Below are 57,671 nucleotides of genomic sequence, written 5' to 3'. Positions count from 1 at the left end.
CGACCGTGAACGGACGGCCGTCCTTGACGTGCGGGTCGTTCGGAGTCAGTGGGGGCCAGGCAGGAGCGGCGTTTGCGGCGCCGAGGAAGTCCTGGGCAGCCCCGCCCTGCCAACGCAGCCGGACGACATACGTGCCCGTCGGCACATATGCCGGCACATCTCGATCCTTGGTGCCCTGCTTGCTGGTGGCGGCGGCAACCAGCTCGGTCTTCGCCGCCTGCAACTCGGCATCCTGACGCTGCAGGAGGAAGGAGCGCAGCTGGTAGGTGGCGACCAGGCCGGTGATCAGCATCGCGGCCGTCATCAGCGCGACCAGAAGCGCCGTCAGCCTCAGTCGCAGCGGCATCGCATGCAGCTCGCGATTGACGGTGCGCAGGCCGCCCCCGGCAGGGTGTCTCACTCGCGCGGCGCGCGAAGCACGTACCCCACGCCACGCTTGGTGTGGATGAGCGGAGGAAGGTCGCCGACATCGATCTTGCGCCGGAGATAGGAGATGTAGCTCTCGACGATGCCGGGCTCACCGCGGAAGTCGTAGTCCCACACGTGGTCGAGGATCTGAGACTTCGACAGGACGCGGCCCTGGTTGAGCATGAGATAGCGCAGCAGTTTGAACTCGGTGGGGGAGACCTCGATGACCCGGCCCTGGCGCCGGACCTCATGGGAGTCCTCGTCCAGCACCAGGTCGGCGACGGAGACGGAGGACTGCGGCTCGTTGTCGAGCTGGGTGCGTCGCAGCACAGCGCGGATGCGAGCCACCACCTCCTCGAGGCTGAAGGGTTTGGTGACGTAGTCGTCGCCGCCGACGGTCAGCCCGGTGACCTTGTCGTCCGTGGCGTCGCGAGCGGTCAGGAAGAGGATCGGCAGGTCGATGCCCGTGCTCCGCAGCTTGCGGGTGACCGTGAAGCCGTCCATGTCCGGCAGCATGACGTCGAGGACCGCGAGGTCGATCGGGTGGTCGCGGGCCATTTGCAGGGCCTCGTTGCCGGTTGCGGCCGAGTGCACCTCGAAGCCCGCAAACTTCAGGCTCGTGGCCAGCAGGTCGCGGATGTTCGTCTCGTCCTCGACGACGAGCAGTCGTGCTTCGGGGGTGTTCATGCGGAATGCACTTCTGGCGTGGTCATAGCATCCACAATCCTAGCCCTGCCTGAGACCTTCCTGAGAGATTTGTGGATCGGAACTGGATGTGAGCAGAACGACATTTAGTTAGTTGAAGTAATGAGATATGCTAACCATGTGAATTCGAACGAGCGACGAAGGTTGGCAGCCGACCTCCGCTCGGTGTGTATGCGGATCAGTCGCCGGGCGCGGTTCGACAACGCCGAGACGGTGGCCCCTCATCAGTTCTCGGTCCTGGCGAAGCTGGAGAACACGGTGCGGACACCGCGGCAGCTGGCTGATATCGAATGCGTCAGCGCACCGTCCATGACGCGCACCGTGGCCGGACTGGTCGAGAAGGGCCTGGTATGTCGCACCGACGACCCGGACGACCGGCGTCAGGTGCAGCTGAGTCTGACCAAGGAGGGACTGCACGTGCTGAAGGAGGGTCGGCGCACCCGGGATGAGTGGATGCTGTCGCGCATCGAAGGGCTCTCCGAGCAGGAGTGCGAGGTGCTTGACCAGGCCCGCGAGATCCTGGGCCGAGTGGTCGCCAGGTGAACCGGACCTTCGCATCGCTCTCGGTCTACAACTATCGCGTCTACTTCATGGGCGCGATGACCTCCAACATCGGCACCTGGATCGGGCGGATCGCCCAGGACTGGCTGGTCCTCACCGTCCTGACCAACCACAACGCGACCGCGCTCGGATTCGTCACTGCGCTGCAGTTCGCGCCGGCGGTGCTCCTCGCGCCGGTCGCGGGTGCGCTGACCGACCGCTACTCCAAGCGGAAGGTGCAGTTCCTTGCGCAGGGCGCACTCGCTCTGACCTCCGCCCTCCTTGCGACGCTGGTGCTGACCGGGGCCGTCCAGTTGTGGCACGTCTTCCTCACCGCCACCCTGCAGGGCTTCGCGACGGCGCTGAACAATCCCAGTCGCCAGGCGATGGTCTCCGAGATGGTGCCGTCGGAGCTGGTGTCCAATGCCGTCAGTCTGAACTCCACCTCGTTCAACGCCGCCCGGATCGTCGGGCCCGGCATAGCGGGTCTGCTGGTCGGGATCATCGGGATCGGGCACACCATCCTCTTCGACACGTTCTCGTTCGTCGCAGTGATGGTCTCGCTCTACGTCATGCGCCCGGACGAGCTGATGCCCGCCCCGCGCAGCCGCGGGAAGGGCAAGGTTCGCGAGGGCCTGGCATACGTCCGGCACCGTCCGGACATCATGTTGATCCTCGTGATGATCTTCATGCTCGGCACCTTCGGGATGAATTTCCAGCTCACGACGGCCCTGATGGCCACCGCCACGTTCCACCAGAACGCGACGGGGTTTGGGCTGCTGGGGTCCGTGATGGCGATCGGGTCGCTCGGCGGCGCACTCATGTCGGCGCGGCGCTCGCGACCACGGTTGCGGGTGCTGATGATCTCCCTTGCCGCGTTCACGGTGGCGTCCGCGGCCGCAGCCTTTGCCCCGTCGTACCTGCTGTTCGCGGTCCTGCTGGTCCCCACCGGATTTGCCGCGATCACCTTCCTCAACACCGCCAACTCCGCGGTGCAGCTGAGTGTCTCGCCGGTGATGCGCGGCCGGGTCATGGCGCTCTACATGGCGGTATTCCTCGGCGGGACGCCCATCGGGGCACCGCTCATCGGCTGGATCGGTGACGCATTCGGAGCGCGCTGGACGATCCTCATCGGAAGTGTCGCGTCGCTGGTCACGGTGGTGGGCGCGATGCTGTATGTCATGCGCAGCGAGGACCTCTACCTGCGGATCGAGCGCACGCCGGTGCCGCACCTCGAGGTGCGCCCGCGCGACATGGCGGACAGCACCGCGACCGAGCGGGTCGCGTGATTGAGCCAAAGTGCACACCTGGGAGGCGTGGATTTCGGATGCGGTGCCTGGCACCACCGAGTGATCTCGCCTCGTCTCGTCCGTCCGCCGGGTGGTCAGAGCCAGTGGCGGCGCGGCATACGGCGTAGTCCCTTGTCGCTCAGGATCCGCAGCAACCCTGCGCGCGAGAGCGCGTCATCCCAGCCCCATCGCGCGACGTCCCAGTCGGACCTACGCACGCGGTCTTCGCGAAGCTTTTCCCGATGCACCACCTCACCGGGCGCCTCGCCCGGACGCAGATAGCGGGCGTACTTCGCAGCGCCGTCGCACTCGCCGACAAGTCCGGGCCAGCCGAAGTCACCGCGGTCGAACTGCCCATCGCGGTCCACCAACGGCACCTGGAGCTCGGGTCGTGGCAGACGCAGCTCATACATGGCCACGCGGCTCAACGACTCCAGCGCGGACTCGGCCCGCGGATCGGCCAGCGCGATGGTGGTGCGGACCTCGGTGATCCCGGCCGTTCCCTTGTCGAGGGCGTGGAGCTCGGACTCCAGATCCGCCCGATCGCACAGACGGTGGTGCAGTGCGTAGTCGGCTGCTGCGACGGCCGACTGCAGCGAACCGTCCCGTGCCAGGTCGACGACGGTCCGCGCCGCAGCCGTGATACGCACGTCGTTCACCCTTGTGCTTGGCGGGGACTGTGTCATGTGGTGTCGTTTCACCAGACCGGATGACGCCGCCGGTCTTGGTGGTGTGCACCTCGCGCGGCCAGGGGCTCGACGACCGGCATGCCCCACAGCACTGCGGCGGACCAGTGCGAGTAGACGTTGTCCGCAGACCTCGAGTAGAGCACCGTCGCGTGCACCCGAGCGGCATACCGGGTGTCGGCATTGAAGGTGGCCGAGTCCGCGGCGTCGTAGTAGGCACCGCGGCGGATCTGCGCAAGGACGGGGGTACCGTCGGGTCGGAGTTCGGTGCGGGGGTCGAGACGTTGGTCGCCCAGTTCGCTCGCCAGGATGATGCGACTCGCGTCGAAGAGAAGAGCAGATGTGCCCGGTGTGCCGTCTGAGGCGCGGCCGACCAGGTGCGGGACATGCCGGCGATCGGCGCCCGCATACGTCGGGCGCCACGTATGCGGGTCACTGTCCAGGAGGGGGTCCGTCGGTCCAGGTTGTCCGGTGCAGTGCTCATGTCACCAACTTCGCAGGCTCGCACAGGGTGGTCCTGGGTTACCCACAGGGCGCGGCCTTCCGCCCTTGCCGGCGGCGGCCGTGGAGGGGTTGGAGGACCCGCAATACCCGCCCCCAACTCGACGGGGGGCGTGCGGGCAGGAGACATGCGAGGAGAGGGTGAGGAGAAGGGGTGACCTGATCAGACCTGGGACTGCGCGTAGGCCTGGGCCAGCAGGTAGTGCTCCGTGTCGGCGGCCTGCTCGATCACGTTGCGACGCAGCGCAGCCTCGGCACTCTGGTGCTCGTCCAGCCACTGTTTGGCCCGCTGGATCACGGGATGCTGCTGCGGGTCCTGGCCCTCACTCAGGTCGGCGGGCGGGAAGAGACCGACCACCAGCCGGGTCGCCATGGTCTGCGGCATCGATCGCCACCAGTCGATCAAGGACGCGAAGTATCGGTCGGCAAGGTGCGCACGGTCCGCGGAGCTGGCCGGCGCGTCGAACCCGGCGAGCAGCGCACGCTGCGTGTCGTTGGTGATCGTCGCGTCGGCGACCAGTGACTGCCAGACGGCATCCTTGGTCGCGGTGCCGGGCAGGCTTGCCAGGGCCTTGTCGTGAGCGAGACGACCGCTCATCGTGCTGTCTCGATTCAGCTCGGCGGCAAGCGCATCCGCACCGAAACGACCTTGCGCGGCAAGGGCTGTGGCCAGCTCCCACCGCAGATCCGGGTCCATCGGCAGACCCTCGATGACGTCGCGGCCGTCCAACAGCGCTTCGATGTTGCCGGCCGTACCGCCGTGCAGGGCTCCGAATCGCGCGACGGATCGCGCCCAGACCTGTTGCGCGTCGGTGCCGGGGGCGGCTGACCTCAGGTGCTCCAGAGCAGATGCCGCCAGGCGCTGTCGGAGCTCTGGCCGTTGGGTCGGTGTGGCGTAGTGGCAGACGGCCGTGTGTGCAAGTGTCAAAATCTGTTGCAGCAGAGTCGCATTCCGCTCGGTTGGAGCCTGGGCGAGGGCCGACTCGATGAAGGTTCGTGCCGGCAGCGCGCGGTCGCGCACCATGTTCCACAGGCTCGACCAGACAAGCGCACGGGAGAGCGGCTCGTCGATCGTGGACAGGTGACGGCCGGCCGCCTGGACGGACGGCCCGTCCAGGCGGACCACGGCATACGTCAGGTCGTCGTCGTTGACGATCACCAGGTCGGCGGAGACTCCGGTCGCCTCGGGCACGGGGGTATGCGTGCCTGCGACCTCGACATCGATCACCGTGACGCGCGTGAGGCGATCCCCCTCGAGGGCATAGAGGCCGACCCGTAGTCGGTGCGGACGCGAGATCGCCTCTCCTGTCATGGAGTCCATCGCATCCTGCTGAATCACCAGGTCGGTGATGGCGCCGTGCTCATCTCGTGTGGTCGCGAAGGACAGCAGCGACGGGCCGGCAGTCTGCAGCCACAGGTTCGACCAGGTGCGCAGGTCTCGCCCCGAGCTGGACTCGAGGGCGCTCAGGAGGTCATCCAGTGTGGTCGAGCCGAATGCGTGGTCGGCGAAGTACTGCTGCGCACCGGCGAAGAATGCGTCGCGGCCGACGTAGGCCTGCAGCTGCTTCAGCACGGCTGCACCCTTGGCGTAGGTGATGCCGTCGAAGTTCTGCCGCGCTGCCTCCAGATCGTCGATCGTGGCGACGATCGGATGAGTGCTCGGCCGCTGGTCCTGCGTGTAGGCCCACTGCTTGCGCCCGAGCGCGAAGAGAATCCACGCACCGGGGAACCCCACTGCCTCCGCGGCGGTTTGGTAACCCATGAGGTCCGCGAACGACTCCTTGAGCCACAGGTCGTCCCACCACGCGGGGGTCGCCAGATCACCGAACCACATGTGTGCCATCTCATGCATGATCACCTCGGCTCGCTGCTCGCGCTGCAGATCGGTGGCCCGGCCGCGATAGAGAAAGCTGTCGGTGAAGGTGACGAGACCAGGGTTCTCCATGGCGCCGAGGTTGTACTCGGGCACGAAGATCTGGTCGTACTTCCCCCACGGGTAGGGGTAGGCGAAGGCCTCGTCGAAGAAGTCCAGGCCGTGCTTCGTGATCGCGAATACCTCTTCAGCACTTGCGAACTGCGCCATCGACTGCCGGCAGAGCAGGCCGAGTCGGACCTTTTGCGTGGTGCCGTCGGGGCGCGAGATCGACCAGACGTCGGACTCGCGGCGATACGGCCCGGCCGCCACGGCCGTGATGTATGACGACTGGCGCGGGGTGGGCTCGAACGTCACCGTGGCGGTCAGCTCATCCTCGGTTCGGGATGCCGCGGCCTGGCCCGAAGCGATCTCCCACTCCTTCGGCGCCGTCACGACGAAGGTGAACTGCGCCTTCAGGTCGGGCTGCTCGAAGCAGGCGAACATCCGGCGCGAGTCGGTCGGCTCGAGATGCGTGTAGAGGTAGGTGCGGTCGTCCTGCGGATCGGTGAAGCGGTGCATGCCCTCGCCGGTGCGGCTGTATCGGCAGTGCGCCTCGACGTGCAGCTCGTTCTCGGCTCGCAGCCCGGTCAGCGGCAGCCGAGCTCCGTCATACGTCGAGGTGTCGACCGGCTGCCCGTTCAGGGTGGCTCGGGCGACCCGATCGGCGACCAGATCGACCCAGGTGGCGTCGGCGGTGGAGGAGAACCGGAGGGTCGTGGCGGACCGGTAGGTGTCGGCGCCCGGGTCGACCGCGTTGCTCAGGTCGAGTTCGACCCGGTAGTCCTGCACGGTCAGGGCGGCGCCGCGCTGTCGGCACTCGATGTGGGTCAGGTTCAAGTCTCCGGTCACGGTTGCTCACTCAATCATGTGCAGACCAGCGCAGGTGAGGAGGGGCACCGGGCGTAAGGCGCATCACCGGGGCGGAAGTCACCACTCGGTGGTAGGCAACTCGCGTCTCGGGGGGAGGTGGCCGACGACGTGGTCGATGCACTGGGTGAGCGCGGTGATGTCGTCGGGCTCGATGGAGGGGAACATCCCGATCCGCAGCTGGTTGCGGCCCAGCTTGCGGTAGGACTCCGTGTCGACGATGCCGTTCGCTCGCAGCGCGCCCGCCACGGCATCCGCATCCACGGCAGCGTCCAGGTCGATGGTGCCCACGACCAGCGACCGCTGCTCCACCACGCTCACGAACGGACTGGCGTATGCCGTGTCCTGAGCCCATGCGTAGAGCCGGCTGCTGCTGTCGGTGGTCCGCGAGACGGCCCACGGCAGCCCGCCGTTCTCGTTCAGCCACTGGATCTGGTGGGCGAGCATCACGAGGGTCGCGATGGCCGGGGTGTTGTAGGTCTGCTGCTTGCGAGAGTTGCTGACGCAGGTCGCCAGGTCGAGTGTGTCCGGGATCCACCGGCGCCCGGCCTTGATCTCCTCGACCCGTGCCAGGGCGGCCGGGGACAGGATCGCCAGCCAGAGCCCGCCGTCGGAGCCGAAGCACTTCTGCGGGGAGAAGTAGTAGGCATCGGCCTGTGCAACATCGACCGGCAGGCCGCCCGCTCCGGACGTTGCATCAACCAGCATCAGGGCGTCGTCATCCGCACCCGCGACGCGCCGCACCGCAGCCATCGCACCGGTGGACGTCTCGTTGTGTGCCCACGCATACGCATCGACACCGGCCTCCGCGTGCGCGGTGGCGACCTGGCCCGGTTCTGCGGTGACGACCGTGGGGTCGCCGAGGAACGGCGCGCGCTGCACGGCGGCCGCGAACTTGCCGGTGAACTCGCCATACACCAGGTGCTGCGCGCGGTCGCGGATCAGGCTGAAGGCGGCAAGATCCCAGAACTGCGTCGCCCCGCCGTTGCCGACCACGACCTCGTAGCCGGGTGGAAGTGCGAAGAGCGTGCGCAGACCCTCTTGGATCTGCCCCACGAGCGATTTGACCGGAGCCTGCCGGTGCGAGGTGCCCAGCAACGAGGTGCCGACCGTGGCGAGATGCTCGATCTGCGCCGCGCGCACCTTGCTGGGACCGCAGCCGAATCGGCCGTCGGTGGGCTTGATCGAGTCGGGAATGGGGAGAGTCACAGGCGTCAGTCTGCCAGCGCATACCCTCGGGCGTATGCAGGAGATCAAGCGCTGGGACTACAACGGTGAAGGCATCGACGAGCAGGCGATGCCGGCCGCACCCTGGGATGCGGTGACCCATTGGGTCGATGCCGCACGCACGCACGCGCAGGGCGACGCGGACCGGCCCGATCCGGACGCGATCGAGGTCGCGACGGTGGATCCCACCGGCCACCCGCAGGTCCGCACCGTCCTGATGCGCTACCTGACGCCCGAGGGGCCGGGTTTCTACACCAATCTGTCGTCGCACAAGGGTCGAGACCTGCGGCACGACCCGCGGGTTGCCGCCACGCTGACCTGGCCGACGCTGTTCCGAGCAGTGCGCTTTGTCGGGACCGCGCACGAGCTGTCGCGGGAGACCGTCGCGGACTACTTCCAGGCGCGGCCGTGGGGGTCCCGGATCAGTGCGTGGGCCTCGCACCAGTCGCAGCCGGTGGCCGGACGCGCCCAGCTCGAGGCGGCGGTCGCGGCCTACGAGCGGCGCTGGCCGGACACCGGGGCGCCGGATGACGTGCCGGTGCCGGACTTTTGGGGTGGGTACCTCATCCGGTGCGACGAGGTGGAGCTGTGGGCCGGACGCCGGAGCCGACTGCACGACCGGCTCGTCTACGTGCGCACCGGCAACGGTGACTTGAGCGACGCTGCCGACTGGCGGATCGAGCGCCGCCAGCCCTGACGGGAGCGAGCGGGAGTGGCGGGGAGCAGTAGGCATGGGACAGCCCGTGGGCTCCGTGCCGGGTGGCACGGGTGCGTGATGGACGAATCACGCTCCCACGGGCTGCGGCAGCTGCGTTGGAATCGCTACCGCATCGTCCGATGTCGGTCCACCGAGAAGGTGGTCACCGGGCTGCGGTGCGCTAGCGCGCAACCACCTCACGCGTCCTAGAAGAATTCATTTCTTGGACCACCTCCTCTCTCGTGTACCTCCACGCTAGGCCGCTGATCGTGGATAGCGCAACGGATTAAGCCGGGAGAGGAAAGGGCTGTTCCGCTGGGGAGTATGCGAAGCGGCCGGCGCACAGGGGGGAGGCGCCGGCCGCCGAGCTGGACCCGAAGGCCCGCTCCAACCCCCACCAAGGTGGAGGCCCGCCCAGCACCGCGGTCAGGGGGGGAGGAGTCCGCGGTACTAACTGAAGAACGTACTGCCTCCGCCCAAGATTCCCAGCAGCGACCCGACGTGAGCGCGGTTACGAAATAATCTGGACAGCAATGGGTGACACGTGTTGATCGCTTGACCACCACGACAGCCGGCAGCCGCGGATTGGATTGCGGTCGGAAGGGACATTGTCGGGCGAAGATGGCACTCTTACTCTGTGACCGACCTGATCGACACTACTGAGATGTACCTGCGGACGATCTTCGACCTCGAAGAGGAGGGGATCCCCCCGCTGCGTGCGCGTATCGCCGAGCGCTTGGGGCACTCGGGCCCGACCGTCTCCCAGACCGTCGCCCGGATGGAGCGCGACGGCCTGGTCACCCTCGCGGGCGACCGTCACCTGGAGCTGACCGACCATGGTCGGCTGCTTGCGACCCGAGTGATGCGCAAGCACCGGCTCGCCGAGCGGTTGCTGGTCGACGTCATCGGACTTGAGCTGCAGTTCGTCCACGACGAGGCCTGCCGCTGGGAGCACGTCATGAGCGACCGCGTCGAGCGCAAGATCCTCGGCCTGCTCGACGAGCACCACCTGTCGCCCTACGGCAACCCGATCCCCGGCCTCGAGGAGCTCGGGGAGGAGAGCACCGTGCTGCAGTTCCGCGACGGGGTGCAGCCGCTGACCGATGCGGTCAAGACCGCGGACGCGGTCTCGGTCGTGGTACGCCGCATCGGGGAGCCTGCCCAGGCCGATGCCGATGCGATCGGCGTGCTCACCTCGGCCGGCATCAAACCGGGTGCCCGGGTCGATGCGCACATCGAGTCCGGCCGCGTGGTCGCGGTCGTCGACGGGAGTCACGAGGGCGTATCGCTGCCCCTGGACGTGGCATCGCACGTATTCGTCGAAAAGGCGAGCTCCGCGAGCTGACGCGCACGGACGGTCGGTCCATGGCCGGCGGCGCGAGTCGCGTGACCCATTTGTGACCTAACCGGGGACGCCGTGTAGCGTAGCCGTCGGCCTCACCACCCCGGTGCGGCTATCGAGCGCCACCGCCGAGTCCTGCCACGGCGCTCGAGATGACTGCACACCGCACGGCAGGAGCGGGGGAACCACTCTGGGCGTCCTAGGGCGTCCTTGGGGCTAGGTCACCGGCCAAACTCGGGGTTTGGTCACGACAGGGTATTTCTCCACCCGAGCCCGACAGCTCACCTCGTAGGCGCAGGAGAGGCATTTCTGTGTCAATAAACGGATCCCGCGGTCGACACCGCGCCCCGAGCAAGATCTCGACCCATTTCAGCTCCGCAGCCCGGGTGACCGCCACCGTGGCCGTCAGCGGTGGCCTGGTGGCCGCCATTGCCGCACCGCAGGCAGCGCACGCCGAAGGCGTGGCCTCGATGAGCTCCTCGGCTCAGCAGGCCGCGGCAACCACGCTGACCTACACGAACGCCAAGACCTTGTCGGCTCGGTATGAGAGCGGGGCCCAGACCGTCGATCTGACGGTGCGCAGCGTCGCTCACAAGGCAGTCAAGAAGGCCGTCAGCACACCCGTGCGGACCCGCCAGACGGTGCGGGCCGACCGGCAGCAGCGCAGCGAGCAGCAGACCTCACGCTCTGCCACCCGTCCGAGCCCGGCGCCGGCCAGGCAGCCGAAGGCGGTCGATCCGGCCCCCGCACCGAAGCCCAAGGCACCGCCGGTCTCCGCGCCGTCGCGTTCGGGTGCCGTGGGCATCGCGATGCGCTACATCGGCGTGCCCTACGTCTATGGCGGAACATCGCCGGCCGGCTTCGACTGCTCCGGACTGACCCAGTACGTCTACGCGCAGCTGGGCATCTCGATACCTCGGACCGCGTCCGCGCAGCAGGCCTCGATGCAATCGGTGAGCAACCCGCAGCCGGGTGACCTGGTGTTCTTCGGCTACCCGGCCTACCACGTGGGCATCTACGCCGGAAACGGCGAGATGATCGCCGCGCCGAAGCCCGGTGGATCAGTGCAGCTGCAGAAGATCTGGGACACCCCGTCCGGCTACGGCCGCCCCTGATCTGACCCGCCTACGACCAAGCCCCCGCCAGGTGAACCTGGCGGGGGCTTGGTCGTAGGCGGTGGGCGTCGTTGGTTGCAAACGTCTCAGGCGAGGTCGCGGGCGAGGGCGGCGGCAGCGTCGGTGAGCAGCGGCACCACCCGTTCGACGACCTCCTCGGTCATTCGCGAAGCAGGCCCGGAGACCGACAGGGCCAGGCGGGTGGGCACGTCGGGCACGACGACCGCGACGCAGCGCACCCCGGTCTCCTGCTCGCCCTCGTCCATGGCGTAGCCGTGTTCGCCGGCCCAGATGAGTGCCTTGCGGAACTCGTCGATGTCGGTGATCGTGCTCGGAGTGTGCTTCGGCATGCCGGTGCGGCGCAGGATCTCGCGCACCTGGTGCTCGGGCATCTGCGCCATGATCGCCTTGCCGACCGCGGTGCAGTGGGGGAGCACCCGCCGGCCCACCTCGGTGAACATGCGCATCGAGCGGCGGGACTGGGCCTGCGCGACGTAGACGATCTGATCGCCGTCGAGCATGGCCAGGTTGGCCGACTCACCCAGTTCGTCGACGAGCGACTCGAGGTGCGGGCGCGCCCATACGCCAAGGGTGCTGGACGCGCATTCGCCGAGGCGGATCAGCCGCGGGCCGAGGATGTACTGCCGATTGGTGTCCTGGCGCAGGTAGCCGAGGTCGACCAGGGTGCGCAGCAGGCGGTGGATCGTGGGCAGGGGCAGACCGGACTCCGCGGAGAGCTGCGAGAGCCCCATCGTCCCGCCGTGGTCGGTCATGGTCTCCAGCAGGCCGAAGGCGCGCTCGATCGACTGGACCCCGCCCGACCGCGGAGCCTTGGTTCCCGGTTCCGTTGTGCCTGTGGTCATCGTCGCGCTCCTCATCAAACTTCCGGATAACGGAAGTCTACTGTCATCAACAGGAAATCAGTGAACACTCCCGTTTTGGACGCCCACTTGTCCCTTGATCTTCCGTAGTGTAGATAATAGTATCCACTATACGAAAATCCTAGGAGGTTCACTCATGGCATCACCCAGCCCCGGATACGGAATCACCGTCCGCGTCGATGCGCCGGCGACCTCCGGCGCCACCAGCGGTCTGGTCGCGGCGGTGGGCGGGGCCGGGGGCGCGCTGACGGCGCTGGACATCGTGGAGTCGCACCCGGACCAGATCGTGGTCGACGTGACCTTCGATGCCACCGACGCCGATCACGGCACCACGGTGAAGGACGCACTGGCCAAGGTTCCGGGGGTGACGGTCCGCAAGGTCAGCGACCGCACGTTCCTGATGCACCTGGGCGGCAAGATCGAGGTCACCTCCAAGGTGCCGATCAAGCACCGCGACGACCTCTCCCGTGCCTACACTCCCGGCGTGGCCCGGGTGTGTCAGGCCATCGCCGAGAACCCCGAGGATGCGCGCCGGCTCACCATCAAGCGCAACACGGTTGCGGTGGTGACCGATGGTTCGGCCGTGCTCGGCCTGGGCAACATCGGACCCGCCGCGGCGCTACCGGTCATGGAGGGCAAGGCGATGCTCTTCAAGCAGTTCGCCGGTGTCGATGCCTGGCCGGTCTGCCTGGACACCCAGGACACCGAGGAGATCATCAGCATCGTGAAGGCGATTGCACCGGTCTACGGCGGCATCAACCTGGAGGACATCGCGGCGCCACGGTGCTTCGAGATCGAGCGACGCCTGCGGGAGGACCTGGACATCCCGGTCTTCCATGACGACCAGCACGGCACCGCGATCGTGGTGCTGGCCGCGCTGACCAACGCGCTGCGCGTGGTCGACAAGACCATGGAGGAGATCAGTGTCGTGGTCAGCGGGGTCGGCGCCGCCGGTCACGCCATCATCCAGCTGCTTCAGGCGGAGGGTGTGTCGACGATCATCGCCTGTGACCGCAAGGGTGCCGTGCACACGGGCCGCGACGGCATGGACAAGGACCGCCAATGGGTTGCGGACCACACCAACCCGGGCGGCAAGACCGGTTCGTTGTGCGAGGTGCTCGAGGGGGCCGACGTCTTCGTCGGTGTCTCCGGGCCGAACCTGCTCGACGGCGACGACATCGCCACCATGGCCGATGACGCGATCGTCTTCGCGCTCGCCAACCCGGACCCGGAGGTCGACCCGGTCGAGGCCGGCAAGCACGCCGCGGTCGTCGCCACCGGACGCAGCGACTTCCCCAACCAGATCAACAATGTGCTGGCCTTCCCCGGGTTCTTCCGCGGGATGCTCGACGCCGGCGCCCGTGACATCACCCAGAAGACGATGCTTGCCGCCGCCGAGGCAATCGCCGACTCCGTGTCGGACGACCAGCGCAACTCCAGCTTCATCGTGCCGTCCGTATTCGACCCGGACGTGGCGACCTCGGTTGCCACCGCCGTGAGGGAGGCTGCGCAGTGACCGACCTCTACCAGCTCGCGAGCCGACTCGACGAGCAGCTCGCCGACGCCGACCGGGCTCTCGAGACGCAGTATCCCGGTGACCGCGGAACGCGTCAGCCGGTGCACACCGTCTACATCCCCGGCGATCGGTATGCCGCGTCGACCGTGCCGGACTGGGGCCGGCAGGCGCTCGCCGCCCTGGCGGAGCACGGCGGCGGCGCGGCATCCGTGGCGGAGGAGCTCGGGTTGGACCCGCAGACGACCGCGGACGTGTATGACCGGGTGGTTGCCAAGCTGGCCGACGAGCCGATCGAGGATCTGCGGATCGACTTCGAGGACGGCTTCGGCGACCGCGGTGAGGCTCAGGAGGATGCGGCGGTCATCGCCGCCGCCCAGGCGCTCGTGCGCAGCATTGCCGATCGGACCGCAGCGCCGTTCCACGGCATCCGGTTCAAGTCCTTCGAGGCGCCGACGCGGCACCGGGGTCTGCGGACGCTGGATCTGTTCGTCGGCGAGCTCGCCCGAGCCGGTGCCATGACGCCACGATTCGTGGTGACCCTGCCCAAGGTGACCTCGGTGGACCAGGTGAGTGCCATGGCCGTCGCGTGTGACGCACTCGAGGAGATGCACCGGATCGCTCCCGGCGCACTGAAGTTCGAGATCCAGGTGGAGACGCCGCAGGCGATCCTCGGACCGGACGGCACGGCTCTGATCGCGCGGATGATCCACGCGGCGCGGGGCCGCTGCACCGGGCTGCACTACGGCACCTACGACTACTCGGCCTCCTGTGGCATCTCCGCGGAGTTCCAGAGCATGGAGCACCCGGCCGCCGACCACGCCAAGGCCGTCATGCAGGTCGCGGCCGCGGGCACCGGAGTATTCCTGTCCGACGGCTCGACGAACGTCATGCCGATCGGGACTCACGACAATGTGATTCGCGCGTGGAAGCTGCATCACCGGCTGGTTCGCCGCTCGCTGGAGCGCGGCTACTACCAGGGCTGGGACCTGCATCCGGCGCAGCTGCCCAGCAGGTTCCTCGCCACCTATGCGTTCTACCGCGAAGGCCTGCCGACGGCCGCGAGGCGACTGCACGCCTACATCCACGGTGGCGACTCCGGCTATCTGGACGAGCCGGCGACCGCCACGGCGCTCGCGAGCTTCGTTCTGCGCGGTGTCGAGTGCGGCGCCGTGCAGGTGTCCGAGGTGAATCAGCTCATCGAGGTCGACCAGCGGCGGCTGGCGGGGCTTGCGCGTCGCAAGATCGGCTGATCGCTCCGAACCGACCGTGCCAGAGGATCGTCGACCGGTGCCGGAGCGAGTAGCGTCATGGACATGCAGCTGGAAGCCGAGTTCACAACGGAACCCTTCGAGGGCGAAGGGGATCCGCCCGCGCACGCGGTCGCGGCGCTGGAGGTGGCACAGGCTGCGGGGGTCGAGTGTGACTTCGGACCACTGGGCACCCGAATGACCGGCGACGCTCCGGCGGTGCTCCGGGCGCTGCAGGACGTGATGTCCACGGCGCTCGCCCGCGGCGCCACCCGTGTGACGGTGCAGGTGGAGACCCGCGATGACGTGGCGAAGGCCGGCGGTGGGCATGACCACTGACAGCGACAGCACCCTTGGTTCCGGGCCGGGTCCCGCAGTCGACGGTGTTGCCCCGACCCATCCCCTGATCGTCGCGGTGCGACACCTGGTGCAGCAGGTAGGCGCAGAGTTCGTCGCGACCGAGGAGATGACCGCCAAGGATGTGCCGCTGGAGTGGGACGGGCAGATCATTGCCGCAGTGCGGCTGCCTACCGAGAGTGCGCCTCCCGAGGCCGTGGGTGATCTGGGGCTGCTCCTGCAGGACGTTGCTGCCGAGCTCGGCGGCAACCTGGAGGCCCTGCCTCGTGCACAGAAGCAGCGCGCGGTGCGGCTGCTTGAGGAGCGCGGCGCCTTCACCTATCGCAAGTCCGCCGAAGAGGTGGCCAGTGCGCTCGGGGTCTCCCGCTTCACCGTCTACAACTATCTGAATCGCAGCCGCGGAGCCTGACGGCGGCCCCGACGCAACAGTGGCTCCGCCGGCAACAGCCGACGGAACCACTGCAGCGCGAGCGGGTCAGCCGGCCGGTGAGGCCACAGTGGCCCGCTCCGCTGTCGCGTCGGTGTCGTTCTGCGACGTCGTGACCAGCGAGACCACGATCATCACGACGATGTTGATCACCAGGGCGACCACACCGACGTTGATGTGCTGAAGCGCCGGGGGCAGCACCCCGAGCACGTCCGATGCGGAAGACGTGCTGATCGTTAGCCACGCGACGACGGCGGCGCCCACCACCATCCCGGCGGTTGCCCCCGCCGCGGTGATCGGGTTGTTGCGGCGCAGGGTCATCAGCATGGACGGCAGCAGCTGGGTCACGAACGCGTACCCGAGCAGCAGCAGGTTCACAATGGCGCTGCCGCCCTGAAAGAGCAGGAACAGGGCAACCAGCGCGACGACCGGGACGCAGATCTTTGCCGCGATGGCGATGCGCGCCGGTGGCGCTCCGGGCGACACCTCCTGCACCACGTTCTTGGCGATGACCGTGCCACAGGTGGTCAGCAGCATCGCTCCCGGCACGAGGGCGCAGAACATCCCGGCGGCCCCGACGACGCCGACGATCCACGAGGGCAGCTCGGCGCGGGCGACGGCGAGCAGTGACATGTCGCCGTCGGCCAGCCCGGGCACCACCAGGAGTGCGGTGAAACCGATGAAGAACACGAAGAGCAGCACCAGCTGGTAGAGCGGCAGGAGCATGGCGTTGCGCCGGAACGTCCTCGGGTTCTTGGACGAGTAGACGGCACCGAAGTAGTGCGGCCACATGAAGAACCCGAGCGATGACAAGACGATGCTGCTGATGAACCAGCCCGTGTTGTAGGAGCCGGGGCTCAGTGCGAGCATGCCCGGATGTCCGTTCTGCACCGAGTGGAACATCGCGTCTATGCTGCCGGAGTGGTGCAGCGGCAGGTAGAGGCCGATACCAACGACCACGATCAGCACGAGGACGTCCTTGACGATCGCGTTGGTCGCCGCCGCGTGAATGCCCGAGATGACGACGTAGGCGGTCAGCGCCAGGGCCCCGACCCAGATGGCGAGCGTGCTGGGGATCTTGCCGTAGGACGTCTCCTCGACGATGATGCCGAGACCCTTCAACTGCAGCTCGAGGTAGGGGACCATGGCCACGATGCCGATGACCGCGACGACGGCACCGATGAGGCGGTTGTTGTACTTGCTGATGAACCAGTCCGGTTGGGTCAGCAGCTTCTTCGACGTGCCATATCGCCAGATCGCGGGCGCCAGCCAATAGGAGATGACGTAGGCCAGCGCGCCGTAGCACAGGATGTAGTAGGCCGCGCCGCCATGGGCGTAGGCCCACCCGGAGGCGCCGAGGAAGGTGAAGGTCGTATAGATCTCACCGGCGAGCAGCAGGAAGACGATCAGCGAACCGAAGCCGCGGCTGCCGACGCTCCAGCCCTCCAGGTCCATCTGCTTGCCTCGTCTGGCGAAGACGCCAAGGGCGAGGGTCGCGACGAACGCGAGGATGAGGACGATCATCGCCCCATTCATGACTGCACCTGGGTGGTCGCATCGGCGTCGTCGCGGTTGGCGGGGTCGGTCTGGTACACCACGAACATGCACACCGACGTCATGACCACGGACAGGACGATCCAAAAGAGCAGGAACGGCAGCCCGAGGACGTAGGGGGTCGTGCGGTTCATGAACGGGGTGAGGACGAGCATCATGACGAAGGGGACGCACGCAAGGCTCACGTGCAGATAGCGGCGGCTGGTCTGGCTCACGAGGATTCTCCTGGCTTGGATGAGGCGGTTGGGTCGGTGGCGGTGAGGGATGGCGGCCACCGAGCGATATCCATATGTCGGAAAAGTAATTCCATGAAGCAAAATATATGCCGCAGGTCACATGCGTCAAGATCTACGCGCAAGTAGTCCGTGGTGAGCTCTGGCGGTTCCGGGTGCCCGCTGGGACGCTGGGGAAGTAGTGGTCGGGTACCTCGCCGAGATATTTTCAACAAACTGTTGACGCGGCGTTGTGGTCCGTGTCACTCTTTCGCACATCGGAAAGTTTCTTCCGATTAGTGAGAGGAGCAACGGCGTGCACCTGGATCAGTTCAACGCCGAGCCGCGGGAGTCACTGCGGCCCACCCTGCTGGCGTGCGCTGATGTGCCGGCCTGGGCGCAGGCGGTCGAGGATGGTCGACCGTATGCCGAGATGGCGGCTCTGGAGCAGACGGCGGACACGGCGGCCCGCCAGTTTTCTCCGGCAGATGTGGATCGCGCTCTGGCTGCGCATCCCCGCATCGGCGACCAGGCGCAGGGTCAGTCCACGCATGCCGCGTGGTCGCGTGGTGAGCAGTCCGGTGTCTCGCAGGACGAGGCGACCCAGGTGGCCCTGCGTGAGGGCAACCAGGCCTACGAACGGCGGTTCGGCCGGGTCTTCCTCATCTGCGCCGGCGGTCTGACCGCGGAGCAGATCCTCGGGTCGCTGCAGACGCGGCTGACCAACGACGACGACGCCGAGGCGGCCGTCGTTGCCGAGGAGCTGCGCAAGATCGCCCTACTGCGCCTACGAAAGGTCATCGACACATGAACACCCCACAAAGTCGCTCGCTTCGCTCCCTACTTTGCGGGGACCCCGAATGAGTGCCATCACGACGCACATCCTCGACACGGCCCTCGGCCGGCCGGCACACGACGTGCCCGTCCGTCTGGAGTCCGTCTCGCCCACCGAGATCCTGGCCACCGCGTCGACCAACGCGGACGGTCGCGTCCCGCAACTCGGACCCGACCGGGTCGAGGCCGGGACCTATCGCCTGGTGTTCGACGTTGCCGCCTACTTCGCGGCCACCGGTCAGCAGGCGTTCTTCCCCGAGGTCAGCATCACCTTCGCGCTGACCGACCCGGACCAGCACTACCACGTCCCACTTCTGCTTAGCCCGTTCGCATATTCCACCTACCGAGGGAGCTGAATCCTCATGGCTATCAAGCTTGGACCCAACGAGTACGGCAAGGCCCAGGTCCACCTGGTCCGCGTATACCGCGACACCGACCGTCACGAGATCCGGGACTTCACCGTCTCGACCTCGCTGCGCGGCGACTTCTCCGATGCCCACATCGACGGCGACCAGGCCGCGGTCCTGCCGACCGACACCCAGAAGAACACGGTGTTCGCGTTCGCCAAGGAGAAGGGCATCGAGTCGCCCGAGCAGTTCGCGCTCGAGCTCGCGGACCACTTCCTCGAGGCGGCACCCGTCGCCGACGGGGCGCGCATCGAGATCGAGGAGACCAACTGGAATCGGATCACCGTCGACGGCAAGGGCCACGACCACTCCTTCGTGCAGAGCGGCGGCGGCAATCGCACCACCGTCGTCAACGTCGATGGACGCGGCGCCGACCGCAAGGCGCACGTCGTGTCCGGCCTGAACGACCTGGTCGTCCTCAAGTCGACCGGCTCGGAGTTCCACGGGTTCCTCAAGGACAAGTACACGACGCTGGCCGAGGCCGACGACCGCATCCTCGCCACCTCCCTGATCGTCCGGTGGCGCTACGAGGGCACCGACGTCGACTGGAACAAGACGTTCGACGCGGCCAAGGCAACCCTGCTCCAGCGGTTCGCGGAGATTCACTCCAAGGCGCTTCAGCAGTCGCTCTACGGCATGGGGGAGACCCTTCTCGAGCAGCACCCGGAGATCGCCGAGTTCAAGTTCTCCGCGCCCAACAAGCACCACTTCCTGGTGGACCTGTCACCGTTCGGGGTCGAGAACCCCAACGAGGTCTTCTATGCCGCTGATCGGCCCTTCGGCCTCATCGAGGGCACCGTGATCCGCGACGACTCCTCCGACCCCGGCAACGCCTGGCACTCAGTGCCTGGTTTCTGCTGAGTGTGGCGCCGTGAAACTCCTACGACGCGGGGGTAACCCGAAGTACAGTGGCCGGCCCGAGGACAAGATGTACGGTCCGGGTGAGCTGCTGACCTACGGCACCCAGCACATTCTCACCATGTATGGCGGAGTGATCGCCCCACCTCTGATCGTCGGTGGCGCCGCCCACCTGAAACCGAGCGACATCGCGCTGCTCGTCACGGCCGGGCTGTTCATCAGCGGGCTGGCCACGCTGCTGCAGACGCTCGGTATCGGCCCGGTCGGCAGCCGGCTGCCACTCGTGCAGGGCGTCTCGTTCGCGAGCGTCTCGACCATGGTGGCCATTGCCAGCAAGGACGGGCTGCGGCCGGTATTCGGTGCAGTCATCGTGGCCGGAATCTTCGGCGTGATCGCGTCGACCTTCTTCGCGAAGATCGTGCGCTTCTTCCCGGCAGTGGTGACCGGGTCGATCATCACGGTGATCGGCGCATCCTTGATGCCGACGGCGTTCACCTGGTGCATGGGCGGAAACTCGACGGCCAAGGACTTCGGTTCGCCGACCAACATCGGGTTCGCCGGGCTCACCCTGCTGATCATCGTGGTGATCAGTCGGATGTTCCAGGGCGCGATCTCGAGGCTGTCGATCCTGATCGGCATGATCGTCGGGACCGCGATCGCCGCAATCACCGGGCACACCGACTTCTCCGGGGTGTCCAGTGCCAAGATCATCGCGCCTCCGCAGATCCTGCACTTCGGCTCGCCCACCTTTCAGGTCGGCGCCATCGTCTCCATGGTCATCGTGGTCCTCGTGATCATGACCGAGACCACGGCCGACATCCTGGCGGTCGGCGAGATCGTCGAGACCAAGGTCGATGACAAGCGCGTGGCGGCCGGTCTGCGGGCGGACATGGCGGCAACCACCGTGGCGCCGCTGTTCGGCAGCTTCCCGGCCAGTGCCTTCGCCCAGAACGTCGGTCTGGTCGCCCTCACCGGGATCAAGAGCCGGTTCGCGGTCGCGGCCGGTGGTGGTGTGCTGGTCGTGCTCGGCCTGCTGCCGGTGGTCGGAGCGGTCGTCGCGGGTATTCCGTTGCCCGTCCTGGGTGGTGCCGGGATCATCCTGTTCGGTTCCGTCACGGCCAGCGGCATTCGCACCCTGGCGCGCGTGGACTACAAGGACAGCCTCAACATGGTGATCATCGCGGTGGCGTTCGGCCTGGGGGTCATCCCGATCGCGATGCCGACCTTCTGGGACAAGTTCCCGGACTGGTTCGGCGTGATCATGGGCTCGGGGATCAGCGCGGCAGCGGTGAGCGCCGTGGTGCTGAACCTGTTCTTCAACGAGTTCAAGTTCGGCAACAAGCCGGGTGCCTCGGTCTTCTCGGAGCGTGAGGATCGGGTCGCCAAGTTCGGGGAATCCCTCGAGGACGACATCCCGGTGTCGGAGCGCGTTGCCCGTCGCCGGCCCCGGCATGCCGGCGAAGGGGCGTCCGAGAGCGTCGACGATGGGCGCGCGCAGTCACTGCGGTCGTTGGACACGTAGCTCGCGCGATGTCTGCACAGGCGCACACCGACCGACACCCGGCGGTGTGCGCCTGTGCCGTTCGCGGCAGGTGGCGAGCCGCTCGCCGACCTGCCGAAATCTTCCTCTACTGGACAGTAACCCACTTGATCCGTAAATCCGTTGAAGCGCAACGGGTTACGTAAGGTGCGGGGTTGACGTCGCACGGCTCTGCATCTACGCTATTTCCATAGTCCAAAAAGAATTTTCCGCAATACGAAAGAGGCCAGGATGAGCCACTCCCTCCGATACGAGGTCAACGCCTCGATTCTTTTCACCGAGCTGCCGTTGCTGGAGCGCCCGGCGGCTGTGAAGGCAGCCGGGTTCGACGCGGTGGAGTACTGGTGGCCGTTCGCCGAGGCCGTGCCCAGCGACAAGGAGGCGACGGCATTCGTCAGCGCCATCCGTGACGCCGGAGTGGACCTCGTCGGGCTGAACTTCTTCGCCGGCAACATGGCCGCCGGCGACCGCGGTCTGGTGTCCTGGACCGGGCGCGAAGCCGAGTTCCGCGACAACATCGACGCCACCGTCGGCATCGGCGACCAGTTGGGCTGCAAGGCGTTCAACGCGCTCTACGGCAACCGACTCGACGGCGGCGACCCCGCGGCGCAGGACGAGCTCGGGACCGAGAACCTGGTGCGCGCAGCGCAGGGAGCAGCCCGCATCGGCGGCATCGTGCTCATCGAGCCGGTCAGCGGCTCGCCCGCCTACCCGCTGCTCACCGCGGCCGACGCGCTCGGCGTGATCGACCGGGTGCAGCAGGCGTCCGGCGCCGACAACCTGGGGCTGCTCGCCGACCTCTACCACCTCGCGGTCAACGGGGACGACGTCGACAAGGTCATCGCGGACCAGGTGGACCGCACCGCACACGTGCAGATCGCCGACGACCCGGGCCGCCACGAGCCGGGCACCGGGTCCCTGCCGATCGACCAGCAGCTGACCGCTCTCGAGCAGGGCGGGTATGCCGGCTGGGTCGGCCTGGAGTACAAGCCCAGCGGCGCCTCCGCCGACAGCTTCGACTGGGTGGCCCGCGACCGTCGCGGCAGCCGCGCCTGACCCGAATACGACCAAGGAGAACCAGTTATGAGCAAGATCGCCTTCATCGGACTCGGGATCATGGGCAGCCCGATGTCCGTCAACCTGGTCAAGGCCGGCCACGACGTGGTCGGCTACAACCCCAACCCGGACCGGGTCAAGCCGCTCATCGACGCCGGTGGCACCTCGGCCGGCTCGAGCGCGGAGGCAGTCAAGGACGCCGACATCATCGCGGTGATGGTGCCGGACTCACCCGACGTGCAGGATGTGCTCGCCGGTGAGGGCGGTGTCTTCGACAGCGCCAAGCAGGGCGCACTGATCATCGACTTCTCCAGCATCCGCCCCGATGTGACGGTCGAGCTGGCAAAGCAGGCGCAGGAGAAGGGCTTCCGGCTGCTGGACGCACCGGTCTCCGGCGGCCAGGCGGGCGCGGTGAACGCGGCTCTGTCGATCATGGTCGGCGGGGACGCGAAGGACTTCGCGGAGGCCAAGGACGTCTTCGACGCGGTCGGCAAGACCGTCGTGCACGTCGGACCCAGCGGATCCGGGCAGACGGTGAAGGCCGCCAACCAGCTCATCGTCGCCGCCAACATCCAGGCGCTCTCGGAGGCCGTGATCTTCCTCGAGGCGTATGGCGTGGACACCAAGGCCGCGCTCGAGGTCCTCGGCGGCGGCCTCGCCGGATCCAAGGTGCTGGACCAGAAGAAGGAGAACATGCTCTCCCGGTCGTTCGAGCCCGGATTCCGGATCGAGCTGCACCACAAGGACATGGGCATTGTCACCGCCGCGGCCCGCGAGGCCGGTGTCGTGGTGCCTCTCGGCTCACTGGTCGCCCAGCTCATGGCATCCGCGAAGGCCGTCGGCGACGGCGGGCTGGATCACTCCGGTCTGCTGCGCGGCGTCGAGCGCCTGTCCGGTCGCAAGAGCGACTGACCCACCCATCTTTTTTAAAACAGCTCAGACAAGGACAAAGTCATGACCCGTATGCGCTCAGTCGATGCCGCGGTTCTCATCATGGAGAAGGAAGGCGCGACGCAGACGTTCGGCCTGCCGGGTGCGGCGATCAATCCGCTCTACAGCGCCATGAGGAAGCACGGTGGGATCAAGCACGTGCTCGCCCGCCACGTCGAGGCCGCCTCGCACATGGCCGAGGGCTACACCCGCGCCCGGGCGGGCAACATCGGGGTGTGTCTCGGCACCTCCGGGCCGGCGGGCACCGACATGCTGACGGGCCTGTACTCCGCGATCGGGGACTCGATCCCGATCCTGGCCATCACCGGCCAGGCGCCGGTGAGCAAGCTGCACAAGGAGGACTTCCAGGCCGTCGACATCGAGTCCATCGCTCGCCCGGTCACCAAGTGGTCGGTCACCGTGATGGAGCCCGCTCAGGTGCCCGGCACCTTCCAGAAGGCGTTCCACCTGATGCGGTCGGGCCGTCCCGGACCGGTGCTGATCGATCTGCCGATCGATGTGCAGCTGGCCGAGATCGAGTTCGACATCGACACCTACGAGCCGCTTCCGGTGAGCAAGCCGACCGCCACGCGCGCCCAGGTCGAGAAGGCCCTCACGATCCTGAACGACTCCGAGCGGCCGCTGATCGTGTCGGGTGGCGGGGTCATCACCGCCGACGCGTCCGATCTGCTGATCGAGTTCGCCGAGACCCTCGGGGTGCCGGTGGTGCCGACCCTGATGGGCTGGGGCACCATCCCGGACGACCACCCGCTGACCGCCGGCATGGTCGGCCTGCAGACCTCGCACCGTTACGGCAATGCGACGCTGCTCGCCTCGGACTTCGTGATCGGCATCGGCAACCGGTGGGCCAACCGGCACACCGGCGGCGTCGACACCTACACCAAGGACCGCAAGTTCGTGCACGTCGACATCGAGCCGACCCAGATCGGTCACGTCTTCGCGCCGGACTACGGCATCGTCTCCGACGCGAAGGAGGCCCTGAAGGTCTTCGTCGAGGTCGCCAAGGAGTGGAAGGCTGCCGGTAGGCTCGCCGACCGGAGCGCGTGGGTCACCTCGTGCCAGGAGCGCAAGGCGACCTTGCAGCGCAAGACGTCCTACGACCAGGTCCCGGTCAAGCCGCAGCGCGTCTACCAGGAGATGAACAAGGCCTTCGGCCCCGACACCCGTTACGTGTCGACCATCGGCCTGTCCCAGATCCAGGCCGCCCAGCTGCTGCACGTCTACAAGCCACGGCACTGGATCAACGCCGGGCAGGCCGGTCCGCTGGGCTGGACGGTGCCCGCCACTCTCGGTGTGGCAACGGCGGATCCGGAGTCGACGGTGGTCGCGCTGTCGGGTGACTATGACTTCCAGTTCCTGATCGAGGAGCTCGCCGTCGGTGCGCAGTTCAACATCCCGTACATCCACGTGCTGGTCAACAACGCCTACCTCGGCCTGATCCGCCAGTCACAGCGCGGGTTCGACATGGACTACTGCGTGCAGCTGTCCTTCGACAACATCAACTCACCCGAGATGAACGGCTACGGCGTGGACCACGTCAAGGTCGCGGAAGGGCTGGGCTGCAAGGCCATCCGGGTCTCCGAGCCGGACGAGATCCTCCCCGCGCTGGAGCAGGCGAAGAAGATGATCGTCGAGTTCCGGGTCCCCGTCGTGGTCGAGGTCATCCTGGAGCGCGTGACCAACGTGTCGATGGGGACCGAGATCGACAACGTGGTCGAGTTCGAGGACCTCGCCGCTCGCGGCGAGGACGCCCCGACCGCGATCGCCCTGTTGGACTGACACCGCTGCAATGACGTCGGTCCTCATCGCCTCGGATAAGTTCAAGGGCACCCTCACCGCGGCGCAGGTCTGCGCTGCGGTGAGGGTGGGGCTGCTGCGGCGGCTGCCCGACGCCGTGGTGGTGTCGGTCCCCGTCGCCGACGGTGGAGACGGCACGATCGCCGCCGCGGTTGCCGCCGGTTACACCGAGGTCCCGGTCGTCGCGGCCGGCCCGACCGGCGAACCGGTCCACACGGCATACGCTCGCAATGGCGACACCGCCGTCGTCGAGCTGGCCGATGTGTCCGGTCTCGTGCGGCTGCCGGGTGGCGTGCTGCACCCGGGCACCGCCACCAGCCGGGGCACCGGCGAAGTCATCGCAGCCGCGGTGGACGCCGGCTGCACCCAGATCGTCCTCGGCATCGGGGGCAGCGCCAGCACTGACGGTGGAGCCGGCATGATCCAGGCGCTCGGCGCCCGACTGCTCGATGCCGACGGAGCGGACCTCGGTGCCGGAGGTGCGCACCTGGCCTCCCTCGTCACCGTCGAACTCGGCGGGCTGCGTGAACGTATGCGCGGAGTGAGCCTCACCGTGGCGTGTGACGTGGACAACCCGCTCACCGGACCACGCGGTGCCGCAGCGGTCTACGGCCCGCAGAAGGGGGCGACCGATCGGGACGTAGCCGTGCTCGACGTAGCTCTCGCGCACCTGGCCGACCGCGTGGCCGAGGCCACCGGGGAGGACAAGCGCGACAGCCCCGGCGCCGGAGCCGCCGGGGGTGTCGGCTTTGCGGCCGTGGCGCTCCTTGACGCGCACCTGCGGCCGGGTATCGACCTGGTCCTCGAGCTGGTGGGATTCCACCAGCATCTCGGCGGCGCCGACTTGGTGATCACCGGTGAGGGTTCCCTCGACGAGCAGACCTTGCACGGCAAGGCGCCAGCCGGTGTTGCCGATGCCGCGCGCGCCGCCGGGGTGCCGGTCGTGGCCGTCTGCGGCCGAATCACCCTGCCGTCGGCGCAAACTCGCTCCGCAGGGATAGAGGCGGTTTACGCCTTGACCGACATCGAGCCCGACGTCGAGAAGTGCATGACCCAGGGCGAAGACCTCCTCGCACGACTCGGTGAGACCATCGCCGCCGGCCACTTAGAGTAAGAAGGAATGCACATGAGCCTGACCGCTCACGACCGTCCCGTCATCTCCGACGGACTGCCCAGCCAGCTGCCCGACGTCGACCCTGCCGAGACCCGAGAGTGGGTGGACTCGCTGCGCGGCGTCGTCGCGGCACAGGGTCCATACCGGGCCAGGTTCCTGATGCTCAAGATGCTCCAGGAGGCTCGCGCGCTGCGCGTCGGTGTGCCGGCACTGCGCAGCACCGACTACGTGAACTCCATCTCGACGGAGGGGGAGCCGTGGTTCCCCGGGGACGAGGACATCGAGCGCAAGATTCGGCGCATCGTCCGCTGGAACGCCGCCGTCATGGTCACCCGCGCGAACCGCCCGGACGTGGGCGTCGGCGGCCACATCGCGACCTATCAGTCCGCGGCGTCGCTCTACGAGGTCGGCTTCAACCACTTCTTCCGCGGCAAGGACCACCCGGGCGGCGGCGACCAGGTCTTCATCCAGGGGCACGCGTCACCCGGGATCTACGCGCGGGCCTACCTCGAAGGTCGCCTCAGCACCGACCAACTGGACGGGTTCCGCCAGGAGCTGTCGCACGCTGCACAGGGTGCGCTGCCGTCCTACCCGCATCCGCGGCTGATGCCCGACTTCTGGGAGTTCCCCACGGTTTCCATGGGGCTCGGCCCGTTGAACGCCATCTACCAGGCTCGGTTCAACCGCTATCTGCACGCGCGCGGTGTCAAGGACACCAGCAACCAGCAGGTGTGGGCCTTCCTCGGTGACGGCGAGATGGACGAGCCCGAGTCGCTCGGTGTGATCGGCCTGGCCGCGCGCGAGGAGCTGGACAACCTCACCTTCGTCATCAACTGCAACCTGCAGCGGCTGGACGGCCCGGTCCGCGGCAACGGCAAGATCATGCAGGAGCTCGAGTCGGTCTTCCGTGGGGCGGGCTGGCATGTCATCAAGGTGGTCTGGGGCCGGGAGTGGGACAAGCTGCTCGCGGCGGATCGCGACGGCGTGCTGGTCGAGGCGATGAACAACACCCCCGACGGCCAGTTCCAGACCTACGCGACGGAGCCGGGATCGTATATCCGCGAGCACTTCTTCGGGCAGGACCCGCGCCTGCTCGAGCTCGTCAAGGACATGTCGGATGCTGAGCTGGAGCGACTCCCGCGCGGCGGGCACGACTACCGCAAGATCTTTGCGGCCTATCAGGCGGCGGTCGAGCACGCCGGTCAGCCCACCGTCGTCCTCGCGCACACGGTGAAGGGCTGGACGCTGCCGCACTCCATGGCGTCGCGCATGGCCAATCACCAGATGAAGAAGATGAGCACCGATGACCTGAAGCTCTTCCGGACCCGGCTGCAGCTGCCGATCAGCGACCTGGAGATCGAGTCGGGTATGGCGGACGGCCTGCCGCCGTACTACCACCCAGGCGCCGGTTCACCCGAGCTGTCCTACCTGCTCGAACGACGCAGGGAGCTGGGTGGGTTCGTGCCCGAGCGGCGCGTCGAGACGACGCCGCTCACCCTGCCCGGTGAGCAGGCCTACGCCGGGCTGCGAAGGGGATCGGGCAAGCAGTCGGTCGCCACGACGATGGCCTTCGTCCGCCAGCTCAAGGACCTGATCCGCGACAAGGAGATCGGAGCGCGGTTCGTGCCGATCGTGCCGGATGAGGGTCGCACCTTTGGGCTCGACCCACTCTTCTCGTCCGCGAAGATCTACTCGCCGCACGGGCAGTCCTACGAGTCCGTGGACCGGGCGCTGCTGCTCTCGTGGAAGGAGTCCACGTCGGGCCAGATCCTCCACGAGGGGATCAACGAGGCCGGATCCGTGGCATCGTTCACCGCCGCCGGCACGTCCTACGCCACTCACGGCGAGATCACCATCCCGGTCTACATCTTCTACTCGATGTTCGGACTGCAGCGCACCGGTGACGCCTTCTGGGCGATGTCGGACCAGATGGCCAGGGGCTTCGTGGTGGGCGCCACGGCCGGCCGCACCACCCTGAACGGTGAGGGCCTGCAGCACGAGGACGGCCACTCGCTGCTGCTCGCCGCGACGAACCCGGCCTGTGTGGCCTACGACCCGGCGTATGCATTCGAGATTGCGCACATCACCCGTGATGCCCTGCGTCGAATGTATGGCGATGCGCCCGAGAACATCTGGTACTACCTGACGGTCTACAACGAGCCCTACCAGCAGCCGCCTGAGCCCGAGAACCTTGATGTGGCAGGGCTGCTCAAGGGTCTCTACCGGTATGCCGAGGCGCCGAAGCTCGATGACAGCGCCCCGCGGGCGCAGGTGCTGGCCTCCGGTGTTGCCGTGCCGTGGGCGCTGCGTGCTCAGCAGCTGCTGGCCGACGACTGGGGCATTTCGGTCGACGTGTGGTCCGCGCCCGCATGGACCGAGCTGCGCCGCGAGGCCCTGGAGTGCGACAGCTGGAACCTCGTGCACCCGAGCGACACGCCGCGGGTGCCCTACGTGACGAGTGCGCTGACCGGTGCCGAGGGCCCCTTCGTGGCCGTCAGTGACTGGATGCGGGCCGTGCCCGACCAGATCCAGCCGTGGGTGCCGGGGGACTGGACCTCGCTCGGCACGGACGGGTTCGGCTGCTCCGACACCCGGTTCGCCCTCCGGCGGCACTTCGGGGTCGACGCCGAGTCCATCACGGTCGCCGTGCTGCAGCAGCTCGCGACGCGCGGTGAGATCGACCCGGTCCGCGTGGCCGACGCCGTTCACACCTACCGGCTCGACGAGCCCGACTTCTACCCCACCGGCATCAGCGCCGGCGGCGAGTCATGAGGCTCGTGCGCGTCGGCGCCCCGGGCTCTGAGCGGCCCGGTGTGATCGATGGGGCCGGTGTGCTGCGCGACCTGAGCCCGCTGACGGCAGACATCGACGCTGCATTCCTCGCCGGCGACTGGGCAGCCGACGTGAGATCGGCACTTGAGGCGGACACGCTGCCTACTCTCGAGCCGGGGCGGCTCGGTGCGCCGATTGCCCGACCGGGCAACGTCGTCGGAATCGGGCTCAACTATGCGGACCATGCGGCCAGGGCCGGTGTGGCCGTGCCGAGCGAGCCGATCGTCTTCCTGAAGGCGAGCAGCAGTGTCGTCGGTCCCACCGACGTGATCCGGATCCCGTCCGGCAGCACGCAGACCGACTGGGAGGCCGAGCTCGGAGTCGTCATCGGGGCGCCGCTGCGCCTGTGCGACGATCCGGATCAGGCGCTGAGGTCGATCGCCGGCCTGGTGGCTGCCGACGACGTGACGGAGCGTGAGCACGCCGCCTCCGGGCCGACCTGGGCCAAGGGCAAGTGTCATGACACGTTCTGCCCGATCGGGCCGTGGCTGGTCAGTCCGGACGAGGTCGGTGACCTGCAGGACCTGCGCATCGAGCTCTGGGTCAACGGTGAGCGTCGACAGGCCGGTAGCACCGCGCAGATGACGTTCGGGGTGGGTGAGCTGCTGGCCTACGTCAGCCGGCACATGACTCTGCACCCGGGAGATCTGGTGCTCACCGGCACGCCCGGCGGGGTTGCCGGACACCATGCATCGCCTGCGCCCTACTTGCGCGCCGGCGATGTGGTCGAGCTCGAAGTGACCGGACTGGGACGCCAGCGGACGCACGTGGTCGCCCACGACGACGTGAGTGCAAGACTGACCGATGACACGGCGCGCAGCCGGCCGGAGCAGGTGCCGGCAGGACAGGAGACACGACCATGACTGATCTCGACCTGGTGATCCGGGCGGCGCGGGGAGTGCTGCCCGGCGGGGAGCGCGGCGCCACGATCGGCGTGAAGGGCGGCGTCATCACCGTGGTCGAGCCGCAGGGGGCGGATCTGACCGCGCCTCAGGTGATCGACCTTGCCGACGACGAGGTGCTGCTGCCGGGCGTCGTCGATTCCCACGTGCACGTCAATGACCCGGGTCGCACCGACTGGGAGGGCTTCACCAGTGCCACTCGGGCGGCCGCGGCCGGTGGGGTGACGACCCTGATCGACATGCCGCTCAACAGCATTCCCCCCACGGTGACCGTCGACGCACTGGAGATCAAGCGCAAGGTGGCGGTCGACCAGGCCTTCATCGACGTGGGGTTCTGGGGCGGCGCTGTGCCGGGCAACGTGCCCGACCTGCGTCCACTGCACGAGCAGGGTGTCTTCGGGTTCAAGTGCTTCCTGCTGCACTCGGGTGTCGACGAGTTCCCGCCGCTGACGCCCGACGAGGTCGAGGCCGCGATGCGCGAGATCCAGTCGTTCGACGGGCTGCTGATCGTGCACGCCGAGGACAGCCACTCGATCGACGGGGCTCCGCAGCACGGCGGAACGCACTACCGCGACTTCCTGACCTCGCGTCCTCGTGAGGCCGAGAACCTCGCCATCAAGCACGTGATCGAAGGCGCTCGACGCACGGGGTGCCGGGTGCACATCCTGCACGTCTCGAGCTCGGACGCGCTGCCGATGATCGCGGCCGCCCGCAAGGAGGGCGTGCAGATCTCCACCGAGACGTGCCCGCACTACCTGTCCTTCACGGCGGAGGACATCCCGGACGGCGCCACCCAGTTCAAGTGCTGCCCACCGATCCGTGAGTCCGACAACCGTGACGCCCTCTGGGAAGGCCTGAGAGATGGCACGATCGACCAGATCGTTTCGGACCACTCGCCGTCCACGATCGACCTGAAGAATCTGGAGACCGGTGACTTCGGCACCGCGTGGGGTGGCATCTCGTCATTGCAGCTCGGTCTGGCCGCGATCTGGACACAGGCACGTGAGCGCGGGTTCGACCTGACCGACGTTTCCCGGTGGATGTCGCAGGCACCGGCCCGGCAGACCCGCCTACAGCGCAAGGGCCGCATCGAGGTCGGCCAGGACGCCGACTTCGCGGTCTTCGCGCCCGACGAGACCTTCGTGGTCGACGTCAAGGCGCTGCATCACAAGAACGCGATCACCCCGTATGCCGGCCGCACCCTGTCCGGCGTCGTGCGCAAGACGATCCTGCGGGGCCGGACGATCGACATCGACGCGGACCCGCAGGGCAAGCTGATCGTGCGCGGGGAAGCATGACCTTTCCTCACCAAGTTCTCCGCACGGGGGCTCCCTTCGATGCGTTGCGGAGGCCCCGGACATGAACCCTGGAAGCGTGACCTCTAGCGGGCGCGTAGCCGTTGTCACCGGCGCAGGCCGGGGACTGGGCCGTGCGTTCGCCCACGCCCTGCTGCGGGACGGTTTTCGCGTCGCCCTCCTGGGCCGGACGATGGCCACGCTCCAGGAGGCGGCCGGCGAGGAAGAGCGCGCTCGACCGGTGCGGTGCGATGTCACCGAGGAGGCGTCGGTCGCCGAGGCGTTTCGCGCCGTCCTGGAGACCTGGGGTCGGGTGGACGTGCTCGTCAACAATGCGGGGGAGTTCGGGCCTACCGGCGACCCGGACGAGATCACCGCCGATGCGTGGCGGCACACCGTGGCCGTGAATCTCACCGGATCGTTCCTGTGCGCACGAGAAGCGTTCCGGATCATGAAGGCTCAGGACCCGAGGGGTGGGCGGATCATCAACAACGGCTCCGTGTCGGCGCACTCCCCGCGACCCGGCAGCGCGGCATACACCGCGAGCAAACACGCCGTCACCGGTCTCACGAAGTCGCTTTCGCTGGACGGACGCCCCTACGACATCACCTGCGGGCAGCTCGACATCGGCAATGCCGCGACCGAGATGACGGCGCAGTTCGGCAAGGGCGTGCGCCAGGCCGATGGCAGCATCCACCCCGAGCCGACGTTCGACGCGGCGTATGCCGCCGACGCCGTTGTGCAGATGGCGCGCCTGCCGTTGGGGGTGAGCGTGCCGTCGATGACGATCCTGGCCGCCGGAATGCCGTTCGAGGGCCGCGGCTGAACTCGCCCGCCGCACGCGGCGTTGCAGTGGATGCGTCGGCTACAGCGGGCGCATCCACTGCAAGTCGGCGGGACTCAGGTGCCTCAGATGCCGAAGTCGTGCAGGAGGCCGGTGTAGGTCTTCGGCGGGGGAGGGGCGAGCTCGTCGTGATCGCTCGGGCGTATGCCGAGTCGCACCAATCCTTCCGCGAGCACCGTCGCAGCGGCAACTCCGTCGATGACCGGCACACCGAGCTTGGTCGCGAGTCGACTGGGCAGGTCTGCCATCCCGGCGCAACCGAGCACGATCACGTCGCTGCCGTCGGACTCCAGCGCCTGGGCAGCGGAGGCAAGGATCGTCCGATAGCTGTGCTCGGGATCCTGCTCGAGTGCGAGCACCGGGATCTCACACGCGTGGATGCCGGCACACTGCCGTTCCAGGCCGTAGATCCGAGTGAGATCCCAGGCCCGCCCGACGGTGCGACCGACCGTGGTCACCACGCTGAACGACCGACCGAGCAGGGTCGCGGCCTTCATCGCGGCCTCCGCGATGCCGAGCACCGGCACGGTCGCCAGCTCGCGGGCGGCGTCGAGGCCGGGATCACCGAAGCACGCCAGCACGAACGCGTCCGCTGCCGGATCCTGCGCAATCACCTGCAGCACACCCGGCACTGACAGCGCCTCGTCGTAGTGGCTTTCGATGGACGCCGGCCCCATCGAGGGCGTGCGACCGTTGATGACCGTCCCCGGCGCCGCTGCAGCCTGGGCGGACTCGGCGATCAGCTCGGTCATCGACTCCGTGGTGTTCGGGTTGATGACGGTGATCCGGATCTCACTCATACGCGGACCTCCTTGCCGGTCAGCTGCCGCTCCTCGGAGACGCCCATGCGTGGTGCGAGCACGGCATACGCCAGGAGGCCGATGCCGCAGCCGACGAACCAGCTGTAGTCGTCCGCGGCCTTGATCACCGGGAGAAAGACACACGCCAGTGAGCAGGCGGCCGCGATGGCCGTGGCGATGATGGCGGACGGGTTGTAGCCCTTGTGGTAGTGGTAGGCGCCGGACGGCTCAAGGGTGAACAGGTCGTCCACACAGACCTTCTGGCGGTGCACGATGTAGAAGTGCGCGAGCAGCACACCGAACAGCGGGCCGATGAACGCACCGAGGGTGTCCAGCGTGTAGTGGATCATCTCCGGGTTCTTGTAGAGGTTCCACGGGGTCAGCAGCACCGAGCAGACCGCGGCGATCATGCCGCCGGTGCGCCAGCTGATCTTCTGCGGGTTCACATTGGAGAAGTCGAACGCCGGCGAGACGAAGTTCGCAACAATGTTGATGCCGATGGTCGCCGTCGTGAAGGTCAGCGCCGCCAGGACGATGGCGAACGTGTTGTCGATGTGGCCGACGGTCGCGACCGGGTCGGTGATCAGCTTGCCGTAGACCGGGATCGTGGCGGAGGCGGTGAGCACCGTCAGGATCGAGAAGAAGAGGAAGTTTACCGGCAGGCCCCAGAAGTTGCCCTTCTTCACATCCTTGAATGACCTTGCGTAGCGGGAGAAGTCACCGAAGTTCAGCATCGGGCCGGAGAAGTAGGAGACGACCAGCGCGGTCGCCGCGCACATGGTGCCGATCACCGAGGCGTCGCCGAGGCCGCCGCTGGACAGGTTCAGGCTGATGTTGCCGTGCGCCTTGACCATGAGGTAGACGCACAAGGCGATCATCACGACATACACGGCGGGGCCGGCAAAGTCGATGAACTTGCGGATCGTCTTCATGCCTGTCCAGAACACGGCCGCCTGGGCGACCCACAGCAGCGCGAACGTGCCATAGCCCAGATAGGACAGTCCGAACAGTCCGTGGTTGCTGGTCACGCCGTAGGGCGCGAGTGAGGGCCAGAGCCGCACGACCAGGATGTCGAGCGCGGCGGAGGCGAGATACGTCTGTATGCCGTACCAGGCCACCGCGATGAGGCCTCGGATGATCGCGGGAATGTTGGCGCCCATGACGCCGAACACGCTGCGGCAGATCACCGGATACGGCACACCGGCGCGCTGGCTCGGCTTGGCGATCAGGTTGGCGAAGAACAGCACGATGGTGATGCCGATGATCAGGCAGACGAAGACCTGCCAGCTGGTCAGCCCGAGGGCGAAGAGGCTGCCGGCGGTGACGTATCCGCCGACGCTGTGCACGTCGGACATCCAGAACGCGAAGATGTTGTACCAGGACCAGTTCTGGTCGATCAGCGGCGCCAGGTCCTCGTTGGTCAGGCGCGGGTCGTAGCCCGGCTTGATGAGCGCGGTCTTGCTCAGGTGGTCGGGGATCTCCTGCGGGCGATCCGGGCCGGGTAGGCCAGGATGGCCGGGCGTCGTCAGGTCGACACCGGCGCTCGGTATGGCGGCGGGTTCGCTCGGTGGAGGTCCGGTGAAGTTGTTGTGCGGGATGGACGGTGTGCTGGTCATGGCGTCCTCGACGTTGGCGGCGGGGCAGTGCAGGCCGTGGATGGGTTGGCGGCGGTCCGCGCTGCGGGTGAGAGGTAGGTCACACGCTAGGACCGCGGTTTGGACGACGGAAGGATTAAGCGCTGTATACCCGGATATATGCGGGACGGGCACGCAGTGCGGGAACCTGGCTGCGTCAGTCGCCGAGTGCGGTCAGCGACCGCATGAGGTGCTGGTGGTGCTCCGCCGCGAGGGTATGCAGCGTCTCGGCATCGCGGGCCAGGTAGGCGTCCAGGAGGGCCGCGTGCTCGTGGTGCATGCCGCTGCGATCGTTGTCGCTGACGTGGACCATGGTCTGGACGGGTTCGGTGATGTTCCAGGCGACGTCGAGCATGTGCAGGAGTCGCGGCATACGGCACGGCTGGAGCATGGCCTCGTGAAACGCGCGGCTGCTGCGCTGAAACTCGCCCGTGTCACCTTCGGAGACGGCGTGGGTCAGGCGGTCGTGCGCCTCCTGGACTCTGCGGTCGTCGCGTTCGGTGGCACGGCGGACGGCGACGTCCAGCGCCGCCGCCTCGAGGGCGCCGCGCACGAGATACAGCTCGTTGAGCTCCTCGGACGACAGCGAGGTGACGGTGTAGCCGAGGCGCGGCTGGTGCTCGAGCAGACCCTCGCCGACGAGGGTCTTGAGCGCCTCGCGGACCGGGATGCGGGACAGCTGGAAGAACTCCGCGACCTCGTCCAGGGGGATGGTGCTGCCCGGTGGCACGGCGCCGGATGCGACGACGCGGCGCAGCTCATCGACGACCTCGGGGCCGGACGTGTAGCCCTGCGGCCGCTGGAGCAGGTCGATGAACGTCGATCGGGTTCGGGTCATGGCACCTCCTTCGATGTGAGCGCAACGTTCCTATCATGGCCTGCCGCCGGCTGACACGGTGCACATCTCGACAGGGATTAAGTATCGTGTGGTCTTGACGATCGTAACAATCTGGCAATAACGTGGCGGAATGGAGCTGCTGCCCTCTGTGCACGTCGACACCTTCTGCCGCGACCACCTGCCGCCGGTCGACCAGTGGCCCGAGCTGGTCTTCGACCTGCCCGAGTTGCATTACCCCGAGCGGCTCAACTGCGCCGCGGCCCTTCTGGAGACGGCGACGCAGCATCCCGATCGACCCTGCCTGCACCAGCCCGGCAGCGCCACTTGGACGTATGCGGAGCTGGACGCCCACGCGAACCGCGTCGCCCGGGTGCTCGTGGACGACCTGCAGATCGTGCCGGGCAACCGGGTGCTGCTGCGCGGCCCCAACAGCCAGTGGCTCACCGCCGCCTGGTTCGGCGCGCTGAAGGCCGGCGCGGTCGTCGTCACCACGATGGCGCTGCTGCGCGAGGGGGAGCTGCGCACCATCGACGAGATCGCCCACCTGGACGCTGCGCTGGTGGATCACCGCTACCTGGAGGGGATGCCGCCGGACATCCGCACGCTCGCCTACGGCGACTCGCAGTGGGCGGCCCGAATGGACCGGACCGCGGCTCGGTTCGACCATGTGCGGACATCCCGCGACGATGTCGCCCTGTTGGCGTTCACCTCCGGCACCACCGGCAGGCCGAAGGCCACCATGCACTTCCACCGCGACGTGATGGCGAACTGCGACACGTTCTCGCGGTATGTCCTGCAGCCGACCGCGGACGACATCTTCATCGGCACGCCGCCGTATGCGTTCACCTTCGGGCTCGGCGGGGACCTGCTCTTCCCGCTGCACGTCGGCGCCTCAACCGTGCTGGTGGAGAAGGCGACTCCGCTGCAGCTGGCAGACCTGATCGACGAGTACGGCGCGACGATCTGCTTCACGGCCCCCACCGCGTACAAGGCGATGATCCACGCCCAGCGCAAGCTGCCGACACTGACGAAGGGCGTCTCGGCGGGGGAGCACCTGCCGCAGGCGACCTGGCAGGAGTTTCGCGACCTGACCGGGGTCGAGCTGATCGACGGCATCGGCGCGACGGAGATGCTGCACATCTTCGTGTCGGCCTCCGGCGCCGACATCCGGCCCGGGTCGACGGGGCGAGCGGTGCCGGGCTACCAGGCCCGGATCGTCGACGGGTTGGGCCAACCCGTGCCCGCCGGCGCCCAGGGGCGGCTCGCGGTCAAGGGGCCGACGGGGTGCCGCTACCTGGACGACCCGCGGCAGCTGGCCTACGTGCAGGACGGCTGGAACATCACCGGCGACACCTTCACCCAGGACGAGGACGGCTACTTCTGGTATCACGCGCGCAGCGACGACATGATCGTCTCGTCCGGCTACAACATCGCCGCCCCGGAGGTCGAGGAGGCGCTGCTGCGCCACCCCGGCGTCGCCGAGTGCGGGGTGATCGGTGTCCCCGACGAGGCGCGCGGGTCGATCGTCAAGGCGTATGTCGTGCTCGCGGCCGGCGTCGAACCGCTGACCGCCAAGGAGCTCCAGGACTTCGTGAAGCAGCAGATCGCGCCCTACAAGTATCCGCGGGCGATCGAGTTCGTCAACGCCCTGCCTCGCACGGCGACGGGCAAGTTGCAACGCTTCCGACTGCGCACGCCAGACTAGGCCCGTGGAAACTCCGCCCCGGCAGCTCATCCTCTCGCTCTTCGGTCTCTATGCGCGCTCGGCGGGCAACTGGCTTTCGGTGCGCGCCCTCATCGCGCTGATGACCGAGCTCGACGTCGACTCGGCGGCGGTGCGCTCGTCGGTGTCCCGGCTGAAGAAGCGCGGCGTGCTCGAGGCGCAGCGCCGGGACGGGCAGGCGGGCTATGTATTGGCGCCGAGCGCTGTCGAGCTGCTGGAGGCCGGCGACCTGCGAATCTGGGCGCGGCCCCGTGCCACCGCGGAGGACGGCTGGCTGGTGGTCGTCTTCTCGGTGCCCGAGTCGGAGCGGGCCAAGCGACATGCGCTGCGGTCGTTGCTCACCCGGCTCGGGTTCGGCACCGCATCCTCCGGCGTGTGGATCGCGCCGGGCACGGTCTACGACGAGACGTTCGCCGCGCTCGAACGAGCCGGCCTCGCGGCCTACACCGAGTTCTTCCGAGGCGACTATCTGGGGTCCGGCGACGTGGCCGCGCGGATGCGCGAGTGGTGGGACCTCGATGAGCTGGCGGGGCTGTATGCGCAGTTCTGCCATACGTATCGGTCGGTGCGCTGGAAGGAGGAGCCCGCGGAGGGTGATGGTGCCGCGGCATTCGCGACCTACATGCCGATGCTGACCGCGTGGCGCCGGCTGCCCTACCTCGACCCGGGCCTGCCGCTGGCGTATCTGCCCAAGGACTGGCCGGGCATCGAAGCGGCGCAGCTGTTTGCCGAGCTCGATGGGCGATTGCGTCCGGCTGCGCTCGCGCATGCCGGGCTCGTCATCCAGGAGCGAGTCCCGTCCGGCTGATCCTCCGCGGCCACCCGCGGCTCCTCCCACGGAAGTACCAACCAGATTCGGGATGGGGAGGGGATACCGTTGTTGAGGCCGTGGGCTGTTCCCCGGCCCTCGGCTCGTGAACGTGAGCCCACACGGGAGGGACATCGGCATGGCTGGACCTGGCACCGAGCGGATCGTCACAGCACGACGGATCGTCACGATGACCCATCAGTCGCCCGGGGCATTCGTATGCCGTGGCGAGTGGATCGTCGCGACGGGCACGTTGGCGGAGGTGCGGGAACGGTTCCCGGCAGCGCAGGTCTACGACTTCGGCGATTGCTGCATCACGCCGGGCTTCAATGATGCCCACCAGCATCCGACGATCTGTGCGGAGCAGTCCCTGCAGGTCGATCTGTCGCCTGCGGGCGCGCCGGACACGGAGGCGGTCGTCGCGGCACTGCGTGAGCGCGCGGCATCTGTGCCGACCGGGCAGTGGATCGTCGGCTTCGGGTACGACCAGTTCCGCAGCAATGGCGGACGTGACCTGACCCGGGACGAGCTGGACGCGGCCTGTCCGGAGCATCCGGTGCTGGTCGTGCACGTCACGCTGCATGCCGGCGTCGTGAACTCCAGGGGCATGCAGCTGGCCGGTTGGTCATCGGAGGACGACGCCCGCCCCGGCGGGCAGCTCGGAGCGGACGAGTCGGGCAGGCTGACCGGTGTCGCGCACGACCAGGCGCTCTATGATCTCGCGTTCCCGGCGTTCACCCGCGCCGACACGATCGTGCCGACGCCGCGGGAAGAGGATCTGGCCGACGCATTCTGCGCGTTCCTGCGGCGGCTCGCTGCCGCAGGAATCACGTCGGTCACCGACGCGCTCCTGGGTCCGCCCGGCTGGCGGTTGCTGAGCACGCTCGCGCACGACGGTCGCCTGCCGATCAGGGTCAACGGGTTGGCGGCCTATGACCACCTCGACTACTTCCAGTCGGTCGGCCAAGGCGGTGCGTCCGCCACGGACCGGCTCCGGCTGGCGGGCGTCAAGACTTTCGTCGACGGGGCCGTCAACGGCGGGACCTGCCTGCTCGAGGAGCCGGCGGCCGGAGGGGCCGAGCCGGGCATCGCGCGGATGTCGAAGGCGGAGCTCGACGACGTGGTGCGGGACATCCACGACGCGGGGTGGCGTGCCTGTGTGCATGCGAACGGAGACCGGGCGATCTCCTGGGCCCTGGACGCGATCGAAGCCGCGCAGCGGGCCGGGGATCGGTCTGGCCCGAGGCACCGCATCGAGCACGCGAGCGTCATGACAGCCGACCTGCTCGGCCGCACCAGGGCCCTCGGCGTCGTGACCGTCCCGTTTGCGAACTACGTGCTGGCGCACGGTGACAAGCTGCGCGCCTTCTACGGAGACGAGCGGACGGAGCGAATGTTCGCGCATCGCGCCATGCTGGACGAAGGCATCGCCGTCGCCGGGTCGTCCGACTACCCCTGCGGTCCGTTCGAGCCGCTCTTCGGTATGCGCAGTTGTGTCACCCGGCAGGACCCGCACGGTGCCGACTTCGGCCTCAGCCAGCGGATCAGCGCACGCGAGGCGCTCGGGCTGTACACGACAGGCGCGGCATACTCCACGGCAGAGGAGGCCACGAAAGGCCAACTGGTGACCGGCAAGCTCGCGGACTTCGTGGTGCTGAGTGCGAACCCGCTGACCGTGCCCGCTGAGCACCTCGGCACCGTCGCGGTCCGTGAGACCTGGGTCGGTGGAGAGCGAGTCTGGCCGGCTCCGTGAGTTGACCGGAGACCCTTGATTCGGGTGCCGGTTCAGCGGCGCGCTGTGCGCTCAGATGGCTCGACCGGCGACGTTGGCCAGCGCCGCAGACCCCTGCAGCTCGACCACCGCCTCCACATCCCAGAGTCGGGAGACACCGATGCCTGCCATGGCGGGGTAGTCGTTGCCCACCAGACGCTTCCACACCCCCCGGATCTCACGGCTGTGTGCCTGATAGTCGTCCATGTCGACGATGTAGATCGTGAGGTTCACCAGGTCGGCCGGTGTCCCGCCCGTCTCGGCCAGGGCGGTGAGCAGATTCGTGAGCGCCTGCTCGAACTGCGGCACGACGCCGCCCTCGACGATCGAGCCGTCGGCGGCCATGCCGGTCTGGCCGCCGAGGAACACGGTCGTGCCAAAGGCCAGCACCGCGTGCGAAAAGCCTTGCGCGGCCGCCAGCGATGGAGGGTCCGCGCGCAGCACGTGCTTCTGTGACTTCATGACGGGAACCTCCCGAAGGATTGAGCGGAGCGTGTGGGGTGAGCACTTCGTGGGCTGTTCATGACCGGATCCTCTCCAAATGTCGAGCGTAGCCTGCAGAGCCGGGCGGTGCCGCCCGCTTGAGGTGGAAAGTTTCGTGGAGTTTCAGGACTGCACGGCTCCTCCGTCGACGTTGATGCCCTGGCCGGTGATCGCGCCGGAGCCGACGCACAGCATGACCGCGTCTGCCACCTCGTCCGGGGTCACCAGGCGCCCGATCGGCTGGCGGCATCCGAGCAGCTCGCGGGCCTGCTCGTGCGAGATGTCCTTGCGCGAGGCGATGGCCGAGATGGTCGACTCGGTCATCGGGGTGTCGACGTATCCGGGGCACACCGCGTTGACCGTCACGCCGGTCCGGGCCACCTCCGCGGCGGCGGCGCGCACGAGCCCGAGCGCGCCGTGCTTGCTGGCGGTGTATGCCGCCACGCGGGACTCTCCCCGCTTGGCCACCACGCTCGCCACGACCACGATGCGACCGAAGCCCGCACTCGTCATACCCGGGAGGGCTCGGCGTAGGCAGCGGAACGGCGCCGTGAGGTTGAGGTCGAGCATCTGCTGCCACTGGTCGTCGCTGGTGTCCACCAGTGGTTTCGACGCGCCGCTGCCGGCGCAGTGCACCAGCACCTCGACGGGGCCCCAGTGCTGCTCGACCTGCGCGAAGGTGGCCTCCACCGAATCGCGCGAGGTGACATCACCGGGCACGACCAGCGTCTGGCCCGGAAGCGTGGCTGCGACCGTTTGGAGTGCTGACTCGCCGCGGGCCATCAGCGCGACTCGATGCCCGGCGGCGCTGAGCGCGGCTGCACATGATGCGCCGATCCCGGCAGAGGCACCGGTCACCAGGGCGATTCGCGAGGTCATCGGCCGGTCCAGCGTGGGTCGCGCTTCTCGTTGAACGCCGCGTGGAACTCGCTGTGGTCGGCGCTGGTCATCAGCAGCGCTTGCGTCATCGCGTCGAGCTCCATCGCGGATCCGATCGGCATGTCCAGCTCGCGGGTGATCAGCGACTTGGTCTGTGCGTAGGCCATCGTCGGGCCGTCCGCGAGTCGGCGGGCCAGCGCCTCGCAGGCGTCGTCCAGCTCGTCCTCGCCCACCAGCTGTGACACGAGCCCGTAGCGGTCGGCGGTCTGTGCGTCGATCGTGTCGCCGAGCATCAGCAGCTGCGTGGCGCGGCCGTAGCCGACCAGCCGGGGCAGCAGGTAGGCGGCCCCCATGTCGCCCCCGGAGAGGCCGACTTTGGTGAAGAGGAACGCGAACTTCGCACGGGCAGTGCAGACTCGGAAGTCGGACGCGATCGCGAGCACCGACCCGGCGCCCGCGGCGATGCCCTGGATCCCGGCGATGATCGGCACCGGGCACTCGCGCATCGCGCGGATGGTGTCACCGGTCATCTTGGTGAAGCCCATCAGGTCGTGCGCGTCCATCTTGATCAGCTCACCGATGATCTCGTTGACGTCGCCTCCGCCGCAGAACCCGCGACCCTCGCCGCGGATCACGAGGACCTTCACGTCGTCGTGGTGCGGCAGCTCGTGCAGCAGGTCCCGCAGGTCCGCATAGCTTTCGAACGTCAGCGGGTTCATCTTTTCGGGCCGGTTCAGGGTGACCGTGCCGACGCCGTCGGCGACCTCGAACCGGAAGTGCTGCCAGTCGCTGGTCAGTGGGACCGAACCTCGATAGCGCGTCATGAGTGCTGCTCCCGGTGATGTGAGGTGGCGCCCTGGTCGGGGCTGTATGCGGTGTGCCAGCCGACCCGTCGGGCCGCGTCCGGGGGAGGCCCGCCCGTGGCTCCCTCGGCGTGCGGTGGGCGCGCGTCATACGCCCGGATCAGGCCGCGGCCGATGATGGTGCGCTGCACCTCGGAGGCTCCCTCGTAGATGCGCGGGGCGCGCACCTCGCGGTAGAGGCGTTCGAGCAGGTGGCCCTTTTGCAGGCCGCGGGCACCGTGCAGCTGCACGGACTGGTCGACGACCCACTGGGCGGACTCGGTGGCGAAGAGCTTGGCCATGGCGGCGGCGCTGGTGATCTGCTCGCGCGGTGCACCACTGTCGTACGCGGTGGCGGCGGCGCGCACGAGCAGCCGACTGCCCTCGATGCGGGTCGCCATCTCGGCCAGCGTGTGCGCGACGGACTGCTGTGCGACGAGGCGGTCGCCATAGACCTGTCGGGTGCAGGACCACCGCACGGCGGCGTCGAGTGCGGCCTGGGCCATGCCGACGGTGAAGGCGCCCACACTCGGTCGGAAAAGGTCGAGAGTGCGCATGGCCACGCGGAATCCGGCATCCACCTCGCCGAGGACGTCCTCGGTGGTGACTCGCACGTCGTCGAAGGTCAAGGTGCCCAGGGCGTGTGGCGCGACCATGTCGAGAGACTCACCGGTCAGGCCGGGAGCGTCGCCCGGCACCACGAAGGCGGTGACACCGCGGGAGCCTGCACCGGGGGTGGTCCGCGCGAAGACCGTGTAGACGTCGGCCTCGGGAGCGTTGGAGATCCAGCACTTCTCGCCGTGCAGCTGCCACCCGCCATCGGTGGGGCGGGCTTCCAGCGAGAGTGCCGCGGCATCCGAGCCGGCGTCTGCCTCGGACAGCGCAAAGGCAGCGACGACCGAGCCGTCGATCACGCCGGGGATCCAGCGCTCGACGACCTGGGCGGAGCCGGACTGCAGGATCGGGTAGGACCCCAGTCCCTGCAGAGCCAGCGCAGTCTCGGCCTCGGTGGTGACGGTGGCAAGGGTCTCGCGCAGCAGGCACAGCTGCAGCGCGGCCGCATCCTGGGCGGGCTCGTCGGGGCGCCCGCCGAACAGGCCGCGTAGCAGCCCGTGCTCGCCGAGCGCACGGATCAACGGCCGGTTGACGCCGCCGTGCACCGCCGGAATGTCGAGCAGGTGCTCCCGCGCGACGCGTCGCACGTGCTCGATGTAGTCGCGTTGCGACGGCGTCAGGGCGTAGGCGTTGCTGGTCCCAGTCACGAACCCAACCTATTGCGTCTTGACTACGACCGTCAAGAAGGCGCTATATTTTGAGTATGCGTATCGCAGTGATCGGCGGCGGCCCCGGTGGGCTCTACTTCGCGGCCCTGGCCCAGCAGCTCGCCCAGCAGGGCGGCACCTCGCACGACATCACCGTGTGGGAGCGCAATGCAGCGGACGACACATTCGGCTTCGGGGTGGTCTTCAGCGACGAGACCCAGGGCGGCATCGAGCATGCCGATCAGGCTGTATACGACCAGATGCAGCGGGAGTTCGCGGTCTGGGACGACATCGATGTGCACTTCAAGGGCCAGGTGATCACCAGTGGCGGACATGGGTTCGCCGCGATGTCGCGCAAGCGGCTGCTGCAGATCCTCCAGGAGCGGTGCGCGCAGCTCGGGGTCACCGTGCACTTCCAGACGCAGGCGCCGGACGTCGAGGAGCTGTCGGCCAGCCACGACCTGGTGGTGGCCGCGGATGGGGTGAACTCCGCCGTGCGCGCCCGCTACGCCGACACGTTTGGCCCCGCCATCGACGTTCGCGACTGCAGATACATGTGGCTGGCGACCGACAAGGTCTTCGACGCGTTCAAGTTCTACATCGCGCAGACGCCGGCCGGGGTGATGCAGATCCACGGATACCCCTTCGACGCGACGGGATCCACCTTCATCGTCGAGATGGCCTCGCAGGTATGGCGGGCGGCCGGCTTCGACGCGTTCGCCGACCGGGAGTTCGCGCCGGGGGAGTCGGACGAGAAGTCGATCGCGATGATCAAGGAGCTGTTCGCCGACGTGCTCGACGGGCACGAGGTGATCGCCAACAACTCGCGGTGGATCAGCTTTGCCACGGTGCGCAACCAGACCTGGCGGCACGAGAACGTGGTGATCCTGGGGGACGCCGCGCACACCGCGCACTTCTCGATCGGCTCGGGCACCAAGCTCGCGATGGAGGACGCCCTGTCACTTGCGGCCTGCCTGCACGAGTCGGTCAGTGTTGATGAAGCACTGGTCACCTATGAGGCGGAGCGCAAGCCCGTCGTCGAGTCGACCCAGCGCGCGGCGCAGGCCAGCCTGGAGTGGTTCGAGCACCTGGGGCAATATGTCGAGCAGGACCCGATCCAGTTCGCGTTCAACATCATGACCCGGTCGCGGCGGGTGACCTATGACAACCTGCGGGTGCGTGATCCGGAGTTCGTGGCACGGTGTGACGAGTGGTTCGCGCAGCACGTCGGCGCCGATGAGATTGCGCCGCCGATGTTTACGCCGGTGACGCTGCGCACCCGATCCGGCGAGGGGATGCAGCTGAACAACCGGGTGATCGTCTCGCCGATGGACCAGTACGTCGCGACCGACGGGCTGCCGGGGGACTTCCATCTGGTCCACCTGGGCGGCAAGGCGCTGGGAGGCGCCGGCCTGGTGATGACCGAGATGGTGTGCACCTCTCCCGGAGGGCGCATCACCCCGGGATGCACGGGGATGTGGGCGGACGCCCAGCGGGACAGCTGGGCGCGGGTGGTGGACTTCGTGCACGCGTCATCCTCGGCGCGGATCGGCATACAGCTGGGTCACTCGGGTGCGAAGGGCTCGACCAAGCTGATGTGGGAGGGCATCGACCAGCCTCTGGATGCTGACAACTGGCAGGTTGCAGCGGCCTCGCCCGTGCCGTATCGCGAAGGTGTGAACCAGGTGCCGCGAGAGCTGACGCGGTCTGAGCTGGACGGCATACGGGAGGAGTTCGTGAACGCAGCTCGGCGGTCGGCGCGGGCCGGCTTCGACGTGCTCGAGCTGCACTGTGCGCACGGCTACCTGCTCTCCGGGTTCTTGTCACCGGTGACGAACAAGCGCACCGACGAGCTCGGCGGGGATGTGCACGCCCGGCTGCGGTATCCGCTGGAGGTGTTCCGGGCGATGCAGGAGGTGTGGCCAGCGGATCGCCCGATGACAGTGCGGATCTCGGCGACCGACTGGGTGTCGGACGGACAGAGCCTGGACGACGCGCTGGAGGTGGCGCGAGCGTTTGTTGATGCAGGTGCCGCGGCGATCGACGTATCGACGGGGCAGGTCACCTCGGACGAGCGACCCGCATTCGGCCGCAGCTATCAGACGCCGTATGCCGACGCGATCCGCAACCGGCTCGGGGTGCCGACCATCGCGGTCGGGGTGATCTCCTCCTACGACGACGTGAACTCGCTGCTGATGGCCGGCCGCGCCGATCTGTGCGCGCTCGGTCGCGTGCACCTTTATGAGCCGAACTGGACGCTGCATGCGGCGATCGAGCAGGACTACGACGGTCCCGGAGCCGTGTGGCCGATGCCGTGGCGGGCGGGTCGCCGTAAGCCGCAGACCGGCCGCACCGACGGTCCGAAGCCGCGGCTGCAGCTGATCCGCGAAGGTGAACAAGGCACCCGCCACCGCCGCTGGCGCCCGTAGCCTCGCCGACAGGCATACTTCACCCCGACAGGTCCACCAATTTGGTATGCCGCTCACCGGGTAGGTATGCCTCTCGGCGCGATGTGGCCGGTCAGCTCTCTGCGGCACTTCCACCATAGAACAGCGCATGCTGAGCGGCGACCTCTTCGCGCAGCGGCACCGACGTCTGTGCGCCGGGCGACTGAACCGCCAGCGAGGCTGCAGCACAGGCATGTTCGAGCGCGGACCGGTACCCCATGCCACCGGCCAGCGCCGCAGCCAGCACCCCGCAGAAGGTGTCACCTGCAGCCACGGTGTCCACCGCCTGCACAGATGGCGCGGCGACCGTGATCGTCGGCTCTGCATACCGGAGGAGCTGCGCACCCTGTGCGCCGAGCGTGATCACCACGACCGGGAACAACGCCACCAGGTGGTTGAGTGCATCCTCGAGGTCGTCGCGCCCAGCAAGGTCGCGGGCCTCGTGCTCGTTGACGATCAGCACGTCTACCTCCGCCTGCAGCGCCGGCTCCAGCGGGGCCGAGGGGGCGGCGTTGAGAACGAATGCGACTCCTTCCTTCCGGGCAGCAGCCGCTTCGGCAAGCACATCCTGCGGCACCTCGAGCTGGCCGAGCACGATGCCGGCCGACCGGATGATGGCCAGCGCCGCGGCATTGACCTGGACATGTCCGTTCGCGCCGGCGACGACGATGATCGTGTTCTCGCCATGTTCGTCAACCGTGATGAAGGCTTGCCCGCTCGGACCGTCGACGGTGGCGACGCCGGCGCGGCCGACCCCGCTGTCGGCCAGGGCCTTGCGCAGCAGGTGGCCCTCGGCGTCGTCACCCAGTGCGCCGACCATCGAGGTGCGAGCGCCGGCCGCACGGGCGGCCGCCACCGCCTGGTTCGCGCCCTTGCCGCCAGGGCTGCGCGTGATCCCGGTGGCCAGCAGAGTCTCGCCGCCGCCCGGAAGCCGCGGCACGGCCACGCTGAGGTCCAGGTTGATGCTTCCGACGACGACGACGTGTGCTGCGGGCGGTGCCATCAACTCTCCTCTGGGTTGCCCGATGACGCCTCGCCACTGGCGTTCGGGGACAGCGACACGACGAGGTCGGCGCGTATGGCGGAGGCCTCGACCACGGCTGCGTTGCGCTCGTCGTTGCCGAAGGTCCAGGCCTTCGCGTCGACTGCTGATCGCCCGTGGAGCTGGTGGCGATGAATGAGGCGATCCAGCCTGGTGTCGTCGGCGAGCGTGAGATACCAGACGTCGTCCAGGAGGTCCCTGATCCCCTGCCACGGGCCGGAGTTCAGCAGCAGGTAGTTGCCCTCGACCACGATGAGCGGTGCGTCTCGTGGGATCGGCAGCGCACCGGATACGGCCTGCTCGATCTCACGGTGGAACTCTGGCGCGTAGACGATCGGTTCGTCCTGTGCGCGTAGGCGTATGAGCAGCGCGCGAAAGCCGCTGGCGTCAAACGTCTCGGGCGCTCCCTTGCGTGACGTGAGGCCGAGGTCGGCCAGCACCTCGTTGGCCAGGTGAAATCCGTCAAGGGGCACGCGGACTGCGTCGGCGCCGAGTTCGCCACACAGCGCTGCCGCGAGGGTGCTCTTGCCAACCCCGGGCGGGCCGGCGATGCCGAGCAGCCGGCGCTCTCCCGGAACGATGAGGCGGCGTGCCCGGTCTACGAGGTCGGTCAGCGTGGAAGAGGTGATGCCCTGCCGATGATGACCGCTCATTGCGCTCGGGTCTCGCTGCAGCCACAGGACCGTCTGCGGTGGAACGTGGGTGGAAGGGCGTGCCGTTCAGTCTCGCCGGTGTATCCGCCGATGCGACGCAGCAGCTGCTTGGTCGCAAGTCTGCCCATCTCGGGGATGGGCTGCGCGATCGTGGTGAGCGCCGGTGACATCAGGTCTGCCCACTCGAAGTCATCGAATGCTGCGAGGGCGACGTCGTCGGGGACTCGGCGCCCAAGATCGCGCAGACCACGCAGCGCACCGATGGTCATCGCGTTGTTTGCCGTGATGATCGCCGTCGGGGGACGGGAAGTCGCCAGCAGCGCACTCACGGCCCGGCGTGCAGGGTCGATCTGCGAGCCGCCGGATCGGACCAGCTTGCGATCAAACGAGAGGCCCGCCCGTTCGATCCCCAAGCGGTAGCCCTCGAGGCGTTCGACCGTCGTGGACAGCCCCGTGTGGCCGCTGATGAAGCCGATTCGGTCGTGGCCGTGCTCAACCAGGTGAGCCACGAGCTGGGCTGTGGGTTCGATGTTTTCGACGCCAACCTCATCGAACCGGCGGTCGCCGAAGCGGTCGATCAGCACCGTTGGGGTGCCGCTGTTCGCGAGGATGTCGAGCACCGGCTCGAGGTCGCGGGCTGCGGGAGCAAGGATCACGCCGTCGACGCGACGATCGAGCATCACCTTGACCTGCTTGGACTCATCGACGGTGTTCTCGTGGTTCTCGGTGAGCAGCAGGGTGTAGCCGCGCCTGCGGGCGGTCTTGTCGATGTCCGAGACGAGCGGCGCGAAGAACGGGTTGGACAGGAAGGACATGACGATGCCGATGAGCATGGTGTTCTGTGTCGCGAGCGCCCTGGCAACGCTGTTGGGGGTGTAGCCGGTGTCGGCCACGGCCTGAAAGACCTTGGCGCGCAGCGCTTCGCTCACCGGCCGGGTGGCATTCAGCACGTGCGAGACAGTCGTACTCGACACTCCGGCGGCTGCTGCGACGTCAGTCATCTTGACCATGTGTGCGCCTCCCTTTCTGGGAAACCTATCGGACTCCTCTGTGCAGTCCGCACGCACTGCCGGGGGGCCCCGCGTCCATTAAACAGCCTGAACATATTTACTCGCAAGCGCTTGCCAAAGCGCTTGCGAGCGATCTACCGTTGTGATCTGAGGCACAAATAGGGCCTTAAGAGCGGGAAGCCAGGAGGTTCGGTGCAATGACGAGTGCTGGAATGAACATGGTCCGTAGGCGTGCGCGGGGAGCCGTCTGCCTCGCGAGTGCGGGAGTGATGGCTGCCACCCTGGCAGCCTGTGGTGGGAGCGGCAGTAGCAGCGCAAGCTCGACTGCCTCCGGAGCGAGCGGCGCCAGTGCGGCGAGCAGTAGCGGCGGCAGTGGAGCCGGCAAGATCAAGGTCGCGCTGATCCTGAAGGAGTTCACCAACCCCTACTGGATCTCGATGGAGAAGACCGCCAAGCAGGAGGCCGCCAAGAAGGGCGTCACGCTGCATGTGACAGCGGGCAACTCGGATGACGACACGACCTCGCAGATCACTCAGATCGAGCAGGCCGTTGCCGCGGGCGACAAGGGAATCATCATCGCGCTCAACGGAGACGCCGTGAACAAGGCGCTCACCCAGGCGAAGGCGGCCGGTCTGGTGGTGGTCGCGGTCGACACCCCACCGATCCCGGGAAACATCGCTGACGTCACCTACGCGACGGACAACACGGCGGCCGGCGTATTGGATGGCAAATGGGCCGCAGCCAAGTTGAACGGCAAGAGTGCAGACATCGCCATGCTCGATGACCTCGCCAATCAGGTGATCACCGTCGATGTCGACCGAGACCACGGCTTCCTGAACGGGATGGGTATTCCGGTGGGCAACCCCAACGTGAATGGCAAGGAGCCCACCAGCGGGAAATACACCGGTGGCAAGGGCGGCACCTACAAGATCGCCTGCCAGCTGCCGACCAACGGTGCGACGACCGGCGGCCAGACCGCGATGGAGACGTGCCTGTCGAAGGACTCAAACATCAACCTCGTGTATGCCATCAATGAGCCCGCCGCGGAGGGCGCTGCGCATGCCTTGAAGTCCGCAGGTAAGACGGGTGTCACAGTCGTCGCCATTGATGGCGGCTGCAGCAACCTGCCGTTCGTCAAGAGCGGTGAGATCGGCGCCACCGCAGGGCAGTTCCCCGGCAAGATGGCGCTGGAAGGCGTGGATGCCATCGCCCAGTTCGCCAAGACCGGCAAGAAGCCGACCAACCAGGCAGGCAAGGACTACTTCAACACCGGGACCAAGCTGTACACCGACTCTCCGCAGTCTGGCGTGCCGAGCATCACCACTGCGGCCGCATCCAAGGTCTGCTGGGGCTGAGCCGCAATGGCCGAAAACCTCGTGACCGCTCCCGCCGGCCCACCATCCGCCGACGCCAAGTCGCGTGGTCCTGGTAACACCGTGCAGCACCTGCTGCACGCACACCCGTCGCTGGGCCCACTCGTGGTGCTCATTGTGGCCGCGATCATCTTCGACCTGATCAATGGACGCTTCTTCAGTGCGGCGAACTTGTCGATCATGCTGCAAGAGGCCGCCGTCATCGGGCTGCTGGCTCTGGGCCAGAGCATCATCATCCTCACCGCAGGGATCGACCTGTCCGTTGGTGCGGCCATGATCCTGGCCCAGATGGTGATGGCCGGCTTGGCGATCAACTCGGGCTGGCCGGTGGCTCTCGCCATCTTGCTCGGACTGCTCGTCGGCCTGCTGACCGGGCTCATCGACGGTGTGCTCGTCACCCGCTTCCACGTGCCGCCCTTCATCGGCACGCTGGGCACACTCGGTGTCTTCACCGCGCTCGGGCTGTTATATGCCAACGGTCAGACGCTGACCCCCGGACCAAACAGCCTGCTCGTGTGGACCGGCACGGTGATTCACATCGGCTCGTTCTCTCTGACAACCGGTGTGCTGATCATGTTGGCGCTCTATCTCGTCGTCGGGTTCATCCTGGCTCGCACGGCCTGGGGCAAACATGTGTATGCCGTGGGGGACGAGCCCGAGGCCTCTCGCCTCGTCGGGATCAACACGACCCGTCTGCTCCTCAGCGTCTACCTGCTCGCAGGTCTGGTCTATGCCATCGCTGCATGGGTGCAGATCGGGCGAGTCGGCGATGCCAGCACCGATATCTCGTCGACCCTCAACCTGGACAGCATCACTGCCGCGGTCATTGGCGGAATCAGTCTGTTCGGTGGTCGCGGAGTGGTCCTTGGCACCCTCTTCGGCGCGCTCATCGTCCAGGTCTTCCAGAACGGCTTGGCTCTGGCCGGCGTGCAAGACCTCTACCAACAGCTCGCAGAAGGCCTGCTCGTCATCCTGGCAGTTGCCGTCGACCAGTGGATTCGAAGGGTACGCAAATGACGTCGCAGGACGAAAACGGACCGTCAGACACCAGCAGAACACCAGTACTCGCAGCGACGGGCCTGACCAAGTCGTACGGGCGCGTCGAGGCCCTGCGCGGCGTCGACTTCGAGCTGCTCCCCGGAGAGATCCTTGCGGTGATCGGCGACAACGGCGCCGGCAAGTCGACGCTGATCAAGTGCCTGTCCGGTGCCACCACACCCGACAGCGGCCAGCTCTATCTCGACGGTGAGGAGGTGACGTTCCGCAATCCGCAGGCTGCCCAGGATGCCGGCATCGAGACGGTGTACCAGACCCTTGCCGTCGCGCCGGCACTCGACATCGCCAGCAACCTGTTCCTCGGGCGTGAGCTGCGCAAGAAGGGCCCGCTCGGCGGGCTGCTGCGGGTGCTGGACTTCGCCGAGATGCGAAAGCAGGCCAAGGATCACGTCAGCCGCATGGGCATCGAAACGCTCCAGGACATCACCCAACCGGTGGAGACCCTGTCCGGTGGTCAGCGTCAGGCGGTCGCTGTGGCCAGGGCCGCCGCCTTCGGGAGCAAACTGGTCATCCTCGATGAGCCGACGGCCGCACTCGGCGTGCGCGAGTCCGGGCAGGTGGTCAAGCTGATCAGGCAGTTGCGGGACAACGGGCTGCCAATCGTGTTGATCAGCCACGACATGCCGAGCGTCTTCGAGCTGGCAGACCGCATCCACGTGCAGCGGCTTGGACGGCGCGCGGCCGTGATCTCGCCCAAGACTCACACGATGAACGACGCCGTCGCGATCATGACCGGAGCGCGTGCCGCGTGACACCAGCCCTCGTGCAACGTGCGGCGACCTGGACTTCGTTTTCGCCGAGAGGCATACTTCACCCCCGACAGGTCCACTAATTTGGTATGCCGCTCACCGGATAGGTATGCCTCTCGGCGAGCGGGCACGCGCCTCAACCATCGGGTGTGAAGGCCCGGACCTTGCGCTATCGGTGGACGACTGCGAGCAGCGGTCGACGGGATCGGTTGGAGCGCACGGCCAGTCGTAGGTGCCCGAGGTTCGCGAGGTGAATCGCGATGCACGCGGTGGCCAGTGCAGGCACCACGCCGGCAAGGAGCATCCCGGTCTGCGGACCCGCGTGCTCGTCGAGATAGCCGATCAGTGGTCCGCCGATGGCGCCGCTGCCGGTGAAGACCAGGAGATAGAGCCCCATCACCCGTCCGCGAATGCTGTCCTCGGCCGCGAGCTGCACGGTGGCATTCGCACCGGTGAGCAGCAGCAGCGTGAGCGCCCCGACGAGCACGAGCAGGACGGCATACACCATCTCGCTCGGGGCGGCGCTCGCCACCAGGTAGGCGCCGGCGAGCGCGGCGGCGACGAGTGCCGTCGTGCGCAGGCGAGTGTTGGCCCGCCGCGCGGCGAACAGCGCACCGGCCAGAGAACCGACGGCAAGCACCGAGCTGAGCATCCCGTATCCTCCTGCACTCGAATGAAATACAGTCTTGGTGTAGGCCGCGAGCGTGACCGGCAGGTTGATGGTGAACAGGCCGAAGATGCCGGCCAGCACAATTGGCCAGAGCACGTGCGGCCGCTGCGTGACATACCGCAGGCCGTCGCGCAGCTGCCCGCGGTGGGCAGCAACTCGTGGAATGTGGTGCAGCTCGGTGTCGCGGATCAGCAGCAGCATGGTGATCGGGCCGAGATAGGAGATCGCGTTAATTGAGAACGCCCAGCCGATCCCGACGATGTTGATCAGCACACCGCTGATGGCAGGGCCGATCAGCGCGCCCAGCTGGAAGACCGAGGAGTTCAGGCCGATGGCATTGCGCAGCTGGTCCGGGCCGACCATCTCATTGACGAACGCCTGCCGAGTGGGGTTGTCGATGGCGATGACCGAGCCGAGCGCGAAGGCGACCGCATAGACGTGCCACACCTGCACGTTGCCGGTGAGCACGAGCGTGGCGAGCACGGTGGCGAGCAGAGCCATCAACGTCTGCGTGCACAACAGGACTTGCCGCTTCGGATAGCGGTCCGCGACAAGGCCACCGACCAGTCCGAAGAGCAACGTGGGGAGTGCTTGCAGCGCCGTGGTGATGCCGACGGCGGTGGCGCTGCCGGCAAGAGTGAGCACCAGCCAGTCCTGCGCGATGCGCTGCACCCAGCTGCCGGTGTTGGAGCAGAGCTGGCCTCCGGCGAATAGCCGGTAGTTGCGGGTCTGCAGGGAGCGGAAGGTGGTCTGCCAAGGGTTTGCGGTCGGTGGGCGGGTCGCGCGCAGTGCGGCGGTCACGTCAGGTTTCCAGTCTTGTCCGGTCGGGTGCGATGTCCTCCATCCTTCCGGCAGCAGAGCCCTCATCCAAGCCAATGAGTGGTATATCTCTTATTATCAATTGCAATAAGGAGTCGGCGTCGTGTATCCCCCCGAGCTGTTACGCACGTTCCTGGCCGTGGCGCAGTCGTTGAGTTTCACCCGTGCCGCCGAACTGCTCGAGATCCGCCAGCCCACCGTGAGCCAGCACATTCGCAGGCTTGAAGAGGCAGTTGGCAGAACGCTCTTCGTGCGCGACACCCGCACGGTCAGACTGACCGCGGACGGTGAGGCGATGGCACGCTTCGCCCGCACGATTCTGGCGGCTCAGGAGCAGGCCGTCGACTACTTCAACGGGTCCGGTCTTGCCGGACGGCTGCGGGTGGGCGTCACGGACGACCTCGCCCTGACTCCGCTGCCGAAAATCCTGCGCCAGTTCCGCCAGGCCTATCCGAGGGTGGACCTCGATCTCACCGTGGCGCAGAGTCCGAGCCTGCATCGGCGGATCGAGTCGGGTCACTTGGATGTGGTGTTCGTCAAGCGGGGGGTGAAGGAGCGCGGTGGTCAGTTGGTGCGGCGCGATCGACTGGTGTGGGCAGGCCCGGAGGGCGTGCGCTTCGATCCCGCGCAGCCGGTGCCGTTGGTGGTGTACCAGGCGCCGAGCCTGACCCGCACGATTGGCATCGAGGCGCTGGGAAAGGCCGACATGGCATACCGGGTCGGCTGCACGGTGCGCGGCGTGAACGGCGTGATCGCCGCGGTGCGTGCGGGTCTTGGGCTGGGGATCTTCGCGCGCAGCCTGATCCCTGAGGAGCTGGTCGAGCTGTCGGCGGGAGTCGGTCTGCCGACGCTTGGCGAGATCGACCTGGTGCTGCTGACCAACCCGCACGTGGACTCCGCGCCGGCGGACGCGCTGGTGCAGGCGATCCTCGCGAGCGGTCACCCCACACGTTGACGCCTCCCAACGAGTCCTTCCCGTCGACCGACGGTTTATCGGGGGTGCGGGCAGTATCCCGAGGGAAAACCACGGTGCCACCACACTATTCACAAGTACTTTCGTGAACGTGGCCCCCGCGGGCGCACGAGTCGTCGAGCCTTGCGCCCTCGGTCTTCGTGTCTGCCCACTTGTACCGCGTCGCGATCGCCTCGGTCGCTGCGTGCTGTTCGCCACCGTCAGTCCCATCTGCACGCCCAGCTGCTCCCCACGCCTCGGCCGGCGGGCCCGCCTCTGCGCGCGCATTTTTGATGGGTCAACGCGGAGCATTGACAGTGACGAAACTCACCTGTAGCGTCCCGTCTGTAAGTAATTACTTGCTGAAGTGACCTGGATCCAGCCACCTTCGGCGATCGGTGGATAGTTGCGCAGGCGGCCGCCCAGGTAAGGGACCCGGCTTCCTCGCCCACCCGTTCTCAGTCAGTACCTCACGCTCGACTTATCCGTGCCGAACTCGCGATCAGGAGGCCCAAAGGTGATCGAACGTATTCGCTTTCTCGCGGGGTCCGCTGCGTGGTATCTGTACTGCGCGGAGGGTCCCTCATGATTCGATATCTGTCCCGACGAGTCGGCCTGAGCGTTGTTGTCCTGTGGCTCCTCAGCGTTCTAGCTTTCGCGATGGTCAGGCTCATCCCGGGAGACCCGGCGCTGGCGTTCGCCAACACCGGATCCAGCGTGGAGTCCATCGCTGCCATCCGAAAGAACCTGGGCCTGGATCGCCCGCTGTTCACGCAATACATCGACTGGATCCATGCGTTTGTTCAAGGCAATTTTGGGACCTCCTTGACTCAGCCCGTGCAGATCATGCCAGAGATCCAGCAGCGTTACCCGCTCAGCTTTCAGTTGGCAATTATGGCCTTGATCATTGCCTTGTTGATCGGCGTTCCGTCCGGGATTGTCGCGGCTCGACGGCCCGGTTCATGGGTGGACACCGTCGTCCAGTCGAGCTCATTTCTACTGCTCTCTTTCGCGCCTTTTATCATCGGGGCCTTACTGGTTCTGGTCAACTCATTGACCGTTCACTGGCAGATCAGCGGGTATGTCCCACTCACCGAGGATCCAGTTCGTAGCGTATTACTACTGCTGGCCCCGGCGGTTTCCCTGGCCATTCCGGTTGCCGCAAACTTGTGTCGATATACTCGCGTGTCGATGATCGCAGAGTTGGAGCAGCCGTACATTCGCACTGCCCGGTCTAAAGGCGCGTCGGAGATGCGTCGAATATTTCGACATGCGGTACGAAATGCTCTGATTCCGGTAGTGACCATTGTGGGCCTTGATCTGGGTGCCTTGATCGGTGGAACAATTGTCGTCGAGACGGTCTTCTCGCTTCCCGGAATGGGCAGCCTGTTGGTTGGCGCACTTAATACGAGTGACTATCCCACCATACAGGCGTGCGTGATCGTGATTGGTGCTACATATGTTGTCATCAACCTAGCCATTGACTTGCTCTATCCGATCGTCGACCCACGGGTAAGGGTTTCTTCATGACCAGCAGCGTAAGGATCACGACGGGCCCTGAGTCTCTCGGTTCTCCTCCCTCAAGAGCGACACATACTGCGCGGTGCAATTTCCCATTGTGGATAGCGCTCATCCTCCTCTTAGTCCTTGTCCTCCTGGCCACTGTCGGTGTTGCGCTCTCAGCGTATGATCCGAATGCGATTGGTGCTGCACGGTTTGTCTCCCCATCCTGGAGCCATCTTCTAGGCACGGACAATTTGGGTCGAGACACGTTCACTCGGACAATCGTTGCCGCGCGTTCAGACCTCAGCGTGTCGTTCCTTGCCACACTTATCGCGATGTTTGTTGGCACCACGGCCGGTCTGCTCGCGGGCTATCACGGTGGTTGGATCGACAATCTGATTATGCGTGCGACGGACGTCGCCCTGTCGATCCCGGCGATTCTCTTCGCACTCCTTGTCGGCGTCACGTTCGGTTCGGCAGTATGGATCCTCGTGATCACACTCGGGCTCATATTCTCTCCTGTCTTCGCCCGGGTCATGCGAGCGCCAGCGCTAGTCCTCAAGCAGCGAGAATTTGTTATGGCTGCGCGCTTAAGCGGCCTTACCAACGGCCGAATAATTGTCCGACATCTGCTGCCGAATGCGCTCGGCCCCCTCTTGGTCCAGTTCGGGAATACTGCATCCATCGTGATCATGCTCGAGGCAAGCTTGGGGTATCTGGGCCAAGGCGTGCAGCCTCCGGATGCGAGTTCGGGCCGTATGGTCAGCGATGCCCAGCCATTCCTTGCCTTGGATCCAATGATGATGGTTGCTCCAATATTGCTCATCGTTGTGATGACATTCTCGTGGAACTTGCTGGCTGACGGAGTACAACGGTGGCTTGCGAACAGGCATTAGGCGGGCAGTCAGCCGCGCTCAAAAGATGCGATACCTTCCCTCACTTCCTTCTAAACCCTCAGGAGACATCATGATGAATCGACGTCTGGCTTTGGCAGCGCCCCTGGTGCTCGCGACCGCAGTTGTCGCCGCCGGCTGCTCAAGTTCGGGTTCCTCAAGCGCGGGCGGATCGACGCAGAACAACGCTGCAAGTTCTTCACCGGTCAAGGGCGGCACGCTGACGTACGGGGAGATCGCCGACCTAGGAGCCGGCGGGTTCGACCCGTACGCGACAGTCGCGGCTCCAAACTTTGGGTACATCGAGCAGATCTATCAGCCTTTGCTGAGTCAAAACGCCCAAGGCAAGATTACGGCTGGAATCGCAGACACCTGGAAGCAGACCAGCCCAACTGTCTATACCTTCCATATCCGTCCAGGGGTCAAGTTCAGCGATGGCTCGGCTCTTACGGCCAGCGACGTGGCGTTCTCACTACTTCAGATGCGCGACAAGGGCCTGGACCAGGCGCAGTATTACACCGATGTGAAGACCGTGACCGCGCCCGACGCCAGCAATGTCAAGGTTGTTCTCAAGGCGCCGTCGGCGAGCTTCCTGCAGGTTGTCAGCAACCCCACTACCTGTTTCATCGTCAAGAAGTCGTGGTACTTGTCGACGTCTTCGACGAAGCGGCAGTCGATGACGAACGGCACCGGCCCCTTCACCTTGAAGAGTTGGCAGCACGGCGCGCAGGTGACGCTTGACGCAAACTCGCACTACTGGCAGAAGGGGGAGCCCTACCTGTCGAGCGTTGTGTTCAAGGTGGTTCCTGACGATCAGACCCGGCTGGCCGATTTGGAGCAGGGCTCGGTCAACATGATGTGGACGAAAGACCCGACACAGGCCAATCAGGCCAAGAGCGCAGGACTTGTTGTCGGCCAGGGCGGCGCATCACGCACGGTGCCCCTCGACATCAACGCCACGCAAGGTCCGTTAGCGAATCTTGAGGTCCGGCAGGCCATCTCCAAGGGCATTGATCGTCAGGAGATCATCGCTCTCGCAGTGGGTGGGCAAGGCGCTCTCAGCCTCAATATGCCTCCCGGCGCGGGTGGCATCAAGCCGACCGCGGCAACGCCGAACTTTGCATATGATCCAGCCGGTGCCAGAGCCCTGCTGAAGAAGGCGGGTCAGACCAACGTGACTGTTCCGCTCACCTACTCCTCGGATGCTGCGTTCGCTCTCGATGTCCCAATGGTGGAGGCGGTCAAGAGTCAACTCAGCAAGGTCGGAATAAATGTGCAGTTGCACGGCGTGCCGTTCTCGGTGGCGCTATCGCAGGCGCTGTCCGGCAAATACACCGGCATGCTCCTGATGCCACTCGCTTACAGCCCGACCCCTTCAGGTTACCTGCGCTTCATGCAGAACACGCCGCAGAACGTCACCGGGGCCCAGGGGTCTGGACATGGTGGGATCGTTCATGAGTTGTCAGGCTGGTCTTTGACGGTGTAGACGATCTTGAGGTTCGTGCCAGGATAGGTCGTCTCGGTGTCGGTCAGCTGCTGACACAGTCC

General features: G+C 67.0%; 52 protein-coding genes and 1 riboswitch (1 of these 53 running past the window's edge). Of the genes, 32 read left to right on the top strand and 20 right to left on the bottom strand.

From position 1 onward, the window contains the following. Positions 1-346, bottom strand: the 5' portion of a protein-coding gene (locus tag FGL98_RS13890) for a sensor histidine kinase (RefSeq protein ID WP_146317424.1). The gene continues 1,130 nt to the left of window position 1, outside the view; the window shows 346 of its 1,476 coding nt (coding positions 1-346); the start codon lies at positions 344-346; the stop codon falls past the left edge of the window. A 50-nt stretch (positions 347-396) separates the two neighbouring features. After that, complete coding sequence (locus FGL98_RS13885; protein ID WP_146317422.1) at positions 397-1,095, bottom strand: response regulator transcription factor; 699 nt, start codon at positions 1,093-1,095, stop codon at positions 397-399. 138 nt (positions 1,096-1,233) lie between these two features. On the opposite strand from FGL98_RS13885, the gene FGL98_RS13880 reads away from it, so the two are divergent. Together FGL98_RS13880 and FGL98_RS13875 are read left to right on the top strand one after the other, a co-directional pair. After that, positions 1,234-1,656: a MarR family winged helix-turn-helix transcriptional regulator gene (locus tag FGL98_RS13880; RefSeq protein WP_246136545.1), complete on the top strand. Its 423-nt coding sequence runs from the start codon at positions 1,234-1,236 to the stop codon at positions 1,654-1,656. Continuing rightward, positions 1,653-2,942, top strand: a complete 1,290-nt coding sequence (locus FGL98_RS13875; protein ID WP_146317420.1) for an MFS transporter — start codon at positions 1,653-1,655, stop codon at positions 2,940-2,942. Before FGL98_RS13880 ends, FGL98_RS13875 begins: the two co-directional genes overlap by 4 nt. Positions 2,943-3,037: 95 nt before the next feature. On the opposite strand, the gene FGL98_RS13870 is transcribed toward FGL98_RS13875, so the two are convergent. The 4 genes from FGL98_RS13870 to serC all read right to left on the bottom strand — a co-directional run bounded on the left by FGL98_RS13870 (position 3,038) and on the right by serC (position 8,129). Then, positions 3,038-3,592: a hypothetical protein gene (locus FGL98_RS13870; RefSeq protein WP_146317418.1), complete on the bottom strand. Its 555-nt coding sequence runs from the start codon at positions 3,590-3,592 to the stop codon at positions 3,038-3,040. 47 nt (positions 3,593-3,639) lie between these two features. Next, a complete protein-coding gene (locus FGL98_RS25460; protein WP_186526171.1) occupies positions 3,640-3,786 on the bottom strand; it encodes a hypothetical protein in 147 nt (48 codons plus the stop codon). A 506-nt stretch (positions 3,787-4,292) separates the two neighbouring features. Next, complete coding sequence (gene pepN, locus FGL98_RS13865; protein WP_222432175.1) at positions 4,293-6,893, bottom strand: aminopeptidase N; 2,601 nt, start codon at positions 6,891-6,893, stop codon at positions 4,293-4,295. 78 nt (positions 6,894-6,971) lie between these two features. Beyond that, positions 6,972-8,129, bottom strand: coding sequence for a phosphoserine transaminase (gene serC, locus FGL98_RS13860; RefSeq protein ID WP_146317493.1), 1,158 nt, complete (start codon positions 8,127-8,129; stop codon positions 6,972-6,974). A 25-nt stretch (positions 8,130-8,154) separates the two neighbouring features. On the opposite strand from serC, the gene pdxH reads away from it, so the two are divergent. The 3 genes from pdxH to FGL98_RS13845 all read left to right on the top strand — a co-directional run bounded on the left by pdxH (position 8,155) and on the right by FGL98_RS13845 (position 11,292). Beyond that, positions 8,155-8,835, top strand: coding sequence for a pyridoxamine 5'-phosphate oxidase (pdxH, locus tag FGL98_RS13855; RefSeq protein ID WP_146317416.1), 681 nt, complete (start codon positions 8,155-8,157; stop codon positions 8,833-8,835). 637 nt (positions 8,836-9,472) lie between these two features. Further along, a complete protein-coding gene (locus FGL98_RS13850; RefSeq protein ID WP_146317414.1) occupies positions 9,473-10,180 on the top strand; it encodes an iron-dependent transcriptional repressor DtxR in 708 nt (235 codons plus the stop codon). Between the two features lie 148 nt (positions 10,181-10,328). Beyond that, positions 10,329-10,487: riboswitch (cyclic di-AMP (ydaO/yuaA leader) on the top strand. Position 10,488: 1 nt separating this feature from the next. After that, the gene (locus FGL98_RS13845) at positions 10,489-11,292 is read left to right on the top strand and encodes a C40 family peptidase (protein ID WP_222432174.1); all 804 of its coding nucleotides are present in this window, start codon (positions 10,489-10,491) and stop codon (positions 11,290-11,292) included. Between the two features lie 86 nt (positions 11,293-11,378). On the opposite strand, the gene FGL98_RS13840 is transcribed toward FGL98_RS13845, so the two are convergent. Beyond that, on the bottom strand, positions 11,379-12,155 hold the full coding sequence (locus tag FGL98_RS13840; protein ID WP_146317412.1) for an IclR family transcriptional regulator: 777 nt from the start codon (positions 12,153-12,155) through the stop codon (positions 11,379-11,381). A gap of 154 nt (positions 12,156-12,309) precedes the next feature. On the opposite strand from FGL98_RS13840, the gene FGL98_RS13835 reads away from it, so the two are divergent. From FGL98_RS13835 to FGL98_RS13820, 4 genes are all read left to right on the top strand, one after another. Then, positions 12,310-13,689, top strand: coding sequence for an NAD-dependent malic enzyme (locus tag FGL98_RS13835; RefSeq protein WP_146317410.1), 1,380 nt, complete (start codon positions 12,310-12,312; stop codon positions 13,687-13,689). Then, positions 13,686-14,939 (top strand): DUF6986 family protein, encoded by a 1,254-nt coding sequence (locus FGL98_RS13830; protein WP_146317408.1) that lies wholly within the window; start codon positions 13,686-13,688, stop codon positions 14,937-14,939. Before FGL98_RS13835 ends, FGL98_RS13830 begins: the two co-directional genes overlap by 4 nt. A gap of 63 nt (positions 14,940-15,002) precedes the next feature. After that, the gene (locus FGL98_RS13825; RefSeq protein WP_146317406.1) at positions 15,003-15,275 is read left to right on the top strand and encodes a thiamine-binding protein; all 273 of its coding nucleotides are present in this window, start codon (positions 15,003-15,005) and stop codon (positions 15,273-15,275) included. After that, positions 15,265-15,702 (top strand): helix-turn-helix domain-containing protein, encoded by a 438-nt coding sequence (locus FGL98_RS13820; RefSeq protein WP_146317404.1) that lies wholly within the window; start codon positions 15,265-15,267, stop codon positions 15,700-15,702. The genes FGL98_RS13825 and FGL98_RS13820 overlap by 11 nt, the downstream gene beginning before the upstream one ends. Positions 15,703-15,768: 66 nt before the next feature. On the opposite strand, the gene FGL98_RS13815 is transcribed toward FGL98_RS13820, so the two are convergent. Further along, positions 15,769-17,256 (bottom strand): sodium:solute symporter family protein, encoded by a 1,488-nt coding sequence (locus FGL98_RS13815; RefSeq protein WP_146317402.1) that lies wholly within the window; start codon positions 17,254-17,256, stop codon positions 15,769-15,771. After that, positions 17,253-17,489: a DUF3311 domain-containing protein gene (locus tag FGL98_RS13810; protein WP_222432173.1), complete on the bottom strand. Its 237-nt coding sequence runs from the start codon at positions 17,487-17,489 to the stop codon at positions 17,253-17,255. Before FGL98_RS13810 ends, FGL98_RS13815 begins: the two co-directional genes overlap by 4 nt. A gap of 313 nt (positions 17,490-17,802) precedes the next feature. On the opposite strand from FGL98_RS13810, the gene uraD reads away from it, so the two are divergent. The 12 genes from uraD (at position 17,803) to FGL98_RS13750 (ending at position 31,898) form a co-directional block, all read left to right on the top strand. Continuing rightward, positions 17,803-18,297, top strand: a complete 495-nt coding sequence (uraD, locus tag FGL98_RS13805; protein ID WP_146317400.1) for a 2-oxo-4-hydroxy-4-carboxy-5-ureidoimidazoline decarboxylase — start codon at positions 17,803-17,805, stop codon at positions 18,295-18,297. Between the two features lie 49 nt (positions 18,298-18,346). Further along, positions 18,347-18,676, top strand: coding sequence for a hydroxyisourate hydrolase (uraH, locus tag FGL98_RS13800; protein WP_146317398.1), 330 nt, complete (start codon positions 18,347-18,349; stop codon positions 18,674-18,676). Between the two features lie 6 nt (positions 18,677-18,682). Beyond that, entirely contained in the window at positions 18,683-19,588 is a 906-nt protein-coding gene (gene pucL, locus FGL98_RS13795; RefSeq protein WP_146317396.1) for a factor-independent urate hydroxylase, read from the top strand. A gap of 10 nt (positions 19,589-19,598) precedes the next feature. Beyond that, positions 19,599-21,107, top strand: a complete 1,509-nt coding sequence (locus FGL98_RS13790) for a nucleobase:cation symporter-2 family protein (RefSeq protein WP_246136544.1) — start codon at positions 19,599-19,601, stop codon at positions 21,105-21,107. A 249-nt stretch (positions 21,108-21,356) separates the two neighbouring features. Continuing rightward, positions 21,357-22,181 carry a hydroxypyruvate isomerase family protein gene (locus FGL98_RS13785; protein WP_146317394.1) on the top strand — a complete coding sequence of 275 codons (825 nt, stop codon included), beginning with the start codon at positions 21,357-21,359 and terminating at the stop codon, positions 22,179-22,181. A gap of 27 nt (positions 22,182-22,208) precedes the next feature. Further along, the gene (locus FGL98_RS13780) at positions 22,209-23,093 is read left to right on the top strand and encodes a 2-hydroxy-3-oxopropionate reductase (RefSeq protein WP_146317392.1); all 885 of its coding nucleotides are present in this window, start codon (positions 22,209-22,211) and stop codon (positions 23,091-23,093) included. A gap of 42 nt (positions 23,094-23,135) precedes the next feature. After that, complete coding sequence (gcl, locus tag FGL98_RS13775) at positions 23,136-24,911, top strand: glyoxylate carboligase (RefSeq protein WP_146317390.1); 1,776 nt, start codon at positions 23,136-23,138, stop codon at positions 24,909-24,911. A 10-nt stretch (positions 24,912-24,921) separates the two neighbouring features. Then, complete coding sequence (locus FGL98_RS13770; RefSeq protein ID WP_146317388.1) at positions 24,922-26,043, top strand: glycerate kinase; 1,122 nt, start codon at positions 24,922-24,924, stop codon at positions 26,041-26,043. A gap of 12 nt (positions 26,044-26,055) precedes the next feature. Continuing rightward, positions 26,056-28,815, top strand: a complete 2,760-nt coding sequence (aceE, locus tag FGL98_RS13765; RefSeq protein WP_146317386.1) for a pyruvate dehydrogenase (acetyl-transferring), homodimeric type — start codon at positions 26,056-26,058, stop codon at positions 28,813-28,815. Then, positions 28,812-29,738: a fumarylacetoacetate hydrolase family protein gene (locus FGL98_RS13760; protein ID WP_146317384.1), complete on the top strand. Its 927-nt coding sequence runs from the start codon at positions 28,812-28,814 to the stop codon at positions 29,736-29,738. The genes aceE and FGL98_RS13760 overlap by 4 nt, the downstream gene beginning before the upstream one ends. Further along, positions 29,735-31,075, top strand: a complete 1,341-nt coding sequence (gene allB, locus FGL98_RS13755) for an allantoinase AllB (RefSeq protein WP_146317382.1) — start codon at positions 29,735-29,737, stop codon at positions 31,073-31,075. The genes FGL98_RS13760 and allB overlap by 4 nt, the downstream gene beginning before the upstream one ends. 61 nt (positions 31,076-31,136) lie before the next feature. Further along, positions 31,137-31,898: an SDR family oxidoreductase gene (locus FGL98_RS13750; protein ID WP_146317380.1), complete on the top strand. Its 762-nt coding sequence runs from the start codon at positions 31,137-31,139 to the stop codon at positions 31,896-31,898. A gap of 83 nt (positions 31,899-31,981) precedes the next feature. On the opposite strand, the gene FGL98_RS13745 is transcribed toward FGL98_RS13750, so the two are convergent. The 3 genes from FGL98_RS13745 to FGL98_RS13735 all read right to left on the bottom strand — a co-directional run bounded on the left by FGL98_RS13745 (position 31,982) and on the right by FGL98_RS13735 (position 35,188). Further along, positions 31,982-32,716, bottom strand: a complete 735-nt coding sequence (locus tag FGL98_RS13745) for an aspartate/glutamate racemase family protein (RefSeq protein ID WP_186526170.1) — start codon at positions 32,714-32,716, stop codon at positions 31,982-31,984. After that, positions 32,713-34,332 carry an NCS1 family nucleobase:cation symporter-1 gene (locus FGL98_RS13740; protein ID WP_146317378.1) on the bottom strand — a complete coding sequence of 540 codons (1,620 nt, stop codon included), beginning with the start codon at positions 34,330-34,332 and terminating at the stop codon, positions 32,713-32,715. The genes FGL98_RS13745 and FGL98_RS13740 overlap by 4 nt, the downstream gene beginning before the upstream one ends. Positions 34,333-34,507: 175 nt before the next feature. Continuing rightward, a complete protein-coding gene (locus FGL98_RS13735; RefSeq protein WP_146317376.1) occupies positions 34,508-35,188 on the bottom strand; it encodes a GntR family transcriptional regulator in 681 nt (226 codons plus the stop codon). A 130-nt stretch (positions 35,189-35,318) separates the two neighbouring features. Between FGL98_RS13735 and FGL98_RS13730 the strand changes: the two genes are divergently transcribed. The 3 genes from FGL98_RS13730 (at position 35,319) to FGL98_RS13720 (ending at position 39,472) form a co-directional block, all read left to right on the top strand. Beyond that, positions 35,319-36,893 (top strand): AMP-binding protein, encoded by a 1,575-nt coding sequence (locus FGL98_RS13730; RefSeq protein ID WP_146317374.1) that lies wholly within the window; start codon positions 35,319-35,321, stop codon positions 36,891-36,893. A gap of 4 nt (positions 36,894-36,897) precedes the next feature. Continuing rightward, a complete protein-coding gene (locus FGL98_RS13725; RefSeq protein ID WP_146317372.1) occupies positions 36,898-37,719 on the top strand; it encodes a PaaX family transcriptional regulator in 822 nt (273 codons plus the stop codon). Between the two features lie 139 nt (positions 37,720-37,858). Further along, on the top strand, positions 37,859-39,472 hold the full coding sequence (locus tag FGL98_RS13720; RefSeq protein ID WP_146317370.1) for an amidohydrolase: 1,614 nt from the start codon (positions 37,859-37,861) through the stop codon (positions 39,470-39,472). Positions 39,473-39,523: 51 nt separating this feature from the next. Here FGL98_RS13720 and FGL98_RS13715 read toward each other — a convergent pair whose 3' ends face one another. From FGL98_RS13715 to FGL98_RS13700, 4 genes are all read right to left on the bottom strand, one after another. After that, a complete protein-coding gene (locus FGL98_RS13715) occupies positions 39,524-39,952 on the bottom strand; it encodes a RidA family protein (RefSeq protein ID WP_146317368.1) in 429 nt (142 codons plus the stop codon). Positions 39,953-40,096: 144 nt separating this feature from the next. Next, on the bottom strand, positions 40,097-40,852 hold the full coding sequence (locus tag FGL98_RS13710) for an SDR family NAD(P)-dependent oxidoreductase (RefSeq protein ID WP_146317366.1): 756 nt from the start codon (positions 40,850-40,852) through the stop codon (positions 40,097-40,099). Further along, positions 40,849-41,676: an enoyl-CoA hydratase family protein gene (locus FGL98_RS13705; RefSeq protein WP_146317364.1), complete on the bottom strand. Its 828-nt coding sequence runs from the start codon at positions 41,674-41,676 to the stop codon at positions 40,849-40,851. Before FGL98_RS13705 ends, FGL98_RS13710 begins: the two co-directional genes overlap by 4 nt. Next, positions 41,673-42,956 carry an acyl-CoA dehydrogenase family protein gene (locus FGL98_RS13700; protein WP_146317362.1) on the bottom strand — a complete coding sequence of 428 codons (1,284 nt, stop codon included), beginning with the start codon at positions 42,954-42,956 and terminating at the stop codon, positions 41,673-41,675. The genes FGL98_RS13705 and FGL98_RS13700 overlap by 4 nt, the downstream gene beginning before the upstream one ends. Positions 42,957-43,012: 56 nt before the next feature. On the opposite strand from FGL98_RS13700, the gene FGL98_RS13695 reads away from it, so the two are divergent. Further along, positions 43,013-45,385, top strand: coding sequence for a bifunctional salicylyl-CoA 5-hydroxylase/oxidoreductase (locus tag FGL98_RS13695; protein WP_146317360.1), 2,373 nt, complete (start codon positions 43,013-43,015; stop codon positions 45,383-45,385). A 91-nt stretch (positions 45,386-45,476) separates the two neighbouring features. Here the strand turns inward: FGL98_RS13695 and FGL98_RS13690 are convergent, their stop codons facing one another. The 3 genes from FGL98_RS13690 to FGL98_RS13680 are packed head-to-tail and all read right to left on the bottom strand — an operon-like array spanning position 45,477 to position 48,108. Then, a complete protein-coding gene (locus FGL98_RS13690) occupies positions 45,477-46,406 on the bottom strand; it encodes a ribokinase (RefSeq protein ID WP_146317359.1) in 930 nt (309 codons plus the stop codon). Then, complete coding sequence (locus tag FGL98_RS13685) at positions 46,406-47,098, bottom strand: nucleoside/nucleotide kinase family protein (RefSeq protein WP_146317357.1); 693 nt, start codon at positions 47,096-47,098, stop codon at positions 46,406-46,408. Before FGL98_RS13685 ends, FGL98_RS13690 begins: the two co-directional genes overlap by 1 nt. Then, positions 47,095-48,108: a LacI family DNA-binding transcriptional regulator gene (locus tag FGL98_RS13680; protein ID WP_146317355.1), complete on the bottom strand. Its 1,014-nt coding sequence runs from the start codon at positions 48,106-48,108 to the stop codon at positions 47,095-47,097. The genes FGL98_RS13685 and FGL98_RS13680 overlap by 4 nt, the downstream gene beginning before the upstream one ends. Before the next feature lie 269 nt (positions 48,109-48,377). On the opposite strand from FGL98_RS13680, the gene FGL98_RS13675 reads away from it, so the two are divergent. Genes FGL98_RS13675 through FGL98_RS13665 form a run of 3 tightly spaced genes read left to right on the top strand, consistent with a single transcriptional unit; the run spans position 48,378 to position 51,289 of the window. Next, positions 48,378-49,463: a substrate-binding domain-containing protein gene (locus FGL98_RS13675; protein WP_246136543.1), complete on the top strand. Its 1,086-nt coding sequence runs from the start codon at positions 48,378-48,380 to the stop codon at positions 49,461-49,463. 6 nt (positions 49,464-49,469) lie between these two features. Next, positions 49,470-50,498, top strand: a complete 1,029-nt coding sequence (locus FGL98_RS13670) for an ABC transporter permease (RefSeq protein WP_146317351.1) — start codon at positions 49,470-49,472, stop codon at positions 50,496-50,498. Further along, complete coding sequence (locus tag FGL98_RS13665; RefSeq protein WP_146317349.1) at positions 50,495-51,289, top strand: ATP-binding cassette domain-containing protein; 795 nt, start codon at positions 50,495-50,497, stop codon at positions 51,287-51,289. The genes FGL98_RS13670 and FGL98_RS13665 overlap by 4 nt, the downstream gene beginning before the upstream one ends. 166 nt (positions 51,290-51,455) lie before the next feature. On the opposite strand, the gene FGL98_RS13660 is transcribed toward FGL98_RS13665, so the two are convergent. Further along, positions 51,456-52,757: an MFS transporter gene (locus FGL98_RS13660; RefSeq protein WP_186526169.1), complete on the bottom strand. Its 1,302-nt coding sequence runs from the start codon at positions 52,755-52,757 to the stop codon at positions 51,456-51,458. 121 nt (positions 52,758-52,878) lie between these two features. On the opposite strand from FGL98_RS13660, the gene FGL98_RS13655 reads away from it, so the two are divergent. The 4 genes from FGL98_RS13655 (at position 52,879) to FGL98_RS13640 (ending at position 57,609) form a co-directional block, all read left to right on the top strand. Further along, positions 52,879-53,730, top strand: a complete 852-nt coding sequence (locus FGL98_RS13655; protein ID WP_146317345.1) for a LysR substrate-binding domain-containing protein — start codon at positions 52,879-52,881, stop codon at positions 53,728-53,730. Between the two features lie 582 nt (positions 53,731-54,312). Beyond that, positions 54,313-55,257, top strand: coding sequence for an ABC transporter permease (locus FGL98_RS13650; RefSeq protein WP_146317343.1), 945 nt, complete (start codon positions 54,313-54,315; stop codon positions 55,255-55,257). 308 nt (positions 55,258-55,565) lie between these two features. After that, a complete protein-coding gene (locus FGL98_RS25455; RefSeq protein WP_186526168.1) occupies positions 55,566-56,126 on the top strand; it encodes an ABC transporter permease in 561 nt (186 codons plus the stop codon). A gap of 73 nt (positions 56,127-56,199) precedes the next feature. Then, entirely contained in the window at positions 56,200-57,609 is a 1,410-nt protein-coding gene (locus tag FGL98_RS13640) for an ABC transporter substrate-binding protein (RefSeq protein ID WP_186526167.1), read from the top strand. Positions 57,610-57,671: the final 62 nt, after the last annotated feature.

The sequence above is a fragment of the Leekyejoonella antrihumi genome, from assembly GCF_007845645.1.
Lineage (GTDB): Bacteria > Actinomycetota > Actinomycetes > Actinomycetales > Dermatophilaceae > Leekyejoonella > Leekyejoonella antrihumi.
This window is presented reverse-complemented; position numbering and strand designations above follow the sequence as displayed.

Excerpts from the sequence above, each read along its gene's own strand:
- FGL98_RS13885 (WP_146317422.1), bottom strand. The coding sequence starts at position 1,095 with ATGAACACCCCCGAAGCACGACTGCTCGTCGTCGAGGACGAGACGAAC.
- pdxH (WP_146317416.1), top strand. The coding sequence starts at position 8,155 with ATGCAGGAGATCAAGCGCTGGGACTACAACGGTGAAGGCATCGACGAG.
- FGL98_RS13840 (WP_146317412.1), bottom strand. The coding sequence starts at position 12,155 with ATGACCACAGGCACAACGGAACCGGGAACCAAGGCTCCGCGGTCGGGC.
- FGL98_RS13835 (WP_146317410.1), top strand. The coding sequence starts at position 12,310 with ATGGCATCACCCAGCCCCGGATACGGAATCACCGTCCGCGTCGATGCG.
- FGL98_RS13825 (WP_146317406.1), top strand. The coding sequence starts at position 15,003 with ATGCAGCTGGAAGCCGAGTTCACAACGGAACCCTTCGAGGGCGAAGGG.
- FGL98_RS13820 (WP_146317404.1), top strand. The coding sequence starts at position 15,265 with ATGACCACTGACAGCGACAGCACCCTTGGTTCCGGGCCGGGTCCCGCA.
- FGL98_RS13815 (WP_146317402.1), bottom strand. The coding sequence starts at position 17,256 with ATGAATGGGGCGATGATCGTCCTCATCCTCGCGTTCGTCGCGACCCTC.
- uraH (WP_146317398.1), top strand. The coding sequence starts at position 18,347 with ATGAGTGCCATCACGACGCACATCCTCGACACGGCCCTCGGCCGGCCG.
- pucL (WP_146317396.1), top strand. The coding sequence starts at position 18,683 with ATGGCTATCAAGCTTGGACCCAACGAGTACGGCAAGGCCCAGGTCCAC.
- FGL98_RS13785 (WP_146317394.1), top strand. The coding sequence starts at position 21,357 with ATGAGCCACTCCCTCCGATACGAGGTCAACGCCTCGATTCTTTTCACC.
- FGL98_RS13780 (WP_146317392.1), top strand. The coding sequence starts at position 22,209 with ATGAGCAAGATCGCCTTCATCGGACTCGGGATCATGGGCAGCCCGATG.
- gcl (WP_146317390.1), top strand. The coding sequence starts at position 23,136 with ATGACCCGTATGCGCTCAGTCGATGCCGCGGTTCTCATCATGGAGAAG.
- FGL98_RS13770 (WP_146317388.1), top strand. The coding sequence starts at position 24,922 with ATGACGTCGGTCCTCATCGCCTCGGATAAGTTCAAGGGCACCCTCACC.
- aceE (WP_146317386.1), top strand. The coding sequence starts at position 26,056 with ATGAGCCTGACCGCTCACGACCGTCCCGTCATCTCCGACGGACTGCCC.
- FGL98_RS13760 (WP_146317384.1), top strand. The coding sequence starts at position 28,812 with ATGAGGCTCGTGCGCGTCGGCGCCCCGGGCTCTGAGCGGCCCGGTGTG.
- allB (WP_146317382.1), top strand. The coding sequence starts at position 29,735 with ATGACTGATCTCGACCTGGTGATCCGGGCGGCGCGGGGAGTGCTGCCC.
- FGL98_RS13750 (WP_146317380.1), top strand. The coding sequence starts at position 31,137 with ATGAACCCTGGAAGCGTGACCTCTAGCGGGCGCGTAGCCGTTGTCACC.
- FGL98_RS13745 (WP_186526170.1), bottom strand. The coding sequence starts at position 32,716 with ATGAGTGAGATCCGGATCACCGTCATCAACCCGAACACCACGGAGTCG.
- FGL98_RS13740 (WP_146317378.1), bottom strand. The coding sequence starts at position 34,332 with ATGACCAGCACACCGTCCATCCCGCACAACAACTTCACCGGACCTCCA.
- FGL98_RS13735 (WP_146317376.1), bottom strand. The coding sequence starts at position 35,188 with ATGACCCGAACCCGATCGACGTTCATCGACCTGCTCCAGCGGCCGCAG.
- FGL98_RS13730 (WP_146317374.1), top strand. The coding sequence starts at position 35,319 with ATGGAGCTGCTGCCCTCTGTGCACGTCGACACCTTCTGCCGCGACCAC.
- FGL98_RS13720 (WP_146317370.1), top strand. The coding sequence starts at position 37,859 with ATGGCTGGACCTGGCACCGAGCGGATCGTCACAGCACGACGGATCGTC.
- FGL98_RS13715 (WP_146317368.1), bottom strand. The coding sequence starts at position 39,952 with ATGAAGTCACAGAAGCACGTGCTGCGCGCGGACCCTCCATCGCTGGCG.
- FGL98_RS13710 (WP_146317366.1), bottom strand. The coding sequence starts at position 40,852 with ATGACCTCGCGAATCGCCCTGGTGACCGGTGCCTCTGCCGGGATCGGC.
- FGL98_RS13705 (WP_146317364.1), bottom strand. The coding sequence starts at position 41,676 with ATGACGCGCTATCGAGGTTCGGTCCCACTGACCAGCGACTGGCAGCAC.
- FGL98_RS13695 (WP_146317360.1), top strand. The coding sequence starts at position 43,013 with ATGCGTATCGCAGTGATCGGCGGCGGCCCCGGTGGGCTCTACTTCGCG.
- FGL98_RS13690 (WP_146317359.1), bottom strand. The coding sequence starts at position 46,406 with ATGGCACCGCCCGCAGCACACGTCGTCGTCGTCGGAAGCATCAACCTG.
- FGL98_RS13685 (WP_146317357.1), bottom strand. The coding sequence starts at position 47,098 with ATGAGCGGTCATCATCGGCAGGGCATCACCTCTTCCACGCTGACCGAC.
- FGL98_RS13680 (WP_146317355.1), bottom strand. The coding sequence starts at position 48,108 with ATGGTCAAGATGACTGACGTCGCAGCAGCCGCCGGAGTGTCGAGTACG.
- FGL98_RS13675 (WP_246136543.1), top strand. The coding sequence starts at position 48,378 with ATGGCTGCCACCCTGGCAGCCTGTGGTGGGAGCGGCAGTAGCAGCGCA.
- FGL98_RS13670 (WP_146317351.1), top strand. The coding sequence starts at position 49,470 with ATGGCCGAAAACCTCGTGACCGCTCCCGCCGGCCCACCATCCGCCGAC.
- FGL98_RS13665 (WP_146317349.1), top strand. The coding sequence starts at position 50,495 with ATGACGTCGCAGGACGAAAACGGACCGTCAGACACCAGCAGAACACCA.
- FGL98_RS13650 (WP_146317343.1), top strand. The coding sequence starts at position 54,313 with ATGATTCGATATCTGTCCCGACGAGTCGGCCTGAGCGTTGTTGTCCTG.
- FGL98_RS25455 (WP_186526168.1), top strand. The coding sequence starts at position 55,566 with ATGTTTGTTGGCACCACGGCCGGTCTGCTCGCGGGCTATCACGGTGGT.
- FGL98_RS13640 (WP_186526167.1), top strand. The coding sequence starts at position 56,200 with ATGAATCGACGTCTGGCTTTGGCAGCGCCCCTGGTGCTCGCGACCGCA.